This window comes from Paraburkholderia franconis (genome assembly GCF_009362735.1).
GTDB lineage: Bacteria > Pseudomonadota > Gammaproteobacteria > Burkholderiales > Burkholderiaceae > Paraburkholderia > Paraburkholderia franconis.
In genome coordinates this window covers 55,648-113,318 of sequence record NZ_WHNP01000018.1, presented here as the reverse complement: position 1 = coordinate 113,318, position 57,671 = coordinate 55,648, and the positions used below count along the sequence as shown (strand labels likewise).

Below are 57,671 nucleotides of genomic sequence, written 5' to 3'. Positions count from 1 at the left end.
CGTCTGCAAGGCATTGCCGTCGGAAGAACTCGCACAGCGCTTCGAATCGCGCGCGCTACACGTGCATGGTGAAGCGTGAATGAGATGACGCGTGTTCGCACTGTGCATCGGCCACGCATCGGCGTGCCGCTAACTGGGACTTGTATGGCTTTTGCGGGATTCTCATGCTAAAGGCTGCGCTGCTTGACCGGCTCTGGGCTCGCATGAACGAGCGCGGCGATTTTCCGATGCTGCAGCAGTCGCTCCGCACGACGATGGCCGCGATGAACAACGACGATCTCGACTTCAGCGCGCTCGTGCAGATCGTGCTCTCCGACTTCGCGCTGACGCAGAAAGTGCTGCGCCTCGCAAACTCGGCGATGTACATGGCATTCGGCGGCAACATCACGACCGTCTCGCGCGCGTTGATGGTGCTCGGCATGGACGCCGTCGGCCATCTCGTCGTCGGCCTGAAAATCGTCGATCACTTTCATCACAGCGCGCCGCGCCGCATCGACGCGAAGCTCGAACTGAACCGCACGATGCTCTCGGGCTGCGTCGCGCGCAAGATCACCGAACGCGGCGACCTGCGCCAGGGCGAAGAGGCCGTCGTGTGCACGCTGATGCGCCAGGTCGGCAAGCTGCTCGTCGTGTTCTATCTCGATGCCGAGTGGGACCAGATTCGCCGCCAGGTCGATACTGGCATGGGCGAGAACGAAGCGTGCGAAAGCGTGCTCGGCGTGACGTTCCAGGAGATCGGACTCGAAGCGGCGACGCGCTGGCGTCTGCCGGACATGATCCGCGTCGGCATGACCGAGTTCGATCCGCTGCAGCACGACGAACCGCGCCAGGCGCAATGGCTGCGCGCGATCACGAACTATTCGACGGAAGTCGCGAACGTGCTCACGCAAGCGCATCTGCCCGAGTCGCAACGCGACGTGCGCCTCGCCGAACTTGCGCAGCGCTACAGCCGCACGCTCGGCACCGACCCCGAAGTGCTCGTCGACATGAGCCTGACGCTCGCCGAAGAAGAGACCCGCGACGGCGTGATGCGCGAGATCTTCGAACTGCGCGCGAACGCCGATGCGATCGCGCGCGAGTCGCTCGACCCCGAATCGTGCATTCTTGCGGGCGTCAGCGAGCTACAGGCGTTGCCGGGCGACAGCGGACTTGCGCCCGCGCTCGCGATGGCATCGGAGACCGTGCTTGCCGGGCTGAACTTCGAGCGCACCGTCGTGTTCGTGCGTCAGGGCAACGGCATCTTCAAGGCGACGATGGGCTTCGGCGCGAAGATCGAAGGAGCGTTGCCCGAGCTCAGCTTCGCGACGGCGTTCGAGCCCGACGTGTTTCATCTCGCGATCGCGAACTCGGTCGGTATCTTCATTGAGAACGCACGCGATCCGAAGATGCACGCGCGCTTGCCGGGCTGGTATCGCCGCGCATTCGACGACGTGCATTCGTTCGTATTGCTGCCCGTGGTGCTGGAGAACAAATCGACGGTTGCCCTGCTCTACGGCGACTGGGCACGTCACGATATGCCGCGCCGCATCTCGCAGCGGGAAATGGCCGCGCTCAACGACCTCGCGCGAGAACTGGGACGGTTCTTCGCTCACGCGCCGGTGAGCGAAGTGGAAACGCTGTGAAGTAATCCGGAAGACCGCGCTGACCGGCTCGGGCAGAGGTCGAGCGCACGCGTTCTGCCATCGACCTGCACGGCTCGTGCATTCGAGCCGCGCGTCTTCTTCAATCCTCGATCCGCTCGAGTCCCGCCGCTTCCGCGCTGCGATCGGCAACGCCCGCCCACGCGGCCGCGATCAGGCCCATTTGCGCGACGTCGTGTACCTGCAGGCCTTCGAGCAGCGCACAGCCGTTTTCGATGTCGGCCCATGCGCCGCGCTCCAGCGCTTCGATCACGGTCAGCAACGCGCCGAGCACGCCTTCGCGCTGGAGAATCGCGTCGCGGATCGGCCTGGACAGCGCGAGCACGTTCAGCGTATGTTCGAGCGAGCCGCCGAACACCGAATCGACAAACGAGAACACCCCCGTGAGGAACGCCGCATCGGTTTCGTGGCGGCCCGCCTCGGGCAGGCGCTCGATGGCCAGTTCCATGAAGCGCGCGCGCGTGGCGGCCAGTTGCAGCAACGGATCGTCTTCGAGCGCGACCTTGCGGCCGTCCGCGTACAACAGCAGTTGCGTCCAGCGCGCAATACGGTTGGTGCCCGTCGCGTTGATCGCCTCGCGCAGCGTCGTGACCTTGCGTCCCAGCGCGAGGCCGCTCGAGTTCGCGAGGCGCATCAGGTGCATCACGAGCACGGGGTTCAGCTTCAGTTCCGCTTCGAGTTGCGCGACCGTCGGCTCGCCGCCGAGCAGTTGCAGCAGGTTCAGCAGCGCATGACGCGGCGCGCTGACCTTGCGCGCGTCCGCGCCCTGCGGATGCGCGAAGTAATAGCCCTGGAAGCGGTCGAAGCCGAGATTGAAGGCCTGCTCGAACACGGCTTGCGACTCGACGCCGAGCGCGATCAGCAGCTTGCCCGCCGATTTCAGCACGCTCGCGAACTTCGGCAACATTGCCTGCGGGATGCGGTTCATATCGATCTTCACGGCATCCGCATACGGCAGAAGACGCGCGAAGGTTTCGTCGGCCTGCGCGACGTTGTCGAGCGCGAAGCGATAACGGCGGCCGTGCAGCTCGACGATGCGCGCGATCAGCTGATCGTCGGCTCCGATTCCTAGCGGCAGCCCGAACATGAAACGCTCGGCGGGAATCTGGCGAAGCACGTCGTCGAACAGCAGTTCACGCGTGATCTGCAGATAGCCCGGATGACCGGCGAGCGCGGCGCGCACATCGGCGTGCAAAACGGCGTGGATGATGGCTTCCGTTGCGCTGCCCTGGGCCTTCGATGACGGCTCGTCTGCCGCTGCCGGCTCTTCGCTCGCTCGCGCGACGGGCGGCTGGTGCACCTTGAGTTCGAACGCGCACAACATGTTGTCGCGATTCAGAACAGGCTGACGGGCAAGCGAAACGTTTGCCCGCTCGTCCAGCGCGATGCCGGGAACGCCCTCGGCCTGGCGTTCCTCAGTGACTACGGTGGTGGTCATTCCGGTCCCCTGTCGACCAGACCTGGCGTGTAGATGGGAGTGGGCGCTTTAGCGCGTGCTCCCGTCCATGCCTACTGGTCCCATGCAAGTGGTTGCGGCGAAGCGTGGCGCTTCGTGCTCTCATCGTATTCAGTGTTGTTCTTCAGGCTTCGAAGCGCCCGCTTCCCGAGCGCGGCGCATCGAGCCCCTTTCCCCGCTCGCCGATTTTAGCGCAGCCACAATGGCCCGGGAGCACGGCTGCGTGAAAAAGACCATGAAACAAGGGCAAAAAAACAAAACGGCCGCTCGAAGCGGCCGTTAGTCGAACAACATCGGCGAGCTTATCCGCAGCCGATGACACGCGTATTACTTGAGCACGACTTTCACGTCGAAGTATTTTGCGGCGAGGCGGTCGATAGTGCCGTCGGCCTTTAGCTCCTTCAATGCCTGGTTGACGGCGTCCTTCAGCGCGGCGTCGCCCTTGCGGATGCCGAAGCCGACGCCCGAGCCGAGCAGCTTTTCGTCCGAAACGGGCGGGCCGGCGAATTCGAAGCCTGCGCCCTGCGGCTTCTTGAGGAAGCCCTTCGAGGCCGCTTCCGCGTCCTGGAACGACGCATCGAGGCGGCCCGCGACAAGGTCGGCGTACACCTGGTCCTGCGTCTGATACGGAATCACGTCGACGCCGGCGGGCGCCCACTTGGCCTTCGCGTAGGTTTCCTGGATCGTGCCTTGCAGCACGCCGACGTGCTTGCCCTTCAGCGATGCGGCCGTCGGCTGCAGGCCGCTGCCCTTCTTCGCGATCATCTGGTTGGGGATCACGTAGATGGGATCGGTAAAGTCGATGGCGGCGCGACGCTGGTCGGTGATCGACATGTCCGAGTTGATCGCGTTGAACTTGCGGGCCTGGAGCGCGGGAATCAGGCCGTCGAACGCGTTCTCGACCCACACGCATTTGGTCTTGAGCCGGGCGCAGACGGCGTTGCCGACGTCGATATCGAAGCCTTGCAGTTCGCCGGCCGGCGACTTCGATTCGAACGGCGCATACGACGCCTCGACGCCGAAGCGGAGTTCCTTGATCTCAGCGGCCGTTGCGTTTACTGCCATCATCGCGCCCGCGAATGCGGCGAGCGCGGCCATCTTTTGCCAACTCATTTTCATCGATACTTTCCTCAAGAATGCTGGTATGCGGTACGCCCCGCGTTGGGCGTGCGCGTGATCATTGCAACGCCAAAAATGCGGTACAAACGCATGCGCGGGGCTTGGTGCGGCGCACAAGGCGGTGGATTTTACAGGGTCCGGGGTGTTCGCTCCGCGTGGTGATGTTTTGGTGATCGCTCGTTGCGTCGTTTTGCTTCTCGTCTTGAGGGTTCTCGCTGCGCGTGAATTCGCAAGTTCTTGTCGGAAAGGGGCAATGGAATTGGTGTCTGCCGATGGGTTTTTTTGTCTGCGACGCTTTGGTTTTTTTAGCGTGCCGCTGGCATCCGTGATGTGTTGGTTTGCTTTGCCCTTATCGCGGGCATCCGCGAGGCGCCTCGCGGCGCGGGGGTTGCCCCTGTGCGGGGCGGCACTCACTTTCTTTGCCGCCGCAAAGAAAGTAAGCAAAGAAAGCGGGCTCACACCGCCAGTGCTTGACGATTACCCACGGGCTCTCAACGTCCCTGTGTTTCACGCGGCAGCATGCGTGGCCTATGCGCGTTGCCAACGCTCCGGCTAAACGCCTCACCCACTTCATGCACGTGTGGCACGCTTAAGGGTATCGAACGTTGCAGCGCCCCATTGCGGTAGTGAATATAGGTCGCTGTGTCGTACGCGGCAAAGCCCTCACTACGCAGGCGTATCGCATATCGAGGGTGTCCTGTGCGGTGCAAATGGCTACACACAGTTTGCCGCAAAGGGGCGCAGAAATGTTCGACGTCGCAAGCCGCAATTCGGGTGCGCGATGCAGGTGAGGCGCTCGATCAGCGCGTTGGCAACGCGCACAAGACAGCACACTGCCGGTTGAAGGATGGGGCCGTTGAGGGCCCGTGGGTAAAGGTCAAGGATTGGCGGTGTGAGCCCGCTTTCTTTGCTTACTTTCTTTGCGGCGGCAAAGAAAGTGAGTGCCGCCCCGCACAGGGGCAACGCCTGCGCCGCGAGGCGCATCGCGGATGCCCGCGATAAGGGCAAGGCAAACCAACGCATCGCGGATGTCAGCGACAAAGGCAAAAAAACCAACAGCGTCGCAGACAAAAAAACCTACACCAGCACCGAATGCGCCTCATCGGTAGTCTCAACGACCAGCAGCCCTGCCCTCAATCCAGGCTTGACCGTCGCATTAGGAAACACAATCCGCTCTTCATCGTGCCGCACGACATACCGATAGTCGCCATCCCGCGCGAGCACCGTATCGCGCCCAAACGCGGTGAAATTGGCCACGTCTTTCGCGAACAGCAACTCAAACGCATCGCTCTTCTTGGTGATCTGATCGATCACAGTGAACACGCGCGGCAATGCCAGCGAAGCATCTCCCGCTTCACCGGCGATGAGCTGCCGCACCGCATGATCCGCGCCGGAAAACCGCGACAAGTCGTTTTGCCCAAAGGGCCTTACCTTCCCCAGCTCCAATGTGCACGCATCCGCGCCACACGACTCGGCCGTGAAATGCGAGTACGTGTTGCCCTTCGTCGTATGCAGCAGCACAGCCGCGATACGCGCATCGCGCAGCCACTCGAACATCGAGCGCGACAACGGCGCACCCGTATGCGGCAGCAATGCAAACTGTTCGAACACGGAAGCGCGAATCGCCGTGTGCATGTCGATGTGCCAGCGCGCGCCGGGCGCATCCGGTGCGTCGGTGAAAAAGCGCATCGCGATGCGCTCGAGTGCGGCAGCACGCGGCGCCTCGTGACTCTCGGGCAACTGCGCATGACGCCCGCTGAAGAGCCGGTTCAGATCGTCGTCGATATAGCGGCACGACTCGCGCATCGCCTGCACGTTGCCCAGGATCACGAGCAGCCGGCACGCGAGCACAACGCGTCCCTGCGCAATGTCGCGGACCAGAAACGACAGCAACTCGACGGGCGCCGTCTCGTCGCCATGAATGCCCGCCGATACGAGCACGCTGCGCACGTCGCCGCCCGATGACGCAGCGGGCTCGAACTGCAGCACGCCGTCGTCGATCCACTTCCATTGCACGCCGTTCGCGCACACACCGGCGCGCGCATCGTCGGCAGGCTGCGCGCCCGCGAGCGTGAACGCGAGGAAATCGCCGAGCATCGCCGGCACGGCCGTATCAGCGCTGGAAGTCATACAGCGATCCCAAACCCAGAATCTGCGTCAGTTCGTCGAGCGCAGTGCGCGACTCGCTGAGCAACTGCGGGTCGGCCAGATCCATGGGCGCGAGGCGGTCGCGATAGTGCTTCTCGATCCACGCATCGAGCCGCGTGAAAAGACTGTCGTCGATCCACACGCCCGGCGTCACTGCACCACGCTCGGCATCGTTGAGCACCACACGCAGACGCAGGCAAGCAGGGCCGCCGCCGTTCTTCATGCTCTCGCGCAGATCGAACACGAGCACGTCGTCGATGGGCGCCTTGCCCGATGCCAGTTCGTCGAGGTACGCTGCAACGCGCGGATTCTCGCGGCACTCCTGCGGCACGACCAGCACCTGGCGGCCGTCGCCGCGCAACAGCAACTGGCTGTTGAACAGATACGACGTCACGGCATCGGCGACGCTCACCTGCGCGTCCGGCACTTCGATCACGTTGAATTCGCCGTTGAGCTTCGACAGCTTCGTGCGCAGTTCGTCGTACACGGCCTGCTGATCGACGAACGCCAGCTGATGACAGAACAGCGTGCGCGCATTGCCCACTGCGATCACGTCATTGTGGAACACACCCGCGTCGATCACGTCGGGCGTCTGTTGCGCGTACACCGTTGCATCGTCGGAAAGGCCATGACGATGCGCGACGGCGCGGCTCGCCTCGAACGTCTGACGCGCGGGATAACGTTTCGGCTCTGGTCCGCGGCGATATTCGCTGCGGCCATAGACGAAGAACTCGACACCTTTCGCGCCGTACTGCGCGCAAAAACGCGTGTGGTTCGCCGCGCCTTCGTCGCCGAGCGCTGGCGTGCCGGGCAACGCTTCGTGCACGACGAAGCGCGACGTGTCCGCGAAAATCGCGCGCAGCGTGCGGCGCGTCGATTCGTGTTCGATCGCGCGATGCAGCTTGCTCGTCAGGTTCGCGGGCGTGAAATGCACGCGGCCATCGTGCGTATCCGCGGACGGGCTGACGGTCGCCGCGTTCGCCGTCCACATCGCCGATGCAGAACTCGCCGCCGCCAGCAATTCGGGCGCATTCTGCGCGACGCGCGCGATCACGCTCGCCTCATCGCCGGAGAAACCCAGCTCGCGCAACAGGCGCATCGACGGACGCTCCTGCGGCGGCAGCACGCCCTGGTTGAAACCGAGGTCCGCGAGCTGCTTCATCTTGCGCAGGCCCTGCTTCGCAGCGGCCTTCGGGTTCGCGACGGACTTCTCGTTGGTCTGCGACGCGACGTTGCCGAACGACAGCCCTGCGTAGTTGTGGGTCGGTCCGACGAGTCCGTCGAAATTCGCTTCAGTGGCTTGCATCGTCGATCCTTAGAAATGAAGACCCGGCGACACGCTCGCGGGCATTTGCAGTTGTGCGCTTTCGACGGAGGCCATCGGGTACGCGCAGTAATCGGCCGCGTAGTACGCGCTCGGCCGGTTGTTGCCCGAGCGCCCCGTGCCGCCGAACGGCGCCGCCGACGATGCGCCATTGGTCGGCCGGTTCCAGTTCACGATGCCGGCGCGGATCGCGCGCTGAAAGTGCGTCCACAGCGCTTCGTCGTCGGCGAGCAGTCCTGCCGACAGACCGAACTCGGTATCGTTCGCGCCCGTGATCGCTTCGTCGAACGAACCGTAGCGAACGATCTGCGCGAGCGGGCCGAAGTGCTCCTCGTCGGGCAGGCTCTGCACGTTCGTCACGTCGAGGATCGCGGGCGTCACGAAGCCGAGCTTCGGATCGCGTTGCTCCATCTTCAGGAGCGGCTTCGCGCCATCGGCGATCAGGCGCGCCTGCGCTTCGACGAGACGCGCCGCCGCGCGCGCCGAAATCACGGCGCCCATGTACGGCTGCGGATCGGCGTTGTATTCGCCGACCGCGATGCGCGACGTCACGTCGACAAGACGTTCGATGAAGCGCTCGCCGAACGCATCGTTCGGCACGAAGATGCGGCGCGCGCATGTGCAGCGCTGGCCTGCCGACAGGAACGCCGATTGAATCGTGTGATGCACGGCGGCGTCGATATCGGCGACGGGCGCGACGACGAGCGGATTGTTGCCGCCCATCTCCAGCGCGAGCACGATCTCGGGCCGGCCGCCGAACTGCTTGTGCAGCAGCGTGCCCGTATCCGAGCTGCCCGTGAAGAACAGGCCATCGATCTGCCGATGATTCGCAAGCGCGATGCCCGTGTCCTTCTCGCCTTGCACGAGGTTCAGCACGCCAGCGGGCAGACCCGCGTCGCGCCACACTTCGACGGTGACGCGCGCGACGCCCGGCGCGAGTTCCGAAGGCTTGAACACGACGACGTTGCCCGCGATCAGCGCAGGCACGATATGCCCGTTCGGCAAATGCCCGGGAAAGTTATACGGACCGAACACGGCCACGACGCCATGCGGACGATGACGCAGCACGGCCGTGCCGTCCGCCATCGCGGCGCGGCGCTCGCCCGTGCGCTCGTTGTACGACTGGATCGAGATCTCGACCTTGGCCGCCATCGACGCGGCTTCCGTGCGCGCTTCCCACAACGGCTTGCCCGTTTCGCGGCCGATCGCCTCGGCGATCGCTTCCTTGCGTTCGTTGATCAATGCAGCGAAGCGGCGCACGATGGCGATGCGTTCGTCGAGGCTCACGGCCGACCACATCGCGAACGCACGGCGCGCGCTCATCACGGCGCGATCGACATCGTCGGCCGATGCGCTATTGCCTTCCCACACCGTCGCGCCCGTGCCCGGGTTGCGCGATGCGAATGCGTGTCCTGTGCCGGCGATCCATTCGCCGTCGATGAAAAGCTCGCTCATGTCAGTCCTTGTTTCTATGTCACTTGCGCTTATTTGCGCTTCAGCGGCAGCACGCGCACGGGCTCGCCTGCCTTCACGTTCAATGCCGCCGCCTCGTCCGCCGAAAGACGGAACACCCCGTTCTCGACGATGCCCGCCGCCACGCCCGTGCGGAAATCCGCAAGCGACGTGTTCGAAACGAGCGAACGCGGCCCGCTTTCCGGCGCGGCGTCTTCCTGCGCTTGAACCGCGGCGATCTCGACGGGCACGACGACGCTCTCGCGCACCGTCCTCAAATCGGCGACATGGCATTCGAGTACGGGGCCTGCATCGAAGATGTCGACGTGATTCTCGTAACGCAGCCCTTCCGCTTCGAGCATCTTGCGCGCGGGCAGCGTATCGCTATGCGTGAGGCCGATCGCCTGCTGCGCGTCCTCGGGCAGCAGCTCGACATACACGGGGAAACGCGGCATCAGCTCCGCGAGAAACGACTTGCGGCCATGCGAGCTGAGATAGTCCGCCGCGTTGAAGTCGATCTGATAGAAGTGCGAGCCGACCGCGCGCCAGAACGGCGACGTGCCGTCCGCGTCGAAATGGCCGCGCAGCTCCGCGCAGATGCGCTGCGGGAAACGGTCGCGAAACTGCGCGATGAACATAAAGCGTGAGCGCGACAGCAAGCCGCCCACGCCGTGCGCGCGATAACGCGGGCTCAGGAACAGCGAGCACACTTCCGCGTAACCTGTCAGGTCGTGCGAGATGTTGAGCGCGCGCATGCGCGTCCAGATGCCGAGGTCCTGCGATGCATGCACGACCGTGCTCACGCGATAGTTATAAAACGGCTGCTCGAGTCCCACGGCCGTTTCGATTCCGCAGACGCCTGCAATGTCCTTCGTCTGCGAATCTTCCATCACGAAGAAGTAGCCCTTCTCGTGCGATGCGGCCTTGTCCTCGATCGTGCGGCGCGCGCGATCGATGCGCGCGGCGAGCGCATCGCGGTCCGGCTTGAAGGTCGTGAGGCCGGGCCCTGTCTCCTGAGCGAGCGCGACGAGCGCGTCCACATCGCCCGTCTGCACGACGCGAACGACGATCATTGTGCTTCTCCCGTAGTGTGTTTCTGTTCCTGCTGATGCAGCGGCACGCAGCGCACGGCCTCGCCGTCCTGCACGCCGAGCACATGACGCGCGGCCGCGGGCAGCGGCGCGCCTTCGTCTTTCTGCGCGGGCAGATCGGCGAGCACGCAGCGGAATTCGCCGGGCTTGTTGCTCGCGATCAGATACGTCGCGCCCTGTTGCGCCGATGCCTCGCGCACCGTGCGCGTCTCGTTGCGCGCCACGCATGTGCTGCGATCGACCTGTGCGGTGAGCACCGGGCCCGCATCGAAGATATCGACGTAACGGTCCGTCTCGAAGCCCTCTTCCATGTGGATGTCGTAGGCGAGCAGCGCCTTTTCGTCGGGCTCGCCGAGCACGCGCTGCGCGGCTTCGGGCAACAGCGGCACATAGATCGGATAGCTCGGCATCACTTCCGCGATGAACGTGCTGCTGCGTCCGCCCGACTGCACTTCGATGTCCGCGAAATTGCGGCCGAAGAACTTGCGGCCCACTGCCTCCCAGAACGGCGACACGCCCGCGTCGTCCGTCACGCCGAGCAGCAGCGAAAAAACTTCGGACGTGAAGCGCTTGCGGTTCGCGGCGATGTACATCATGCGCGCGCGCGACATCAGGTGAGCGGCGGCATCGCCGCGCATCGCGGGGTCGATGTAGAAGCCGGCGAGACGGCTCTTGCCCGTCAGTTCGTGCGACATCGTCAGCGCGTGAATCTTGCGGTTCACGTGCAGTTCGCGCGACGCGTGAATGAGGGCATCGTTGCGGAACACGTAGAACGGTTCCGAGTAGCCGGCTGCCGCGACGATGCTGGCCGTGCCGTGCAGCTTGCCCGTCTCGCTGTCCTCCAGCACGAAGAGATAGAACTCCTCGCCCGGAAAATCGACTTCCGCGCGAAACGAGTCCTCCGACAACGCGACGCGCGCCTCCAGCGCGCGCCGGTCGTGCGGCAGCGAATGCAGCACGGGCTGCGCGTTGCGCGCCATCTGTTGCAAGGCGTCGAGATCGGCCAGGCGGCCAGGGCGGACGAAGAGCATCGTGGTCTCGTGTAATGAAGCTTTAATGTGGCTTGAGGGATTACTTGGCCAGCGCCGCAGCGCCGACGACTTCCTCGATTGCCTTTTCGAAGCGCGCGAGACCTTCGTTCATGTCGTCGAGCGGAATGATCAGCGACGGTGCGAAACGCAGCACATCGGGACCCGCCATCAACATGATTACGCCGTGCTTGCCCGCTGCCGTCACGAAGTCTTTCGCGCGGCCCTTGTAGGCGTCCGAGAGTTCGGCGCCGATCAAGAGGCCCTTGCCGCGAACGTCGCTGAAAATGCCGAAGCGTTCGTTGATCTTCGCGAGCGTCGCCTTTAGCTGTTCGCTGCGCGCGCGCACGCCTTCGAGCAGCTTCGGATCGCTGACGAGATCGACCACCTTCAGCGCGATCGCCGTCGCGAGCGGATTGCCGCCATACGTCGTGCCGTGCACGCCGACCTTGAAGTGCGCGGCCAGCTCTTTCGTGGTCAGCATCGCGCCGATCGGGAAGCCGTTGCCGAGCGCCTTCGCCGTCGTCAGGACGTCGGGCGTCACGCCCGTGTCCTCGTATGCGTAGAAGAAGCCCGTGCGGCCCACGCCCGTCTGCACTTCATCGAAAATCAGCAGCGCATTGTGCTGGTCGCACGCTTCGCGCAGCGCCTTCAGAAACGCGGGATCGGCGGGAATCACGCCGCCTTCGCCCTGCACCGGCTCGACGATCACGGCACACGTCTTCGGGCCGATGGCCGCGCGCGCCGCTTCGATGTCGTTGTACGGCAGATGCCGGATGCCTCCCGGCACGGGGCCGAAGCCTTCCGAATACTTGGGCTGGCCGCCGACGCTCACCGTGAAGAGCGTGCGGCCATGGAACGACTGTGTGAACGAGATGATTTCATCCTTATCCGCGCCGAAGCGGTCAAAGGCGACTCGGCGCGCGAGTTTCAGCGCGGCCTCGTTGGCTTCCGCGCCCGAGTTCGCGAAGAACGCGCGATCGGCGAAGGTCAGTTCTTCGAGACGCCGGGCCAGACGCAGCACGGGCTCGTTCGTGTAACCGTTACCGATGTGCCACAGCTTCGCACCCTGATCGTGCAGAACCTTCAGCAGTTCCGGATGCGCGTGACCGAGCGCCGTCACGGCAATGCCGCCCGCGAAGTCGATGTAGTCCTTGCCTTGCGTGTCCCACACGCGGGAGCCGACGCCGCGGTCCGGCACGAAAGACGCCGGCGCGAATACGGGGACCATGACTTCGTCGAAGGTCTGGCGGGTTACGTTCTGGTCGTTCATGGCGGGTCCTTGGGGCTCGTTCACAGTAATGGTTCCTAGTGTAGGTGACGTGGCGCGAGGCGTCTTGCGTGGAAGCGACGGGTTCTTTTTAATGTCTGGCGACTTATGTCTTGCGACGCTGTTTGGTTTTTTGCCTTTGTCGCTGGCAGCGGCGATTGCGTGGCTGTGTCAGCGTGCCGCTGGCATCCGCGATGCGTTGGTTTGCCTTGCCCTTATCGCGGGCATCCGCGATGCGCCTCGCGGCGCAGGCGTTGCCCCTGTGCGGGGCGGCACTCACTTTCTTTGCCGCCGCAAAGAAAGTAAGCAAAGAAAGCGGGCTCACACCGCCAATCCTTGACCTTTACCCACGGGCCCTCAACGGCCCCATCCTTCAACCGGCAGTGTGCTGTCTTGTGCGCGTTGCCTACGCGCTGATCGAGCGCCTCACCTGCATCGCGCACCCGAATTGCGGCTTGCGACGTCGAACATTTCTGCGCCCCTTTGCGGCAAACTGTGTGTAGCCATTTGCACCGCACAGGACACCCTCGATATGCGATACGCCTGCGTAGTGAGGGCGTTGCCGCGTACGACACAGCGACCTATATTCACTACCGCAATGGGGCGCTGCAACGTTGAATACCCTTAAGCGTGCCACACGTGCATGAAGTGGGTGAGGCGTTTAGCCGGAGCGTTGGCAACGCGCATAGGCCACGCATGCTGCCGCGTGAAACACGGGGACGTTGAGAGCCCGTGGGTAATCGTCAAGCACTGGCGGTGTGAGCCCGCTTTCTTTGCTTACTTTCTTTGCGGCGGCAAAGAAAGTGAGTGCCGCCCCGCACAGGGGCAACCCCCGCGCCGCGAGGCGCATCGCGGATGCCCGCGATAAGGGCAAGGCAAACCAACACATCGTGGATGCCAGCGGCACGCTGAAACAACCACAGCAAAAGCAGTCGCAGACAAAAAACCTTCACCGCCCGCCAGCATCCGGCGGCTCGATCAACGCCCCCGGCCGCGGCTCATCGATGCCCGCACGGGCAACCCCCGCCCCGTGCTGTTTCTCGATCCAGTTGCGCCGCTCTTCGCGCGGCGTCACGCCGAATCGCTCGCGGTAAGCATTGGAAAAGTGCGCCGCCGACGAGAACCCGCATGCGAGGCTGATCTGCACGACCGACTTGCTCGTGCGCTGCAACTGCGTGCGCGCCTTCGCAAGGCGCAAGCCCAAGTAGTACTTCGACGGCATCGAGCCTAGGTACTGGCGAAAAAGACGTTCGAGCTGCCGGCGCGATACCCCGACCAGTCCCGCTATCTCGTCCGAGGTCAGCGGGTCTTCGATGTTCGCTTCCATCAGCAGCAATGCATCGTTCAAACGCGGATGACGCTCGCCCGGCGCCGTCACGAACGGAATGCGCTGGCGCTCCTCGCCCGAGCGCAGCGTGCCGACGCCCATCGTGTCCGCGATCCGTTCCGCCAGTTCAGGGCCGTGGTCGCGGCCGATCATCGCGAGCATGAAATCGACTGTCGCCTGGCCGCCCGCGCAAGTCGCGCGGTCACGATCGATCTCGAAGATCTGCTGCGTGACGATCGAGCGCTCGAATTGCTCCGTGAACTGCTGGTACGTCTCCCAGTTCACGCTCACGCGATAGCCGGACAACTGCCCCGCCATCGCGAGCCACCAGACGCCATGATGAATGCCCGTCACGAGCGGCGTGCGCTGGCCGACGCGCGACAGGCTCGCGAGGAACAGGCGGTAATCCGCGAATTGCTGGAAGCGCTCGCTGACGATGATCAGCCAGTCGCATGAAACGGCATCGCCGAACGCGGTGTCGGCGGGCCAGTGCGCGCCGCCCGCAAGCGGCACGGGCCGGCCGTCCCACGAGCACACCTGCCAGCGGTACAGCGCGCGGCCGTCGATTTCGTTGGCGAGATTCAATGCATCGACGATGGGACCCACGCCCGACATCGAGACGGGCGGCAACGCGACGATCGCGACCTGGGTCGTGCGCGCCGGACTGGACGACGGGCGTGCCATTGATGTGTGCTGCAAAGTAGTGCCGCGCGATGCCGGGATTACTTGAGGCTGCCGGACAGGAACTGCTTCAGGCGCTCGCTCTTCGGCGCGACCAGCACCTCGGACGGCACGCCCTCTTCCTCCGTGCGGCCCTGATGCAGGAACATCACATGGTTCGACACGTTGCGCGCGAAACCCATTTCGTGCGTGACGACGATCATCGTGCGGCCCTCGTCGGCGAGCTTCTGCATCACCTTCAGCACTTCGCCGACGAGTTCGGGGTCGAGCGCGGACGTCGGCTCGTCGAACAGCATCACGTCGGGATGCATCGCCAGCGCGCGCGCAATCGCGACGCGCTGCTGCTGGCCGCCCGACAGATGCGCCGGATACTGCTTCTCGAGACGCGGCGCGAGGCCCACTTTCTCCAAGTATTCGCGCGCGCGGTCTTCCGCTTCCTTGCGCGGCACGCCGAGCACGTGAATGGGCGCCTCGATCACGTTTTCCAGCACGTTCATGTGCGCCCACAGGTTGAAGTGCTGGAACACCATCGCGAGCTTCGTGCGAATGCGCTGCAACTGCTTGTGATCCGCGACTTCGAAGTTGCCGTGGCGGTCGACCTTCGTGCGCACCGCTTCGCCGTCGACGATGATCTGTCCGGCATTCGGCCGCTCGAGAAAGTTGATGCAGCGCAGGAACGTGCTCTTGCCCGACCCGCTCGCACCGATGATGCTGATCACGTCGCCCTTGTTGGCGTTCAGCGAGACGCCCTTGAGCACTTCGTTATCGCCATAGCGCTTGTGGATGTCCTGCACGGCGAGCTTGCAGGCTTCCGTTTGAGTCGTGTGGAGCAAGATGCTCTCCCAGAGTGAAGACGGGTGAAACGGATGCTTCGGTGTGATCGGGCCGCTGATCGATGCGATGCGATGCGATGCGAACGATGCGCACATGCGCTGGGGCGCCAAGTCCGGTCAATGCCGGCGCACGGCCAGATACGCGAGCCAATGACGCTCGGCGCGCCGGAACAGCGCAACCAGCGCGAACGATACAGCAAGATAGATCAGCGCCGCGAGCCCGAATGCCTCGAACGAGCGGTACGTCGCCGAGTTCGCATCGCGCGCGACCTTCAGCACATCGGGCACGGTGGCCGTGAAGGCGACGGTGGTCGCGTGCAGCATCAGGATCACTTCGTTACTGTACAACGGCAGCGCGCGGCGCAGCGCGGACGGTATCACGATCCGCCGGTACATCGTGAACCAGCTCATCCCATAGGCGCGCGCGGCTTCGACTTCGCCGTGCGGCGTCGCGCGGATCGCGCCCGCGAAAATCTCCGTCGTGTACGCGCACGTGTTCAACGCGAACGCGAGGATCGCGCAGTGAAAGCCGCTGCGGAAAAACGTGTCGAGCAGCGCATGCGAGCGTACGAACTCGAGGCTGTACATGCCCGTGTAGATCAGCAGCAGCTGCACGTAGAGCGGCGTGCCGCGAAACACGTACGTGTAGAAGCGCACGGGCATCGAAAGCCAGCGCTTCTTCGACACACGCGCGACGGCAAGCGGTATCGACGTCACGAAGCCGATGCCGATCGATGCGACCAGCAGCCACAGCGTGACGGCAAGCCCCGAGATGCGCTGGCCGTCCCAGTAGAGGAACGCGCGCCAGAACTGGTTGAGGATGTCGATCATGGTCGTCGTCTCCTGCGGATTCGGGCAGTCAGAGTTCGGCGTGCCGCACGCCCGTCGAATAGCGCTTGTCCAGCCAGATCAGCACGAGGTTCGACACGGTCGTGATCGCGAGATAGATCAGCGCGGCGACGAGGATGAAAAAGAACATGTTGAAGGTGCTCTTGCCGGCGTCCTGCGCGGCCTTGACGACATCGGCGAGCCCGATGATCGACACGAGCGCTGTCGCCTTCACGAGCACCTGCCAGTTGTTGCCGATGCCGGGCAGCGCGAAGCGCATCATCTGCGGGAACAGGATGCGGGCGAACACGCGCGCCCCGCTCATGCCGTACGCCGTGCCCGCTTCGAGCTGGCCGCGCGGCACGGCGAGAAACGCGCCGCGAAAGGTCTCGGTGAAATACGCGCCGTAGATGAAGCCGAGCGTCAACACGCCTGCGGAGAACGGGTCGATGTCGAATTGCGGCAGGTCGAGCGCGTCGGTCAGATTGTTGATGGCGATCTGGATGCTGTAGAAGAGCAGCAGCATCAGCACGAGATCGGGCACCGAGCGGATCAGCGTCGTGTAGCCCGTCGCGATCGCGCGCAGCGGGCGGTTGAACGACAGCTTCGCGGCCGCGCCGATCAGGCCGAGCACGACGGCCGCCGCCAGCGAAAGAACCGACAGCTCGATCGTCTTGATCGTGCCGTCGAGAAGCACCGGGCCAAAGCCATAAAGAATCACGCGCGTCTCCTGTGTCGACCAGAGTTGGCGCTTTAGCGCCTTACTCTGGTCCCATGCAAAGCTGTCGACGGGAGTTGACGCTCCAGCGTCTACTCCCGTCCCATGCGAAGCGGTCGACCAGAGTTGGCGCTTTAGCTGTCGGCTGGAGTTAGTGCTTTAGCACTTACTCCAGCCCCATGCAGAGCACCTACTCCCGTCCCGTGCAAAGCCGGGTTGTTCGAAAGCCGCATCCGCTGCGGCATGGCGCGGATACTCGCAGGCAAAAATACTTTCTCAAATCGGATCAGTCGGCTCTTGTGCATTGCAACATCCTCAATGTCGGAGGACAGCTCGCGTCGAACGCCCGCAGAATCGGGCGCTATCCGTTTGTAAGCGGGCGCCATGCGCAATCGGCGTGCCGTGATTTCGCAAGTTTCGGGTCGCTTTTTCGATAGACGCGCAAGCCGTGCGAAGAGGCCGCAAACCCGCGCCGATTGGGGCTTTCCCTGAATGACAGGCGCCTCTCGTGCGGCCCGATGTGATCTGTCGAAGCCGCATTCGCCACCGCGCGCTAGACTTTCCGATGCCTCTTGCACTCGCCGCCGCATCGCTCCACAGGACCAAGGATCGCCGCATGACACTTCGCCCCGACTCCGCGACGCTCGACGCGTACACGCGCGACGCCGCCCGCTACTCGCGCGAATGGCTCGATCAGCCGCCGCCCGACGACATGTACGCGCTATGGCACGACCATCTGCTGCCGATGGGCAAGACGGCCGACATCGGCTGCGGCAACGGCCGCGATACCGCATGGCTCGCGGATCACGGCTACCGCGTGACGGGCTTCGATGCGTCGGAGGGGCTGCTCGACGAAGCGCGGCGGCTCTATCCGCCTATCGCGTTTCGCACGGCGGCGCTGCCGTCGCTGGCCGAGATCGACGAGCAGTTCGACAACGTGGTCTGCGAAACCGTGCTGATGCATCTCGCCGCCGACGCGATCACCGATGCCGTCGACAACCTCGTGCGCATCCTGCGCCCGAGCGGCATCCTGTATCTGTCGTGGCGCGTCACCGAGGGCGAGGACCAGCGCCAGCCGGACGGTCGCCTCTATTCGGCGTTCGAGCCTTCGCTCATCACGAATGCGTTGAGCGCCTGCGTGATCCTGTTCGCCGACGACACGACGAGCGCCAGTTCGGGCAAGCGCGTGTGCCGCATCATCGCGGCCAGGCGCATGGAAGGCGCCGGGGGTTGAAGGCGGCCCGGCACAAGTCCGTCAATCGATCGCGAGACACGCTCGAATCGCGGGCAGCATGGCCTCGACGGCTGCGCGCCCTTCCTCGATCGCGGGCTCCGCGCGGTGGAAATCGAAAATGCCCATGCCGCCCAGACGCGGCTGGATCAGGATGTCGGCTGGCTCGCCCGCGAGTCGGCTGCGCGTGATCCGCACCTGCATGATGTCGATGCTTTGCGCGATCGAGCTGAGCAACGAAGGTACGCGCGCGCTCGGCGCGGGCGGCACGCGCACGTCGGGCGAATACTCGGGCGAAGGCTGCAGCCAGTTCGGAAACGGCTTGCCGTTGCGCCGTAGCAGCGGCGCCGGCGTAGCCGTGGCGATCTCCGGCGGCGGCGCATCGGGGTCGACGCCGACGGGCTCCGCTTCTTCGACGGGCAAGGGCGGCAAATCGACCACCGCGCCGCCGAAATCGCGGCCGTTGAGAATATCGTTGTTCAGATCGACGGCGATCACGTAATCGGCCCGCATGCCGCGCGCAACAGACACGGGCACGGGGTTCGACAGCCCGCCGTCGACGAGCCACACGCCATCGTGCAGAACGGGCGTGAAGATGCCGGGGATCGCAATCGACGCGCGCACCGCATCGACCACGCCGCCATCCTGCAGCCACGTCTCGCGGCCCGAATCGAGCTCGGTCGCGACGGCGGCGAACGGCATCTCCAGCTGGCTGATATCGCGGCCGTTGAAGCGGTTCGCAAACACCTGAATGACTTTCTTGCCGCCGAGCAGGCCGCCCGAGATACGCAGATCGAGCAGCCGCACCACCGTCTGCCACGTGAGCCGCGACACCCATTCCTCGAGCCAGTCGAGGTCGCCGTTCGCGTAGACAGCGCCGACCAGCGCACCGATCGACGTGCCCACGACGATATCCGGCCTGATCCCCGCATCGTGCAGCGCGCGAATCGCACCGATATGCGCCCAGCCGCGCGCAGCGCCCCCGCCGAGCACGAGGCCGATGCGCCGGTAGCGTCTATGAGTTGACACCGTTGTTCTCTCCCTTGCTTGCAGCCATTTTTATGATTGGACCGGCGTTTTCGGCGTTTGTTTTAATCGTCCGCTTTTGCACCCGGTAATTCGCGCCCGGTATTTCGCGCCCAGTTCGCGCCTGCTATCCGGTCGTGGTCGTCGCCTGGCGAGTGTCGTCCTCCGCTTCGTTCGCGGTCTCGCGGTCTCGCGGTCTCGCGTGCTTTGCGCTTTGCGCTTCGTACTTCGTGCTTCGTGCTTCGTACTTCGTCAGTGGCCGCGCATCACGTCCGAGCGCGACGTCGTGTAGACGACGTGATTGACGTCGAAATGCACGTTGAAAAAGCCTTCCTCGGTGACGCCGCCTTCGCGCCACTTCCAGCTCCATACCGTCTCGGGCTTGAGCGGATAGACGGCCACTTCGCCGGGCTTGCCGAGCAGGCGCCGCACTTCGTCCTCCGTCATGCCCGGGCGGATCTTCGCGAAGTTCGCGGCCGTCAGCACTTGCGTGATCGCTTGCAGCGTGCCGTCCGGGCCGATGTCGACCATGTACGTGTTGAGGCCTTGCGGGCCGCGCGGATATTCGAGCCGTTTCGAGCCGTCGGTGAAATCGCGCTCGGTTTCGGGCTTGCCCATCTGGTCGCGAATCTGCGCTTCCGTCGTGACGCCGGGCGTGAGGCCTTTCAGAAGCAGCGCATCCGGCTTGACGGCGTTGAAAAATTCCTTGAGTTTTTGCACGGCTTGATCGCTTTGCTGTTGGTCGCAGCCGGCAAGCGCGGACAGCGCGCCCGCCATGGCCACGAAAAGCATCATGTTGCGCAACGAGGTGCGGATAACCATCTTCGATGACATGTCAATCACATGGTGTGAACCACAGAGAGGATAACCCGCTCGACGGCGAAACCGTGAGCGAACGCGAGGCGGATGTGTTTGGAAAGTTAAAGAATTGCTACGCGAGATTTCGCGCGGATGGAGAAGTGTGGAGTGCGGAGAAGTGCCGGGATAATTCGTTGCACGAGCGCGTGCATGAGTGAGGGCCAGGCCGACGCAACCGGTTCGCTGCGAAGAACGCAAGCTCCGGATACGAGCCGCAACGCAGTTAGCGTTTCGGCCAGAAGCCACTCGGGCATCTGGCCGTCACGCAGTTTCACCACTTGATCGGCCGCCGGAGCGACGGCCACTGGCCCCTCGACTATCCCGCAAGTGCTGACAATCTAGCGTCAGCACGCGAATTTCGCGAGAGCGCGTTTACACCGAATCGGCTGATGAATCGTGCGCTGACGTCGCCGATTTCGCGGGCGCACGCAAAGATAGCAGGCAGGCGATGCGTGCCCGGCTGACCCGGCCGGCCCGGTTCGCCCGGGTGTGCGTTGCGTAGCCGACCTACGCGTGACGTGACGGACCGACCGGCGTCAAGGTCCGTGGAGGCCGCCGTCTCGCCGCGCGAGAACGCGCCGCGCAGTTTCGCGTCGTCGACGGCGACGCCTTCACCCTAACGCGCGGGCCCGCCGGACTCTGTGCGACGACACACGCATCGAAGCAGACGGCAACGCGCCAGACAGCAACGCATTGCGAGCCCGGTTTTCAAGGGGTTTCTGCCGTCGCGCGGCCTCACTTTTCCGCTCGTATCAGGCGCGACCCTCCAGACGTCAGGGGCATGATCACGCCGCCAGCACGAATGGGGGCCCTTTGGCACAATCCGCTTTTGCCCATGCCGATCCGGCTCGCCCATCGCCGCCCCTTGCAGCGGACGATGGTTGGCCGCACATCCATTGCCATGATTCCTTTTTCGGTCCTAGATCTTTCTCCCATCACGGCTGGCGCGAGCGCCGCCGACGCGTTCCGCAACACGCTCGATCTCGCGCAGCACGTCGAGCAATGGGGCTACAAGCGTTACTGGCTCGCCGAGCATCACAACATGACGGGCATCGCGAGCGCGGCGACGTCCGTCGTGATCGCGCATGTCGCGGGCGGCACGAAGACGATCCGCGTCGGCTCTGGCGGCGTGATGCTGCCGAATCACGCGCCCCTCGTGATCGCCGAGCAGTTCGGCACGCTGGCGTCGCTCTATCCGGGGCGCGTCGATCTCGGCCTCGGCCGCGCGCCCGGCACGGACCAGACGACGGCCCGTGCACTGCGCCGCGATCTGCACGGCAGCGCCGATTCGTTTCCTGACGACGTCGTCGAGTTGCAGCGCTATTTCGCCGATCCCGTGCCGGGCCAGCGCGTGCGCGCCGTGCCGGGCGCGGGGCTGCACGTGCCGCTGTGGCTGCTCGGGTCGAGTCTCTTCAGCGCGCAGCTGGCGGCGGCGCTCGGCCTGCCGTTCGCGTTCGCCTCGCACTTCGCGCCCGACTACCTGATGCAGGCGCTGCATGTATATCGCGCGCAGTTCCAGCCGTCGGAGACGCTCAAGAAGCCGTACGTGATGGTTGGCGTGAATCTGTTCGGCGCCGATACGAACGAACAGGCGCAACGCCTCTTCACGTCGTTGCAGCAGCAGTTCATCAATCTGCGGCGCGGCACGCCGGGGCAGTTGCAGCCGCCCGTCGATCGCATCGACGCATCGGAGATGGAGCTGGGCAGCGTGCGGCATTCGCTCGCGTACTCGGTCATCGGCGATCGCGACACGGTGCGCGAAGGCCTGCAATCGATCATCGGGCAAACGGGCGCGAACGAACTGATGCTGACCGCGCAGATCTACGACCACGCGGCACGCCTGCGTTCGTTCGAGATCGGCGCGCAGGTGCGCGACGAGATCGGCGGGAAGTGAGGTCTCGATCGGTTACGGTACGGCCGGCGCGTGGTGCGTGCGAGGCAGCGGCACCGCCGCAATGACAGGCGTACTCGACGCGGGCGAAGGCGGCACCACCGCCTTCGCACCATCGAACATGCGCCTTCAGTGATCGGCCGGCACCGCGGCGAGCCCGTCGAGCAGCGCCTTGTGAAAGGCTTGCGGGTCCTGCATCTGCGGCGCGTGGCCCAGCTCGGCGAACTCGACGAGCTTCGCGTGCGCAATGGCCTGCGCGGTCTGCTTCGCCAGTTCCGGGTAGTGCCCGATCTTCGCGCGCACGTCGGGCGGCGACGCATCCTTGCCGATGGCCGTCGTGTCCTTGTCGCCGATCAGCAGCAGCGTCGGCATCTTCAGTTGCCCCAGTTCGTAGACGACGGGCTGCGTGTAGATCATGTCGTACAGCAGCGCCGAATCCCACGCGACTTCCTTCTTGCCCAGGCCGCGATACATGCCCGCGAGCATCTGCACCCACGGCTCGAAATCGCTGCGCCACTGACCCGAGTAGTAGGTGGCCTGTTCATATCGGCGGATGCCGTCCGCAGTGGTCTTGAGTTCGCGCTCATACCATTGATCGACGGAAAGCGACGGCACGCCCTTCGCCTTCCAGTCCTCGAGTCCGATGGGGTTGACGAGCACCAGTTGCTGCGTCTGCGCCGGATACATCAACGCATAGCGGATCGCGAGCATGCCGCCCGTCGAATGGCCGATGACGGTCGCGTTGCTCACGCCGAGCGATTCGAGCAGCGCGTGCGTGTTGCGCGCGAGCTGCTGGAAGCTGAACTGGTAGCGCTGCGGCTTGCTCGACTTGCAAAAGCCGATCTGGTCGGGCGCGATCACGCGATAGCCCGCCGCCGACAGCCGCTCGATCGTGCCTTCCCATGTCGCGGCGCAAAAATTCTTGCCATGCAGCAACACGGCCGTGCGGCCGTTCGGATGCGCGGGCGCAATGTCCATGTAGGCCATGTGCAGCGCTTCGCCTTGCGACGCGAACTCGAACTGCCGCACGGGCGCCGGATAGTTGAAGCCCTCTAGTTCGGGACCGTACGCGGGACCATCGTCGCTCGCGGCCGCGTTTGGCGAAGACGCGGCGGATGACGCAGAGGCACCCGCGGTATCGGCGGCGAAGGCATTCGCGCCCACAGCGGCGACGCTTGCGGATAAGGCGACGGCAATGAGGGATGAAGGCAATCTCATAGGCAGTGAGCGTGGAAGAGGAAGACACAGGAAGAAAGAGCGGACAAGCCCGCATGATGCCCGCGTCGCGGCCGCTTTGCAGCGCCGCGCGCAGGTGCGCTGCGCGGAGCGGCGAGCGCAGTCCAAACGCGAGCGCAGTCCAAACACGCGTTTGACTACGGCATCAATTACCGCATGCGCCTCATGCCGCAACGCGTAGCCGCCGTTTCTACCGGGTATTGGCCGCTTCCCCCATCGTGGCGCACGCGCAATGTGGCGTGCCGAACGCGCGACGTGCAATACGCCGATGCCCCACCGTTGCGCGCCGCATGCGCATGGTCCAGACTAAACGCTGGCCGGCGCAGCCGACGTCAACAATACCCAGCGCCAGGCCAGAACAACAAAAACGCCGGGGGCAAAGTAGGCGAAGACAGAAAGCTTCCACCAGGGCTCACCCATAACAGCAACCATCCTGGATGGGACCAGGGTATGGCACTCAAGCGTCGAGGTCGCTAAAGCGCCAACTCCGGTCAACCGCCTTGCATGGGACCAGAGTAGGTGCTCTGCATGGGGCTGGAGTAAGTGCTGAAGCACTAACTCCAGCCGACAGCCAAAGCGCCAACTCTGGTCGACACCGGAGACGCACATGGATACGCCGGCAAGCCTCAACGATCTTCAGCACACGACACTCGCCATCGTTCTCGCTGGTGGACGCGGCACCCGCCTCGGACCCCTGACGAACAAGCGCGTCAAACCCGCCGTCCATTTCGGCGGCAAATACCGGATCATCGACTTCGCGTTATCGAATTGCCTGAACTCAGGCATCCGGCGCATCGCCGTCGTCACCCAGTACAAGGCGCATTCGCTGCTTCGCCACGTGCAGCGCGGCTGGGGCTTCCTGCGCGGCGAGTTCAACGAGTTCATCGATTTGTGGCCCGCGCAGCAGCGCGTCGAAGGCGCGCACTGGTATCGCGGCACGGCCGACGCGGTGTTCCAGAACCTCGACATCATCCGCTCGATCAGTCCGAAGTACGTCGTCGTGCTGGCGGGCGACCACATCTACAAGATGGACTACACGCGGATGGTGATGGACCACGTCGAGTCGCATGCGGACTGCACGGTCGGCTGCATCGAAGTGCCCCGCATGGATGCCGTCGCGTTCGGCGTGATGCATGTGGACGAACAGCGCCGCGTGACGGGCTTCGTCGAAAAGCCCGCCGATCCGCCCGCGATGCCCGGCCGACCCGACATCGCGCTCGCGAGCATGGGCATCTACGTGTTCAACGCCGAGTACCTCTACTCGCTGCTCGAGGAGAACATCACCAGCGTCGCAACCGATCACGATTTCGGCAAGGACATCATTCCGCGCGTCGTCACGTCGGGGCATGCGATCGCGCATCCGTTCAGCATGTCGTGCGTGTCGTCGGACCCGAGCGTCGAGCCGTACTGGCGCGACGTCGGCACAATCGACGCCTACTGGGCCGCGAATCTCGATCTCGCATCGACGATTCCCGCGCTCGATCTCTACGACCGCAACTGGCCGATCTGGACACATCAGGAGCAGTTGCCGCCCGCCAAGTTCGTGCGCGATCTGAACGGACTACAAGGCTCGGGCACCAACATGATCGTGTGCGGCGGCTGCGTGATCTCCGGCTCGCAGATTTCGCGCTCGGTGCTGTCGTCGAATGTCGTCGTGAATTCGTTCTGTAACATCGCTGAGGCAGTCTTGTTGCCGCAGGTGACGATCGGCGCAAGCTGCCGCCTGCGCAAGGTCGTGATCGACCGCGGCTGCCAGCTTCCCGACGGCACCGTGATCGGCGAAGACCCCGCGCGCGACGGTGAGCGCTTCTACCGGACAGATAGTGGCGTCGTGCTCGTGACGGCCGAAGCGCTCAGGCGCCAGGGGGCGTCGGCGCAATAGCGGGCGCGCGCGGGCGCGGCCATCGCCGGCACTGGAATAACGAACCCAACCCATTGCGAACAGGACCCAGCCCATGACGATCCGCGCGCTGCACGTCGCAAGCGAGCTGTATCCCCTTCTGAAAACGGGCGGCCTCGCCGATGTCGTGGGCGCGCTGCCGCCCGCGCTGATCGAGCTGGGCGCCGACGTGCGCGTGCTGCTGCCGGGCTTTCCCGCCGTCGTCGCCGGGCTGTCGGACCTGCAGCCCGTCGCGCGGATCGGCGAGCGCTTCGGCGCGCCCGACGTGACGCTCGAGCGCGGCACGCTGCCCGCGAACGGCCTCGTCGTGTATGTGATCCGCGCGAAGACGCTGTACGACCGCGGCGGCAATCCGTATCTCGACGCCGAGCACGTGCCCTACGGCGACAACGCGCAGCGTTTCGCGACGCTCGGCTGGACGGCGGCGCAGCTCGCGCAGCAGCTCGATCCCGAATGGACGCCGCAGATCGTCCACGCGCACGACTGGCACGCCGGTCTCGTGCCCGCGTATCTGAAAGCCGCCGGGCGCGAGCGCGGCAAGCCGCTGCCGCGCACGGTGTTCACGGTTCACAACCTCGCGTATCAGGGCATCTTTCCCGCGCATCAGTTCGGCCAGCTGGGACTGCCCGCCGATTTCTTCCACATGAGCGGCGTCGAGTTCTACGGGCAGATGTCGTTTCTAAAAGCAGGCCTCTTCTACAGCGACCGCATCACGACGGTGAGCCCGACCTATGCGCGCGAAATCCAGACGCTCGCGCAAGGCGGCGGGCTCGACGGGCTGCTGAGCCAGCGTTCGCACGATCTGTCGGGCATTCTGAACGGCGTCGACTACACGGTGTGGCGACCGTCCACCGATCAGCTGATCGCCGCGCGCTACACCGACACGCGCCTCGCCGGCAAGCGCGCGTGCAAGACGGCGCTGCAGGAGCGCTTCCATCTCGCGCAGACGAGCGACGCGCTGCTGTTCGGCGTCGTGAGCCGGCTGACCGAGCAGAAAGGTCTCGACCTGCTGCTCGCAGCGCTGCCGGAGATCGTCAAGCGCGGCGGCCAGCTCGTCGTATTCGGCACCGGCGATCCGGCGCTCGAGAACGGCTTGCAGCGCGTCGCGCACGCGCATCCGGAGAGCGTCGCCGTCGAGCTCGGCTTCGACGAGACGCTCGCTCATCAGATCGTCGCGGGCAGCGACGTGATCGCCGTGCCGTCGCGCTTCGAGCCATGCGGCCTGACGCAGCTCTATGCGCTCGCGTACGGATCGCTGCCGCTCGTGCATCGCGTCGGCGGACTCGCGGATACCGTCACGGATGCGTCCCTCGAAAACATCGCCGACGATCTCGCGACGGGCTTCGTGTTCGAGCGCTTCGAGCCCGATGCGCTGTTGGGCGCGATCCGCCGCGCTTTCGCGCTCTACGCGCGGCGCACCGACTGGAAAGCGGCGCAGCGGCGCGCGATGCGCCAGGACTTCAGCTGGGGCGCGTCTGCGGAACGCTATCTCGCGCTGTATCGCGAACTGGTCTGAGCGCGCGTCAAGGCGTGCTGCGGCGCCACGTGACCGGGCGCAAGCGGCTGTGCCAACGGCCTTCGCGGTGATGGTTCGGCGCAACACGAAGGGGCCGGATCGCTTCCGTCGCGCGAAAACTCATGTATCTTGTGCTGATCAGGGCATAACGCGCATGCTGTCCATGTATCGATGGACATCGACGCCAAAACGGTGCAAGGACGTCGCGCGCGGCTGCCCGACAAGCCGTTTGGCGCATGAGCCAACGCATGCTGCCTGCCGGGTGCCCAGTGCCCGTCAATACATCCGATCCGCATTCGACCAGCGCCTTCGCCGCGCCATATCGGTTCAACATGAAAAACGTTCTGAGCATTCAGTCACACGTCGTGTTCGGGCACGCAGGCAATAGCGCGTCGGTGTTTCCGATGCGGCGTCTCGGCGTCAACGTGTGGCCGCTCAACACGGTGCAGTTCTCGAACCATACGCAATACGGCCATTGGGAAGGCAGCGCGATCGACGCATCGCAGATGCTCGCGCTCGTCGAAGGCATCGGCGCGATCGGCGTGCTGCCGCGCTGCGACGCCGTGCTGTCGGGCTATCTCGGCACGCCCGAGCAGGCGCAGGCGGTGATCGAAATCGTGCGCGCCGTGAAGGCCGCGAATCCGCATGCGCGCTATATCTGCGACCCAGTGATGGGCACGGCGACGGGCCGCCGCGTCGAGCCCGGCATCCAGCAGTTTCTCGTGCGGACGATGCCCGAAGTCTCCGACGTGATGTGCCCGAATCACAGCGAATTGCAGCGGCTCGTGGGCCGCGAGATCGAAACCGTCGAAGAAGCCGTCGCCGCGTGCCGCGACCTGATGGAGCGCGGACCGAAGACGGTGCTCGTCAAGCATCTGCTCGATCGCAACAGCGCTGCGGACCGCTTCAACATGCTCGTCGTCACCGAGCGCGAAGCGTGGATGGGACAGCGCCCGCTCTACCCGTTCGCGCGGCAGCCCGTCGGCGTCGGCGACCTGACGAGCGCTGTGTTCGTCGCGCGCATGCTGCACGGCGATTCCGTGCGCGGCGCGTTCGAACATACGATGGCCGCCGTCAACGCAGTCGTGCGCGCGACGTGGGACGCGGGACGCTATGAACTCGAGATCGTCGCCGCGCAGGACGATATCGCGCATCCGCGCGACTGGTTCGATGCCTGGGTCGTCGAGTCCGCATAGCGTCCGGCGATACATCGAGCGCCCCGCGAACTTTACCTTTCTGCCTGACGTCCTATAATGCGTGCCGCGTGAAACCGCGCGGCATTTTTATTGGCACTGGCAGACGAGGCACCGATGGACGGCACTATCCGCAGCGAACGTGAAGAGCAGTTTGAAGAGTTGTGCATCAGCGCCGATGCAGACGAAGCGCACGAGCAGGAAGCGATCGAGTTCTTCGAATCGCAGTTCGGCGAAGCGGATTTCGACGCGGCTCAATGGCTCGATATCGCGCTCTACTATTCGCCCGCCGTCGCGCGCGGCATCATCGACATGGTCACGCCCGACGACAAGGCGCGCAGCAACATCGCCGAAGTGATCGGCGACAACCTCGACATCTCGTATGGCGCGGACGAATGCCAGCAGTTCGCCGAGACCCTTCACTTCGCAATCGCGAACGGCGTGCCCGTCGATCTCGACGTGGTGCTCGACGGTTGCCAGCGCGCAATCGACGATCTCGACACGTGGGCCGAAGACGACATGAAAGAACCGCTGCTGCGTCTGCGCGAAGAACTGCTGCGCATGCAAGGCGAGCAGTGAGCGCATCACACTGATTGTCACGCGCGGCGCCTTCTGCATCTATTGCATCAACGGGCGTTGCGCGATCGCCAGCGCGTGATGCGGACACGACGCGCGGCCTCCGCACATTCCCTCCCCTTGCGCGGCCAACCACACGCGCATCTTCCCTGCCCCCGCTCGATAGCCGGCACACTCGCTGTGCTGAAATGCGCATTCAACATGCCGCGAACTGCCAAGACGCAAGCATATTGGCTTTCTATATTCGCGCCACGGATCGGCTGCAGCACGCGGGTTGCGCGAGGGCTTAGGTCCGTCGGCGGAGGGCATGCAAGCGATGCGGCTTCGGTGTTTTCCAGCATTGCCGTCCGTGCTCCATCGTCCGTACTCTCGTCCGTGCATTTGTCCGATTTCGTCACGAAGGAGACCTGCCGACACACTGCATCGAGCAATCCGACCGGTAGCGCTTCGCGTCATTCGACGCAAGACCAGACGTCGAGCCGACGTGAAGCGCGCACTGCAAGCCGGCTGTTTTCCCATCCCTGTCTGCCGATGTAAGGAGAAACCATGAGCCTTTGCAAGACGCTGAATCCGTTTGCCGTGATGTTGGGCGCTGTGCTGTCCATCGCGCCGCTCACCAGTTTCGCCGCAGACGAAATGCCCGTAAAAATAGGCTTCGCCGCGCCGATGACGGGCCCCAACGCAGGGTATGGCAAGGACCTGCAGAACGGCGTGCGGCTTGCCATCGAGGAAGCCAACGCGCAGAAGATCAGGATCGGCGACAAGGTCGCGCATTTCGAGCTGGTCTCGGAGGATGACCAGGCCGACCCGCGCATCGGCGTGCAGGCCGCGCAGAAACTGGTGGACCAGAGCGTGTCCGGCATCGTCGGCCACTTCAATTCGGGCACGACGATTCCCGCGTCGCAGGTCTACGAGCAGGCGGGCATTCCGATGATCGATCCCGCCGCGACGAACCCGACCATCACGAACCGCGGCTTCGCGAACACGTTCATGGTGATCTCCACCGACGCGCAAAACGCCGGCAACGCAGGCACGTACGCCGTGCAGGTGACGAAGGCGAAGCGCATTGCGATCATCGACGACCGCACGGCGTTCGGCCAGGGTGAAGCGGACGAGTTCGAGAAGGCGGTGAAGGCGGCGGGCGGCAATATCGTCGCGCGCGAGTTCACGAGCAACACGGCCGTCGACTTCAGCACACAGCTCACGAAGATCAAGGCGACCAACGCCGATCTGATCTTCTTCGGCGGACTCGACACGCAGGCTGCCGCGATCGCGAAGAAGATGAAGCAGCTCGGCATGACGGCGCAATTGCTCGGCGGCGGCGGCGTCGAAGATCCCGAGTTCGTGAAGCTCGCGGGCGAAGCGGCCGAAGGCGCGATGGCCTGGGAATATGGCCGCCCGCTCGCTCAACTGCCCGGCGGCAAGGACTTCTCGGCGAAGTTCAAGAAGCGCTTCGGCGACGACATCCTGTCGTATGCGCCATTCGGCTATGACGCGGCTTGGGCCGTGATCAAGGCGATGCAGACGGCGAAATCGTCGGACCCGAAGGTGTACCGCCCGGCTCTCAAGAGCATCAACTTTGAAGGTGTGACGGGCACGATCTCGTTCGATGGCACGGGTGCGCTCAAGAGCGCGGCATCGACGCTGTATCAGGTGAAGAACGGAGTTTGGGTGCCTGTCGTGACGAAGAGCGGCGTGTAACGGTCGTCGCGGTCCTTTGATTGGTGTACGTACCGCCACGGTACGGTGGCGGATTTACCAGGTGCCTGGATCTATGGCCATAAAAATCATCGCCGTATAAATTGGTGTACGTACGTTTTTGCACGCGCGTGATTCTCGTGACCGAGGCGCTGGTTAGAGCCCCCGAACGTTGAGAGCCCGTGGGTAGATGTCAAGCACTGGCGGTGTGAGCGGCTTTCTTCTGCCTACTCTTCTTTGCCGCGGCAAAGAAGAGTAGGTGCCGCCCCGCACAGGGGCAACGCCCGCGCCGCGAGGCGCATACGCGGATGCCAGCGGCAGGCTAAACGAACCTGAGACACCCACACCTCAGGCACCCTGGCCTGCCCTCACCACGATCTGCGACAACGCATCGCGTTCGATCCTCACCAGCGACGCCCGCGTCTGTGCGAACTCATCCGGGCCGCACACCTGATGCCCAAAACGCGCGTGCAACCGCCGCGTGATCTGCACGATCCGCAACGACGGATCGAACACATAGTGCGATTCGTAATCGAAGAGACGGTCGCGCACCGATGTGTCCTGCGGCATGTCGGTCACGCGCACCGTATCGGGCAGCGTGATCTGCGACGTCTCGTCGAAATCGCCGCCGATGCACACCCACGGCTGCGTGCGCGCCGGCTCCGCGAGCCACGCCTGCACCTGGGTCGCGATGCCGCCCGACAGGCTCGTCAGCGCGGGCAGCGCCGTCGTGCCGTCGGACCACGTGAAATGTTCGAGCGTGCCCTGCATCGTCGTCGAGAATGGGCCCGTAGTCGCCTGTAGTTCGCCCGGCTGCACGCGCGCGATGCCATGCAGTCCCGTCTGCCGCAAGCGGTCGGCGGCGATCTGCTGCCAGCGCTGACGCGTCGCACGTCGAAACACGTTGCGCTCCAGTTCGGCGGACACGCCCGCGTCCTCGACGCGATACGTGAAGCCCGCCGTGCCCGTGCGATCGACGTCGATGGCGAGCCGCACGCTGCGGTCGCGCTCCTGGGTCGCGGGCGTGCGCGCAAGCGCGCCGTCGTCGACGAGCAGCACGGGCCGGTCCATCGCGCCCGGCGGCAGATAGCCGAAGCCGATTCCGCCCGCCGTCGTATCCGCGTACATCTGCAGCGACGGAATCCACGTGATCGCGTGATTGATCGCGCTCGCGCCGTAGCCCGGCACGTCGGGCAGCGTATAGACGGGCCCGAGATTGAGCAGCACCGCCTGGCTGTCGATGCCGACGGCCGCCAGCATCGCGCCGAAGAGCGCGACGTGATCCTTGCAGTCGCCGTAGCGGTTGCGCAGGATGTCGCTCACCTTGTGCGGCATGGCCGCCGTCTCGCCGAGAAAAAGCGCGACATAGCGGATGTTCAGACGCACCCAGTCGTAAAGGATTTGCGCCTTCGTGCGCGGATCGTCGGTCTGCGCCGTCAGCGATTGCGCGAGTTGCACGACGCTCGGGTCGCGCCAGGTCGGATCGTACGCGGCTGCACGATAACGTTCGGCGAATGCGGCAAAGTCGCGCGTCGTCGAGACCATCAGGCGGTCGCCGTATGTCGGATAGCCGACGGCGCCAGACTCGACGGGCGCATAGGGTCCGTGATGGTATTCGAACGTGTAGCGCGTGCGTCCGTTCTCCGTCACGGGCGGCAGCGCGACATAGCCGCGCGCGTCGGCGTAGAGCGGCACGTCGGCGGGCAGATCGAAGATCAGCTGCTGCATGTCGACGGGCCCGCGCGTGGGCTCGACGAAATACGCGAACGTGCCCGCCTGCAACGGCACCGCGCGCGTCTTGCGAAACGCGAGATGCACGCGCGAACCCGGCTCGACGCCCGGAAAGATCACCGTGCGCAGCACGCCGTCCTCGAAGGTCGGCGCGCCCGCCGAACGCGGCTCCTGCACGTCGCGAATGCCGTCCGGCCCGACGGGATGCGCGACGCCGCTGCCGTCGATCGTCTCCGCCGCGAGCAGCTGCACCTGCTCGATGTCCTTGTTGAACCACACGTAGCGCTGCGCGATCTCGTCGACGCCGCTCGTCGTGTTCGCGCGCAGAATCGTATCGTCGTGCTCCTCGACCGAACCGTCCTTCTGCACGACGAAGAGATGCACGTCGCGTTCCGTGGTCGACGGCGGCACGTCGTCGGGCGCGACGCGCTCCTGCGCGTGCACGGCGGCCGCGCCACATGCGCAGACGATCAGCGGCAGCATGGCAGCCGCGCGCAACCGGTGCACACGCCGGCTCATGCTTTCGATGCCTCGCGGATGCGAGCCACACAATCCTCACGCGAGCCGCGCTGAACGCGCCACGCGCGCGGGCTCATGCCGAATTCAGCGCGAAACGCGTGATTGAAATTGGACACGTCGTTAAAGCCGCTATCGAGAGCGATATCGACGATCTTCGTGTCCTCACCGGCAAGCCGCAGCGCCGCGTGACGCAGCCGCGCGCGCAGCACATATTGATGCGGCGTGACGCCCGCCACGCGTTCGAAGGTGCGCAGAAAGTAGAAATCGGACAGCCCGCACATCTGCGCGAGACTCGCGAGCGTGTGCGGCGCATCGGGCGCTTCGTCGATCAGGCGCACGATCTGCGTGACGCGTGCCCACGCCGATGCGCTCGCCTCCGTGGCGCGGCGTTTCGCATCGGCTTGCGTCGAGCGCAGCGTGGCTTCGGCGAGATCGACGGCGAGTTCGTCCCAGGCTTCGAGCGCCGTTGCATCAGTCGCGCCCGCGCAGGCTTTCGCAATCAGGCCGGAAAACGCGCGCAACGGCGGCATGCAGCCGTGCCGGAACGGGATGTCCGTGCGTGAAAAGCCCGCATCGGCGGCGAGCCGCTCGAAGTACGCAGGCTGATAGTGAAACGACACGCAGCGATCGCCCGGCGCATGACGATGCCCGCACTCGAAGCATTCGCCCGCGTTGCCGAGCAGCAGCGAGCCGGGTGTCAGCAGCTCGCGCCCTCTCGTCGAGCGATAGCCGAACGCGCCCGCCACCACCATCGCGATGCAGACGCCCGCGTGCCGCTCTTCGAACGGCCGGTCGCGCGGACCGAACGTGCACAGCACATCGACGACGGTCCAGCCATCGCCCGCCGCGAGCGTGCGCATGTGTGTGTCGCCGCGCGCGCCGAGCACATCGCGTCGTTGCAGCGCGGCGTCGAGATCGACGGCAATTTTCCCCAAGATGTCACCTCGACGGGTCCGTACGATTGTTTTATCACATCGGCGGCAGGCGCACAGAGCCGCGCCCGGCCGCCTTTTTCAACCGGACTCTTCAACCGGACCCTTCAACCGAACCTGTCAAACGGAGCAACATGCAATGAACGCATTGGATCATGGGCTTGCTTCAGGCTTTCACACCGCACTCGCCGCACCCGGTCGCGCAGCGGATATCGATGCCGCCGACGATCTATATGGCTCGCTCGTCGGCAGCTGGGACATGGACGTGCTGCACTATCGCGTCGACGTGCGCGAGCGGCGCCTCACAGGCGAGATTCACTTCGGCTGGGCGCTCGAAGGGCGCGCGGTGCAGGACGTCTGGATCATGCCGCGCCGCGCGGACCGTAGTGCGCCACGCGAGCCCGGCCTCGACATGTACGGCACGACGCTGCGCGTCTGGGACCCGTCGATCGGCGCGTGGCGCGTCACGTACATCAATCCGGTGAACGGCCAGCGCGACGAACTGATCGCCAGGAAAGTCGGCCGCGATATCGTGCAGATCGGCACGCGTGCGAGCGGCACGCCGATCTGCTGGAACTTCACCGACATCACCGACGACGCGTTCCGCTGGACAGGTGTCGCGCTCGCCGATGACGGCATCACGTGGAATCTCGAAGGCGAGTTCATTGCGCGGCGCCGGCGCGGCTGACGTCGGCAAAAGAACGAGCGCAAGAGAGCGAACCGGCTAACGCTGCCGCAACTCCGCGCCCTCGTCCTTCGACAGCTTCACGAAGAAGAACAGCGAGCACAGCACCGCCGCGCCGACGACGAAAAACGCCGGCGAGAAGTCGCGCGCGGCGAGATGCGCGGCGCTGCGGCCGTGCAGATGCGCCGTCAGCGCGAGCAGCGACGCGCCGAACGCAACGCCCACGCTCACGGAAAGCTGCTGCGCCATGCCGGAGAGCGCCGTCGCGCGGCTCATCTTCGGCTTGGGCATGTCGGAGTAGCCGAGCGTGTTGAGCGTGACCATCGCCAGCGAATTGAAGAGGCCGCCCACCAGCAGCACGCAGAAGATCAGCAGATGCGGCGTGCTCGGCCGGAAAAGGCCATAGCACGCGTAGAAGCAGCCCGTCATGCAGGTCGCGCCGATCAGCACCGTGCGAAAGCCGATGCGGCGAATCGCGAGGCCCATCACACCGCGCACGGCGAGCGAGCCGACGGCCGTCGCGACGCTCAGCGACCCCGACGTGAGCGGCGAGAGACCGAAGCCCAGTTGCAGCATCAACGGCATCAGAAACGGCGACGCGCCGATGCCGATGCGCAGCGGCATGCCGCCGAGCACGGCTGTCCGGTAAGCCTTGAAGCGCAGCAGCAAGGGATCGATGATCGCGTCCGCGTGGCGGCGGCTATAGAGCCAGTACAGCAGCATCGACAGCGCGCCCGTGCCCGTGAACGCGAACGTCACCCATTGCGGCACGAGTCCGCGGCCCGCCGTGTCGAGCCCGCCGACCAGCCCGACGAGCCCCGTCGAAAGCAGAATGAAGCCGGGCAGATCGAAACGCTCGTCGATGTGCTCATGCGTATCGTCGACGAAGGCCAGCGCGCAGAGCACGCCGATCACGCCGAACGGCACATTCAGCAGGAAGATCCAGCGCCATGACGTGATCGTCACGACGAAGCCGCCGAGCAGCGGCCCGGCGAGACGCCCGACAGCGCCCGGCACGGTGAACCACACCATCGCCGCGACCATCCGCGCGGGCGGCACGCTGCGCAACAGGATCAGGCGGCCGACTGGCACCATCATCGCGCCGCCCATGCCCTGCAGCACGCGGAACACGACGAGCTGCGGCAGCGATGTGGCGAGCCCGCACAGCGCGGAAGCGAACGAAAACAGGCCGATCGCCGAGCAGAACACGCGGCGCGCGCCGAAGCGGTCGGCGAGCCAGCCGCTCGCGGGGAGGAACACAGCGAGGCTCAGCAGGTAGGAGGTGATCGCGAGATTCAGATGCAGCGCCTCGACGTCGAGCGAGCGCGCGATCGACGGCAACGCGGTCGCCATGATCGACGTATCGAGGTTTTGCAGGAACAGCGGACAGGCAACGATCAGCGGAATGATGCGGGCGCGGTCGGTCATCTTTTTCTTTTACCGCAAAACCGCCGGCGATGGCGAGTTCCATCGCGTCCCCGTCATTACGGTTTGTTGCGCGCGCTACCGGTTTGCGTCGCTTGTGGTTTGCGCTGCTTGTGGCTTGCGCCGCTTGTGGCTTGCGTCGCTTGTGGCTTGCGTCGCTTGTGGCTTGCGTCGCTTGTGGCTTGCGTCGCTTGTGGCTTGCGCCGCTTGTGGCTTGCGTCGCTTGTGGCTTGCGTCGCTTGTGGCTTGCGCATGCGGGCGGGCGCTCTTTACCTCGTCGCGCTGGCCGCGCCCTCTTCCAGCGCGCGACGCAGCGACAGCGCGATGCCGCGCGCCGCGAGCGTCACCTCATCCAGCGACGGAAACGACGGCGCGATACGCAGATGCCGGTCTTCGTCGTCGCGTCCGTACGGATAGGCGGCGCCTGCAGGCGTCAACACGAGTCCAGCGTCGGCCGCGAGCGCGACCGTGCGTTTCGCGTGGCCCTTCGGCGCGTACAGACTGATGAAGTAGCCGCCTTCCGGCCGGTTCCACGACACATCGGGCACATCGGCGAGCAGCGTGTCGAACTCAGCAACGACAGCGTCGAACTTCGGGCGCAGCAGCGCGCGATGCTTCGCCATCAGACGTTCGAGCCCTTCGCGGTCGCGCAGATAGCGCACATGCCGCAACTGGTTCAGCTTGTCCGGGCCGATCGTGCGAATGCTCGCATGCCGCTGCCACCAGCCGACATTGCGCCGCGACGACGCGAGAAACGCGACGCCGCCGCCCGCCAGCGTCACCTTCGACAGCGACGCGAACACCAGCGCGCGATCCGCATGTCCCGCCTGCTCGCAGAGTTCGATGATGTCGGGCGTCGCGTGCCGCGTGTCGGTCAGATGATGAAAACGGTAGGCATCGTCCCAGAAGAGCCTGAAATCGTTCGCGGCCGTCGGCATCGCGGCGAGACGCTCGATCGTCGCGCGCGACCAGATCGCACCCGACGGGTTGCTGTAGAGCGGCATGCACCAGATGCCCTTCACCGACGCATCGCGCTTGACGAGTGCTTCGATGGCGTCCATGTCGGGGCCGTCCTGCGTCATCGGCACGGCGATCATGCAGATGCCGAGCGCCTCGCAGATCGCGAAGTGCCGGTCGTATCCGGGCACGGGACACAGCAACGCGACCTCGCCCTGCCGGCTCCACGGCGCGTGATCGGATACACGATCGGACACGCCGTGCAGCATCGCGAACACGAGCGCATCGTGCATCAGTTCGAGGCTCGAATTGCCCGCCGCGACGACTTGCGCCGCGTCGACATCCAGCAGTTGCGCGCCGAATTCGCGCGCTTCCGGCAAGCCCAGCACATGACCGTAGTTGCGGCAATCGATTCCATCGCGCGACATGAAGCCCGCCGTCCCCGCTTCGTCGATCAGCGCGCGCGACAGGTCCAGCTGCTCGGGCGAAGGCTTGCCTCGCGACATGTCGAGCCGCATGTTCAGGCGCTTGAATTCGTCGTAGGTGGCGGGCGTCGTCATGATGTCGTGTGAAAGGTCCCGGACGAAATCAGTATGCCCGCCGCGGCTGAGTTCAGGCAAACGCGTTATATTGAACAATTCGATCAATATTTCTGATGTCCAAAACCAACGGACAGCAACGGACAGCAACGGACAACGGCGGATAAAAGCGAATGAAAGCCCTCGACCTCGACGTGCTCGCGATGTTCGTCGCCATCGCCGATACGGGCAGTTTTGTGCGCGGCGCGACGCTCGTGCATCGCTCGCAATCGGCGCTGAGCATGCAGATACGTTCGCTCGAAGCGGCGCTCGGCAAGCCGCTCTTCATACGCGGACCGCGCAGCGTGACGCTGACGCAGGACGGCCAGACGCTCCTCGCCTACGCGCGGCGCATGCTCGCGCTGCGCGACGAGGCGTGGGCGTCTGTCGTGCATCCCGATGTGAAAGGCCGCGTCGCGATCGGCGTACCGGACGATTACGCGTCGTCGCTGCTGCCCTCGGTGTTGCGCAATTTTTCGGCGACGTATCCGAAAGTCGAAATCCAGGTGGTCGGCCTGCCCAGCAATGCGCTGGCGCCGCTCTTGAAGGACAACAAGATCGATCTCGCGTGCGTGACGCGCGTCAAGGGTCTCGCGGGCGAGTTCATCCGTCTCGAACCGATGGTCTGGGCGGGCGCGTCCGCCCCGGGACGCGAAGTGTGGAAAGAACGCCCGCTTCCCATTGCCGTGTTCGGCACAGGCAGCGTCGCGCGCGCGAACGCGCTTCACGCGCTGGAGCGCGCAAAGATCGCCTATCGCACGTCGTATGAAAGCCCGAGCCTGATGGGCCTTTTCAGCATGGTCGACGCCGGACTCGCCGTCGCGCCGCTCGCGCGTTGCGCGGTGCCCGAGCGCTTTGTCACGCTCGGTCGGCCACATGGCCTGCCGAAGCTGCCGGAACTCGAAATCATTCTGGCGCGCAGCGCGCGTTCGAATCGTCCGCCTTGCGACTATCTCGCGGAACAGATCCTGAGCGAACTGCGCGCCTGAGGGCACGCGTCAGGCGCGAGACGACCGCTCTCCTCCCGATGTGCGTGCCCCCTGGTTGGCGAGCCCCACGAACGAAGCAACGTATTCCTCGCAATGGTCGAGATAAGCCTTCACGAGGCTCGACGGATGGCGATGCGACGGGTACACGAGGCTGATGTACTGCAACGGCATCACGAGATCGGGGAAAAGAGCGCGCAGCGTGCCATCGCGGATCGCGTCCGCGGCGAGAAACGGCGGCAGCTCCGTGACGACCTCGCCACGCAACGCGCGAATGCGCAAATGAAGATAGTCGTTCGTGACCAGCCTCACGCTGCCGCGCAGCGCCTGGTCGCCCAGGCGCCAACTGCTTTCGTCGTTCGGCTGGTTCGACCAGACCCCGCACGGACACGAATGCAGCGCCTCGGGAGAATCGATATCGAGGCGCTCGGCGAGCGACGGACTTGCCACCAGCACATGCCGGTAGCTGACGAGACGCCGCGCCACCATGCTGTCGTCGACGACCCGGCCAACCCGCAGCGCAACATCGATGCCCTCGTGCCGCAGATCGACATTGCGCTCGCTGGTGTACACGCACACCTTGATCGCCGGATACCGTTCCTGAAAATCGCCGAGCATTTCCCACCACGGCTCGAACGAAGGCGGCAACGACAGCCTGAGCACGCCTTCGTAGTGAGCCTGCCCCGATCTCAGCACGTCCTCGGCTTTGAGCAGCGAGTCGATGCCGAAGTCCGTCGTTTCGTAAAACTGCATGCCGGCGCGCGTCAACGTCACGCCCCGTGTGCCGCGCTCGATCAGTTGCACGCGCAAGTCGCGCTCGAGCCGCCGGATGCGCCGGCTCAACGTGGGCAACGGAACGTTAAGGCGTGCTGCCGCGGCAGAAAGTGTCCCCGTCTGCACGGCCGTAACGAACATACGAGTCGCGTTTAGATCCATAAGAAACCTTTTTCAAAAATGAAAATCCTGTTTTCAACTACATCTATTTCTTAGTTATCCTATGGGACATATTATTTTTAAGGAAAAATCATATATATCTCGACTCTCGATACGGCAAAACGCCGTTTTGCATTGCTAACCCGGTATCGCAATGGAGGCATCCGATGGACAAGCGCGAACATGCAGAACACGACGGTGAGTCGCAGGCCTTGACGCGGAGGTCTTTTTCCTTCACGCGGTTGATTGGGCGTTTGCAAAACGGCATGCGGCGGCGCGCTGAGTACATCGTTGAATCGCGCATCCGACGCCATGGCGTGCGAGCCGGTCGCGGCGCGCTTCCTGGCTACATCTGGCTGCATCCTCGACCGGTTAGCAGAGAGTTTATGTCGAGAAATTCGAAGTGGCACCCTCCGTTTGGAGGGGGATAAATCATTCCCATACACGATCAATTCGCTTTGTTTGCAACGATGAAATGCCGGCTATTCGGTAGTTACATAAGCGATATCAAACATGATGGATGCATTAATTAATCGAGAACGCGAACGAAATGACATTACGCGCAACGACACGTGAATCGTGCCGTTCGCGCGTGAGAACGCGTTTCCCTTGAACGCCCTTTCAACTTCAAGAGCCGCACTCATGACTCGCATCCTCATTGCACACGATCACACGCTGATACGCGAAGGCATTCGCCACATTCTGCTGCACTTGACGGACTTCGAAGTCGCCGGTGAAGCGGCCGATCCGGCTGGCACGATCGCATTGGTGCGCTCGGCGCAAGCGCACGTCCTGATACTCGACGCGTCGATCGCGGGCCACACCGGCGTCGATTTGATCCGCGAAATCAGGGAGATCAATCGGGGTATCCAGGTACTCGTGCTGACGACGAACGGCGACGAGCAGTACGCAATGCGCGCATTCAAGGCGGGCGCATCGGGTTATCTGACCCGCGAATGCGCAAGCGGCGAACTGATCAGCGCGCTGACGACGATCGCCAGCGGCGGTATCCACATGAGCGTCGCGATGGCCGGGCAGATCGAACGCAATCCGCCGGAGCCTCTCGAAACGCTGCCGCATCGGCGGCTGAGCAAGCGCGAATTCGACGTGTTCCGGCGCATCACGGCGGGAGAAAGAATCGGCGAGATCGCGACGCAACTGTGCGTGAGCACGAAGACCGTCAGCACTTACAAAGCCCGCATCCTCGAGAAGATGCGGATGCCGCACGGCACGGCGCTCGTCCGCTATGCGATGCGCCACAGGCTGTTCGACGACAGCGAGGAACCCTGAGCGCGCCACGCCCGATGCAACCCAACGTCGCGCGTCCGCGCCGCTCTTCTGCAATGACGCGAAAGCGGGACAACACCATCGCGCGTGCACATGGCCCGCACGCGCGTTCCCTTGAAGGAGACCATCATGCTGCTTGTCGATGCGCAGACGACCACGCCCTTCCCATTCAGCCAGGCACCGGACCTCGCGCGCAGGTTGAACGCGGGCGCGGCGCTGCATCCGGTGCCGCGCGGCTCGCAATGGGCGATGAACACGCTGTGCAATCCCGCCGATCTCAGCGCCGACGAACTCGCGCAGGTGGACTCGCTCGTTTGCGAAGTGCGCACCGTGCAGCGCGGCGCGAACCTCTATCGCGCGAACGATCCGTTTCACAGCGTCTATGTCCTGCGCAGCGGCTCGTTCAAGACCATCGTCATGCATCGCGAAGGACGCGAGCAGGTGACGGGATTCCAGATCTCAGGGGAAATACTCGGGCTGGACGGGATCGCCGGCGGCCAGCATCGTTGCGGCGCGGTCGCGCTCGAACGCAGCACCGTCTGCGTGATCCCGTTCGAGCCGCTCGAGAACCTGTGCCGCGAAATCAAGCCGATGCAGCGTCATCTGCACAGAATGATGAGCTGGGAAATCGTGCGCGAAACCAACATGATCCTGCTGCTCGGCACGATGCGCGCCGAGCAGCGCGTCGCCGCGTTTCTGCTGAACCTCGCGGAGCGCTACGGCACGCTCGGCTACTCGGCGACCGAGTTCAACATGCGCATGACGCGTAACGAGATCGGCAGCTATCTCGGCATCACACTCGAGACGGCCAGCCGGATGTTCTCGAAGTTGCAGCAGGAGCGGCTCGTGCATGCGCGCGGCAAGCAGATCCGCATTCTCGACAGCGCCGCGCTCGCGCGGCTCTGACGCATCATGCGCTACCGGCTGTTGCGCGACGCGGTCAGTCGTCTTCGCCTAGCTGTGCGAGCAGCGCGTGCAAGCGCTCTGTATGACGCAGCAGCATATGGCGGTGCTTGTCGATCTGTTCGAGACGGCCGGCGAGATCGGCATCGATCCGTTCGTCGAGATCGGCGGCAGCCATCACGTCTTCGACTTTCGCGCGCACCGACGCCAGCTCGACGGGTGGATGCGTCAGATAGCGTTCGAAGCGCCGCACTTCCTGCACGGCGAGATCGCGCACCTTGCGAAAGTGCGCCTGACGCCGATGCTGTTCGGCTTCGTGAGTGTCGTCTTCGGGACGGCGTTGCGGCTGCTGACCGAAGATCGGCTCCGGCGGACGCAGCACCGACTTCTTGCGCACCGGATGCGCTGTGCCGCGAAAGCGGGCAAGCGGCGTTTCGTTGTCGATTGCATCGCGCGCATTGTCGGGTACGTCGTGCGATTCATGCGGCGTATCCATCCAGCCGGGCGGCAGCCCCGTCACCGCTTCGACGCCGCGCACGAACTCTTCGCTGAAATCGCGCTGGCCGGCGAGCATCAGCTTCAGGTACGACGGGGAGAACGTCATCATCCGCGCGAGACGCGTCGATGCGCCGACCTCACGCGTCAGCAAGGCCAGATTCGTTCGCCAGACAGGAAGCAGGTATTCGTCGGAATATTCCATCGCTGGGTCTTCCTTCGTCAGTCTCGCTGCTAGCGCATGCAGCGCACGCCGCGCCGATGCGTGATGCTTCGCCGGACGGTCCCGCGGCGCAACGCGCGTGCCCAGGCACTGTGTTCGACAAAGATAGTCGCATCGCCATGTGGCGCGCAACCGGATTCGCCCGAACGCTGCGGCGCAAAGACAACAGTGGCGCGCACCAGACGCGCGCACCTCACTCAGGAATTGACTGCCGAAAGCAAGCGGCGTTCCGCACGAAGGAGACGCCGCCACATGGATGTCGCCGTGTGGCGGGCAAGAAGGAGGATCAGGCGGCCACGACGCGTTCGAGCGCCGTCTTGACGAGCGTTTCGAGCAGCGGCTCGACCTTCGCGGCAAGCGCTTCGTCGTAGGCGTACGGCATCTGCTCCTGCATGTACGTGATCTGCGACAGTTCGAGCTGGATGGCATGCACGTTCTGCGCGGGCTGTCCGTAGTGCCGCGTGATATAGCCGCCCTTGAAGCGGCCGTTTGCAACGGCCGTATAGCCACCGTGCCCTTTGAGGATATTCGCCAGCGTTTCGGCGAGCCCTTCGACTGCGCTCGCGCCGTTCGACGTGCCGAAGTTGAAATCGGGCAGCCGCCCGTCGAAGAAGCGCGGCACCTGCGAGCGGATCGAGTGCGCTTCCCACAGCAGTACGTTGCCGTGCTGCGCCTTCAGTGCGGCAAGCTCGCCCTGCAAGGCTTCGTGATACGGCTTCCAGTACGCGTCGCGGCGGCGCGCGACTTCGGCGTCGTCGGGCAAATGGCCGTCGCGATAGAGCGGCTCCTTGTCGAAGGTATCGACGGGCAGGAGCCCCGTCGTGTCCTGCCCCGGATAGAGGTTCGCGCCATCGGGCGGACGGTTCAGGTCGATCACGTAGCGCGCGTAAGTGGGCGCGAGAATCGATGCGCCCATGCGTTTCGCAAACGCATACAGACGGTCGAGATGCCAGTCGCAATCGTCGGTGCGCACGGCGACGGGCGTCATCGTCGCGGCGATGTCGTCGGGAATGCGCGTGCCCAGATGCGGGATCGAGATCAGCATCGGCAGGCTTCCCCGATGCAGCGAGAAGACAGGCAAGGTGTGCGTCGCAGTCATGTCGTCAGTGCTTCTCAAAGTTGATTCGGGCCAGCAAGAACGCCGGCGGTTGGCTTCATTTCAGCAGTTCTGAAAGCGCCGCGCGGTATTGCGCATACGCGCGCTCTTCGTCGCGATGCTTGCGGTCATCGACGACCTTCGCGCCCCCCGCGTACACATCGCGAATGGGCGTCTCGCCATGCTCGCAGAATACGACACCCGACAGCCACGCGTCGCTCGCATGCTCCGCGATGCTCGCATGATTCGCATCGAGCACGATGAAATCGGCGCGCGCGCCTGCACGCAACGCGCCGACGGCGCGGCCCGTCGCGAGCGCGCCGCCTTCCAGCGACGCAGCGAACAGGCGGTCCGCGACGCGTGGCATGTCCGCCGACGCGAGCACGTTGCGCTGCCGTTTTGACAGGCGCTGGCCGTATTCGAGCAGCCGCAGTTCCGCGCGCCAGTCGACGCCGATATGGCTGTCGCTGCCGACCCCGATGCGTCCGTTCTGATCGAGATAGTCGTGCGCGGGAAAGACGCCGTCGCCGAGATTCGCTTCCGTCGTCAGGCACAGGCCCGCGACAGCCCCGCTCTTCGCGAGCGCAGCGGTTTCGTCGGCATCGATATGCGTCGCGTGTACGAGACACCAGCGTGCGTCGACGTCGAAGCGATCGAGCAGCCATTGCACGGGCCGCGCGCCTTCCGTTTCGATGCACGCGTCCACTTCCGCCGTCTGCTCGGCGATATGGATGTGCACGGGCGCGCCCGGCGACATCGCGTCGAGGCCATCGAGCAGCGCGCGCAGCGTATCGTTCGACACGGCGCGCAGCGAATGCGGCGCGACGCCGTAACGCAGCGCGCCATGCTCGGGGCGCGCGCCGCGCAGCGTATCGAGCAGCGCAAGCAGGCTCTCCGGCGTGTTGATGAAGCGGCGCTGATCGTCGCGCGGCGGCTGTGCGCCGAAGCCCGCGTATTGATAGAGCACGGGCAGCATCGTGATGCCGATGCCGCTCGAGCCAGCCGCATCGACGACGCGCTGCGCCAGTTCGGCCGCGTTCGCATAGCGGCTGCCGTCCTGCATGTGGTGCACGTAGTGGAACTCGCAGACGGACGTGTAGCCCGCCTTCAGCATTTCGATGTAGAGCCATTGCGCAATCGACGCGAGTCCTTCCGGCGTGATGCGCGCGGCAAAGCGATACATCAGGTCGCGCCAGCTCCAGAAGTTGTCGGTAGCGCCTGTGTCCGATACGGCGCGGTATTCGGTGAGGCCCGCCATCGCGCGCTGAAACGCGTGCGAATGAAGATTCGGCATGCCGGGCAAGACGGGGCCGCCCGCGCGCGCGACGCCTGCGGGCGCTTGCGCGTCGGGCATGACGGAAAGGAGCGCGCCGTGCGCGTCCCATTGCAGCAGCACATCGCGGCGCCAGCCTTCGGGCAAGAACGCGTGATCGGCGAAAAGCGATTGAGTGGCTTGAGTCATATCGTATTGGGCTGTCGTTGCGTTGGCGTGCTTGTGATCGCGTGCCTGTGCGTGCGTCTGTGCGTGTGCGTGTTTCCGGGCGTGTTTTTGCGCCTGTGCGCGTGTTCCCGCGCGCGGATCAGACGCGACGCGTATATACCGTCTCACCGCCGCGCACGACGCGCTCGCACAGCGGACGCCCGATCCAGTACGCGAGCTCCGCGAGCGATTGAACCGACCATACCGCGAAGTCGGCGGCACGCCCGACCGCGAGCGCGCCATGTGTATCCGCTTTGCCGAGCGCCTGCGCTGCATGGCGCGTCACCCCTTGCAGCACTTCGGGGACGGTCATCCGGAAGAGCGTCGTCGCCATGTTCATCATCAGCAGCAGCGAGGTCGCGGGCGATGTGCCCGGATTGCTGTCGGTCGAAATCGCAACCGGTATCTCGTAGCGGCGCAGCAGGTCGAGCGGCGGCAACTGCGTTTCGCGGATGAAATAGAACGCGCCCGGCAGCAGTACGGCGACGGTGTCCGCTTCCTTCATTGCGGCGACGCCCGCTTCGTCGAGAAACTCGAGATGATCCGCCGACAACGCGCGATGACGCGCGGCAAGCGCCGTGCCGCCGCTGTTCGACAACTGCTCTGCGTGCATCTTGACGGGCAGTCCGCGCCGCGCCGCAGCGTTGAACACGCGCTCGCTCTGCGCGAGCGAAAAGCCGATGCGCTCGCAGAACACGTCGACGGCATCGACGAGTCCTTCGTCGGCGAGCACGGGCAGCATGCGCTCGCACACTTCATCGATGTAGTCGTCCGCGCGGCCCGCGAATTCCGGCGGCAGCGCGTGCGCGCCGAGAAACGTCGTGTAGACGGTCACGGGATAACGCTCGCCCAGTTGCCGCGCGACGCGCAGCATCTTGCGCTCGGTTTGCAGGTCGAGCCCGTAGCCGGATTTGATTTCGATGGCCGTCACGCCTTCGGCGAGCATCGGTTCGAGCCGCGCCGCCGATTGACTGAAGAGCGATGCCTCGTCGGCGGCACGCGTCGCGCGCACCGTCGACACGATGCCGCCGCCCTGCTTCGCGATTTCTTCGTAGCTCACGCCTGCGAGACGCTGCGCGAATTCGTCGGCGCGCTGGCCGCCGTACACGAGATGCGTGTGGCAATCGACGAGGCCCGGCGTCACCCACGCGCCGCCCAGGTCTTCGCGCGGCCAGGCCGCATACTGCGCGGGCAGTTCGCGCGCCGCGCCGAGCCACGCGATACGGCCGTTCTCGACGGCGATCGCGGCATCGTCGATCGTTTCGTTGGGGTTGCCCTGCGCGCAGAGCTTGAGATGGTTCCAGACGGTTGGCTTCATTGCGGATGTCGTCGAAGGCAGTCTGTTGAGGGCAGGACCATTGCGTTCAAGGCAGGTTCAGGCTTGCGACCTGCCCGTATAGCGAATGCTGACGACGAGCAACGCGCCCTGCCCTTCGACCACGCATCGCAATGCGCGTGCGTTGTCGATGCGCAAGGTGTCGTTGGACGTAAGCGTGGCTGCTTTCATATCGCCGCCGAGCGCGACATCGAGCGAGCCTTGCGCGCAGAACAGCAGCACGACGTCGGCATCGAGTTGCGCGCGCGCTTCGTCACGCCAGATCGCGACGTCGCCCGTTGCCGCGCCACGCCGCACCATCAGATTGAAGTCGCGCGTCGGGCCGTCGACAAGGCGCGCGTCGATGGCCGTCTCGCCTTTGAAGCGCGCGATGTCGAGCGGCTCGCGCAGCGCATGCGCCACTCGTTGCGCACCGTCCGCTTCGTCCGCACCGTCCGCTTCGTCGAGCAGCATGCCCGCGCCCGACAGCAGCACGAGCGTCCGGTCGATGCCCGCGAAGCGCGAGAACGGACCGGCCGCGCCGACATCGGCGACGCTCACGCGCCACACGAACGCATCGAGCGCCGCGCCCGCTGGATAAGCCGCGACTTCGCGCGTGACGCCGCCGCCGTTCTTCCACGGCGACGCCACGAGATCCGCGCCGCGGATCAGCGACACGCTTGCGGACGATGACGTCGCGCTCACGATCAGCGGCCCAGCATCGGCAGCTTGAGGCCGGCTTCGCGCGCCGTCTTCTGCGCGAGTTCGTAGCCGGCGTCCGCGTGACGCATCACGCCCGTCGCGGGATCGTTGAACAGCACGCGGCCAAGGCGCTCATGCGCGGCGTCCGAGCCGTCGGCGACGATCACGACGCCCGCATGCTGGGAAAAGCCCATGCCGACGCCGCCGCCATGATGCAGCGACACCCACGATGCGCCGCCCGCTGTGTTCAGCAACGCGTTGAGCAACGGCCAGTCGCTGACGGCGTCCGAGCCGTCCTTCATCGCTTCCGTTTCGCGGTTCGGGCTCGCCACCGATCCCGTATCGAGGTGATCGCGGCCGATCACGATCGGCGCCTTCAGCTCGCCCTTCTTGACCATTTCGTTGAACGCCTGACCGAGACGATAGCGATCCTTCACGCCGACCCAACAGATACGCGCCGGCAGGCCCTGGAACGCGATGCGCTCGCGCGCCATGTCGAGCCAGTTGTGCAGGTGCGGATCATCGGGGATCAGCTCCTTGACCTTCGCATCCGTCTTGTAGATGTCCTCGGGGTCTCCCGACAGCGCGACCCAGCGGAACGGCCCCTTGCCTTCGCAGAACAAAGGACGGATATACGCGGGCACGAAGCCTGGGAAATCGAACGCGTTTTGCACGCCCATTTCGAGCGCCATCTGACGGATGTTGTTGCCGTAGTCGAGCGTCGCCGCGCCGCGCTGCTGCAGCGTGAGCATCGCCTGCACCTGCTTGGCCATCGACTGCTTCGCGGGCGTCACGATGCTCTGCGGGTCCGTCTTCTGGCGCTCGCGCCAGTCTTCGATCGTCCAGCCTTGCGGCAGGTAGCCGTGAATCGGGTCATGCGCGCTCGTCTGGTCGGTCACGCAGTCGGGCGTGATGTTGCGCTTCACGAGTTCCGCGAACACATCGGCGGCATTGCCGAGCAGGCCGATCGAAACGGGCGTGCCCGCTTGCTTCGCTTCGTCGATCATCGCGAGCGCTTCGTCGAGCGTCTTCGCTTTTTTATCGACGTAGCGCGTCTTCAGGCGGAAATCGATGCGCGTCTCGTCGCATTCGACGGCGATCATCGAGAAGCCCGCCATCGTCGCCGCGAGCGGCTGCGCGCCGCCCATGCCGCCGAGGCCGCCCGTCAAGATCCACCGCCCCTTCGGATTGCCGTCGAAGTGCTGGTTCGCCACCGAGAAGAACGTCTCGTACGTGCCCTGCACGATGCCCTGGCTGCCGATATAGATCCAGCTACCCGCCGTCATTTGGCCGTACATCATCAGGCCCTTGCGGTCGAGTTCGTGGAAGTGGTCCCAGTTTGCCCAGTGCGGCACGAGGTTCGAGTTCGCGAGCAGCACGCGCGGCGCATCGGCATGCGTGCGGAACACGCCGACGGGCTTGCCCGATTGCACCAGCAGCGTTTCGTTTTCTTCGAGGTCTTTCAGCGATGCGAGGATCTGATCGAAGCAATCCCAGTTGCGCGCCGCGCGGCCGATGCCGCCGTACACGACGAGCGCATGCGGATGCTCGGCCACTTCCGGATCCAGGTTGTTCTGGATCATCCGGTACGCGGCTTCCGCGATCCAGGTCTTGCAGGTTTTCTCGCTGCCGCGCGGCGCGCGGATCGTGCGGGTCGGGTCGAGACGCGGGTCGATGTGTTTCGGGTTGTTCATGTTGCCCTCGGAAGCGCTAGTAACAGTGATGACTGAGGTGATGACTGAGCGAATGGATCGAACGGAAACGGAATCAGAAGTGGCCGGTGAACCGGTAACGGTTGCCCGGATGCCACAGGTTCGCGATGGACGCGACCACACTCTGCGACCACGTGCGACGATGCAGCACGAGGCACGGCTCGGTGTCGTCCATCGTCAGGAGCCGGCGCGTGTCGGCGTCCGGCGCGGACGCTTCGATGCGGTACTCGACGCGCTGCAGCGGCGCGACGCGCACGAGGTATTGGTTCGGCGTCGTGTTCGTGAAGTCCTGCAACGCGTACTCGGGCGCGACGGCGGGATTGACCCAGCGTTCTTCGAGCTGCACCGGCTCGTCGTTCTCGAAGTGCAGCACGCGCGAATGAAAGATCGGGCTGCCCGCGCTCACCTGCATTTCAGCGGCGAGCTCTTCGTCGGCGATCGCGGCGCCCACGTGCAGCACGTTCGCGTGATACTGATGGCCGCGCGCGACGATCTCATCGGAGATGCTGCGGATCGCCACCAGCGTCGATTCGTACTTCGGCCGCGCGACGAACGTGCCCGAGCCCTGAACGCGCGTGAGCACCTGCTCGGCCGTCAGTTCGCGCAACGCGCGGTTGACCGTCATGCGCGCGACGTTGAACTCGCGCGCAAGCTCGTTCTCCGATGGAACCTGGTGCCCTTCGCTCCATTCGCCCGCGTGGATGCGGGCGAGGATGAAGTCCTTGATTCCCTGATAGGCCGGTGCGTTCATGCTGGGCATCGCTCTCGCTCTGTCGCTGTGCAAGTGGTTTAGCGTTGCTCGGAGACGAACGAGAACGGGCTGTGCGCCGCGATCGTGCCGTCCTGCACGAGCTTCGTAATCGCCGCGATATCCGGCGCGAAGTAATGGTCGAGCTCGTAATGCGCGACGTGCGCACGCACCGTGTCCATCACCTTTTGCAGCGCGGGGCTCGTCTTGTGCGGCGCGCGCAGATCGACGCCTTGCGCGGCAGCGAGCAGTTCGATCGACAGGATGTTCGCCGTGTTGTCGGCGATATCGGCGAGCTTGCGCGCGGCGAAGGTCGCCATCGACACGTGGTCCTCCTGGTTCGCCGACGTGGGCAGCGAATCGACGGATGCGGGGTGAGCCAGCGTCTTGTTCTCGGATGCGAGCGCGGCCGCCGTCACGTGCGCGATCATGAAGCCCGAGTTCACGCCGCCATCCTTGACGAGGAACGGCGGGAGACCTGACAGCGTCGCGTCGATCAGCAGCGCGATGCGGCGCTCGGCCAGTGCGCCGATTTCCGATGCGGCGAGCGCGAGATTGTCGGCCGCGAACGCGACGGGTTCAGCGTGGAAGTTGCCACCCGACAGCACTTCGCCCGTGTCCGGGAAGATCAGCGGGTTGTCGGACACTGCGTTCGCTTCGACGAGCAGCACTTGCGCGGCCGCGCGCATCTGGTCGAGGCACGCGCCCATCACCTGCGGCTGGCAGCGCAGGCTGTACGGGTCCTGCACCTTGCCGCAATCGCGATGCGACAGATTGATCGCGGAACCGTCAAGCAGCGCGCGATACGAAGCGGCTGCATCGATCTGGCCTTGATGCCCGCGCAGCGCGTGAATGCGCGCGTCGAACGGCTTGACGGAACCCGCTGCCGCATCGACCGACAACGCGCCCGCCACGAGGCCGGTGCGGTACAGATCTTCGATCGCGAACATGTTGTAGAGCGCGAGCGCCGTCGATGCCTGCGTGCCGTTCAGCAGCGCGAGGCCTTCCTTCGCTTGCAACGTCAGCGGCTTGAGGCCAACGAGGCGCAGGCCTTCCGTCGCCGGCAAGCGCTCGCCCTTCACGAACACTTCGCCGACGCCGAGCAGCACGGCCGACATATGCGCGAGCGGCGCGAGGTCGCCCGATGCGCCGACCGAGCCCTTCACGGGGATCACGGGCAGCACGTCGGCGTTGAACAGCTTGATCAGCGCGTCCATCACTTCGCGGCGAATGCCCGAGTGGCCGCGGCCGAGGCTCGACAGCTTGAGCGCTATCAGCAGACGCACGACGGGCAGCGACATCGGCTCGCCGACGCCGACGGCATGCGAGAGCACCAGATTGCGCTGCAGCAGTTCGAGCTGATCGTGCGGAATATGCGTGCTCGCGAGGCGGCCGAAGCCCGTGTTGATGCCGTACGCCGGCTCGCCCTTGGCGGCGATGTCCGCGACGGCTTGAGCGCAGGCGTCGATGGCCGCGAAGCTCGCGGGATCGAGTTGCAACGTCACCTGTTCGTGCGCGATCTGGCGCAGTTGGGGCAGAGTCAGGGAGCCGGGCGTGAGGATCATGGTGTGAGTTCCTGTCTATACAATTTCGAGAAGTGTAGCGGCGCCAGCTTGTATATACAACTCAAATTTCGCGGATTCGGATAAGGGGTTTCCATTAGAGCAGGCAAGGCGATCTGGCATGGATTTCGCAGTTTTCGCTGCTTCGTGCCCTTTGCTAATTGGCACTTCCGGTTCAGCGCCTCGCGGAGCCGACGCCGATAACTTGTATATACACGTCGGGTCTGCGCGTTGGCAAGCGGACAAAAACTGCCGCGCGAGCCAACGCGAGCGCCACGCGGCCACATTGTTGATTTCGAATCAAGATTGATTTGAGACACGCACGCTTTTTGCAAGAGACTTGCGCCGCCATACTGACGCCGTCCCAAGTCTTTTCTCGCAAGGAGAACGTTTTGAACATCTTCGTGACAGGTGCAAGCGGCTTTATCGGCGGATCGATTGCGGCGGGGCTCGTGCGCGCGGGCCATCGCGTGACGGGCCTGATCCGCAACCCCGAACATGCGGCCGAACTCAAACGTCTCGGCATCGAGCCCGTAACCGGCACGCTCGACGACCGCGACCTGCTGATCGCACAAGCGCAAGCAGCCGACGCCGTCATCAATGCAGCGAGCAGCGACCATCGCGGCGCCGTCGTTGCGCTGATCGAAGGACTCGCGGGCTCCGGCAAGCCGCTTTTGCATACGAGCGGATCGAGCATCGTCGGCGATGCGTCGGGCGGCGAACGCGGCGACGCGAAGATCTACACGGAGGATGCGCTGCCCGAGCCGACGGCCGACAAGGCGCCGCGCGTCGCGATCGACCGGCTCGTGCTCGATGCGGCGCAGCGCGGCATCCGATCGTCGGTGCTGTGCAACACGCTGATCTACGGACATGGTGCCGTCAAAGGCAGCGCCAGCGTGCAGTTGCCGCGTCTCGTGCGTCAGGCGCAAAAGAGCGGCGTCGTGCGGCATGTCGGCAGCGGCGGAAACATCTGGTCGAACGTTTTCATCGACGACGTCGTCGAGCTGTATCGTCTCGCGCTCGACAAGAGCCCGGCGGGCACGTTCTATTTCGTCGAAAGCGGCGAAGCGTCGTTCCGCGACATGAGCGCGTCCATCGCGAAGGCACTGCATCTCGGTCCCGCGCAAGACTGGCCGCTCGATCAGGCGATCGCCGAATGGGGCTATGAAATGGCGTCGTATGGGCTCGGCTCGAATAGCCGCGTGCGCGGCACCCGCTCGCGCGATCTGCTCGGCTGGCAACCTGCGCGCACGTCGGTGATCGACTGGATCGAAAACGACATGATGAAAGACGCGTAGAAGGACGCGTAGAAACGCGCGCAGAACGTTGTCCAGCGCACACGCTGCAAGCCCGGCTGTTGCTTATCCGTAAGCTCGCATCGCTAGAATCCGTTCGATCAGGATCACGACAATTTTGATCTATCGGCACGAGCCCGGATCATTCAATGCTGCTTGCACTCAATTTCGACTGGCTGACGAATCTGCTCGCGATTCTGTTTGTGATCGCGTGCCTGTACGACTCGCGTTACGACGAATACGGCACGCTCACGCTCGCCTCGGGCTCGATGGGCCTCGTCGTGATGGCCATCGAAGTCTTTCTCAAGCCCGCGTTCGAAATGTCGCTGTAAACGCGGGCCCGATCCGGCTGTGTTGACTGCTCGTGCGTGTCACTTGTGCGCCGCCGAATGGCAGCACGCAGCCGCCTCTTTCCCTTCCGCGAGCGATTTACCCGTCACGCCGTCTTCGTAGCGATCGTGATGGCGCAGCCAGCCCATCATCTTGTTCTCGTCTTCGTCGCGGCCCTTGGGCACATAATCGAGCAGCGTATACGTGCCGATCAGCGGCTCGCCGCCGCGCGCATACGACGCGAACGTGCGGAAGATTTCGCCGTTGTCGTTCTTGTAGAACACGCTCATGCCGGGCAGTTCGTCGCACGCGTAATCCTGCGTGTCGAAGTTGTAGACGACCTTGCCTTCGGCTTCCTGCTCCGGCGTGAACGACACGTTGAAGTCGTAATTGAAATCGCTGCCGAACGACGATACCCACGGGAACTGCCATTCCATGCGCTTTTTGAACGCCTCGATTTTTTCGAGCGGCGCGCGCGAGATGGCCACATACGTCACGTCGCGATGCGCGAGATGCACGAGCGCGCCATCGATATGATCGGACAGGAACGAACAGCCGGGACAGCCCTGCTCCCAGTCGGGTCCGAGCATGAAGTGATAGACGATCAACTGGCTGCGGCCCGCGAAAAGATCCGCGAGCGTCTTCTTGCCATCGGGCGTATCGAACGTATAGGTCTTGTCGACTTTCACCCATGGCAGTGCCTGGCGTTTTTTCGCAAGCGCGTCGCGTGCGCGCGTGAACGCCTTTTCTTCGACGAGATGCGCGCGTTGCGCAGCAAGCCATTCTTCGCGTGAAACGATCTTGTGCTGTTCCATCTGCTCCTCCGGTTGCACGGCCCGTTCGCGCTGCATTCGCTCTACGTTCACTCCATGCAGGCGAGCGCGGCCTTCACAAGAAATAGTGTTCGAGTCCGTCCAGCGCTTCCGACCATCCGCCTCGATGCGCATCGCGCGCGGCTTCGTCGAAGAACTGTTCGTGCTTCAGCGTGAGCCACGTGCCATAGCCATCCGCCTTCAGCGTGAATGTGACGACGGACTCACGTTCCGGCGTCGAACGAAACGCCCACGTATAGACGAGTTTTTCGTTCATCGCGACTTCGCGAAAGACGCCGCTCACGTCGTGCTCTTCGCCATCGGGCGCGCGCATGATCATGTGAAAACGGCCGCCTGCCTTCAGCTCCATCTCGGCGTGAACGACGTTGCAGCCGCCGGGATGCAGCCACTTCACGATTTGCTGCGGGTCCGTCCACGCGCTGAAGACTTTCGCCGGGGACGCGCTGATGTGTCGATGGAGCGTAAGACTGGGGTGGTCGGGCATGACTGTTCCTCCACGTAGGCGGCCAGTTGATCGAGCGCTTCGGACCAGAACCGCTGATAGCGGCGCAGCCATTCCATCGCCTCCTCCATCGGCCCCGCCGACAGACGGCACGCGACCGTGCGGCCCGTTTTCGTTCGCGTGACGAGGCCCGCGTCCGACAACACGTCGAGGTGCTTCATCACGGCGGGCAGCGACATCGCGAACGGTTCGGCGAGTTCGGAGACGGACAGATCCACGCTATCGGACAGACGCGACAACATCGCGCGGCGCGTGGGGTCGGCCAGCGCCGCGAATGTGCGATCGAGCGTGTCGTCTTGAAACTTAACCATGAGGTTAAGTGTAGGCGGCTGACACGAGGTGTCAAGGCCGGTGTCAAGGGCGGGTTTCGTCTGCGACGGCTTTGTTTGATTTGCTTTGCGCGCCGCAGACGAACGGGAGACAGACGGAAGAATCAGATTGCCCAGCCGCCAAGATAGAACACCGCCAGCACAACAGCGATCGCGACCGTCCCCACGTTCAGCTTGCGCCACTCGCCGCTGACCACGCGGCCGATCACGAGCGTGCAAAAGCCCAGCATGATGCCCGTGACGATATTGGCCGTCAGCACGATAAACACGGCGCACACGAGGCCGGACATCGAATCGACCATATCGTCCATGTGCAGCTTGCTCACGCTGGAGAGCATCAGCAAGCCGACATACATCAGCGCGGGCGCCGTCGCATACGAAGGCACGAGCGCGGCGAGCGGCGACAAGAACATCACGACGAGGAACAGCACGCCGACCACGGCGGCCGCCAGACCCGTCTTCGCGCCTGCCGCGACACCCACCGTCGATTCGATATAAGCGGCAGCCGGTGCGCCGCCCATCAAGCCGGAGAAGATCGAGCTGAGCGAGTCGGCCGTCAGCGCGCGGCCGCCGTTGATGATGCGCCCGTTCTCGTCGAGCTGGCCCGCCTGCCCCGCGACGGCGCGTATCGTCCCCGTCGCGTCGAACACGGCCGTCATCACGAGCGCGAGCACGCTAGGCAGCACGGCAAGCGACAACGCGCCCTTGATGTCCATCGCGCCGATCAGCGAAGCATGCCCCGGCGTGCTCAGCGACGGCAAGGCGAACACGCCATGAAACACGACGGCGGGATCGATCAGCAATGCGAGCGCCGAGATTGCGACGATCACGATCAGGATCGAGCCCGGCACGCGACGGCGCACGAGACCGAAGATCGCAGCGAGGCCGCCCACCGACATCAGCACCGGCAACGACGTGATATGGCCCAGCGACACAGGCAGCCCCGGCCCCGGATTCTTCACGACGAGACCGACGTCGTTGGCCGCGATCAGCAGCAGAAAGAGCCCGATGCCGATGCCCGTGCCATGCGCAACGCCCGCGGGCAGATTGCGCAGAATCCATGAGCGCACGCCCGTCACCGAAATCGCCGTAAAAACGAGGCCCATCAGGAACACGGCGCCGAGCGCGACGTTCGGATGCAAGCCCTTGCCGAGCACGAGGCCGAACGCGGTGAATGCCGTCAGCGATATTGCGCAGCCGATCGCGATCGGCAGGCGCGCCCAGAGGCCCATCAGCAGAGAACCGAACGCCGTCGTCAGACACACGGCGACGAACACGGCACTCGTGTCGAAGCCCGCCTTGCCGAACATGCCCGGCACGACGAACACGGAATACACCATCGCGAGAAAGGTCGTGATGCCTGCGATGATCTCCTGACGTCCCGTGCTGCCGCGCGCGGTGATGTCGAAAAAGCGGTCGATGAACGTCTGCCCGCCGCGGGTGCCTTCGAACACCTCGCTGCCGGCGGCTTCCGCGATGCTCTGGGCCTGGGGTTCCATCATGATGAGTGCCTCCTTTATCAGCATGCTGAAACGGCGGCCTCTTCATCGGCTGCGCCGTCATCAGGTTCGTCTCGTTGAGTAGTCGGTATGTGTTGCGCTTTCCGGCCCTCGGCGCGGCGGTGGACGTCGTCCGTGATGCCGCCTGTCGCGCCGTTGTTCTTTTTGTGTTGAGGCGAAGGTTAGGCGAATCACCTTATAAGTCCCATCGCGATAAAAAGATGCCGGGCATGTCGCGATCCTTATATCGTTTGAATCACGGCAACGCGCGCTCGCGACCCGCGTGTTAACACCTACGCCCTTCGCGCGGCTCGATGGGCGCAGAAGCCCTGCTGTGAGCGCTTTGAAGCCGATGTTGAATGCAGCCCGCGCGCGCTCGCGCGGCCACCGCATCTACAGCGTCGTTCGCGAAGCGGCGCCATGCAATTCGCGTCCCGCAAACGCAGACCAAACAAGGGCCGCGCGGCATCACGGGTTAAACTCTCGGCAAACCACGCCTTTAATGCATTGCCGGCGAGGCTTTCGATGCCCGCATGAGTCTCTCGATCGTTTGTTTGCGACAGCACCTGCATCGGCCTGCCGCCCTGGCCACGGAGTCCCACTTGATGAATGGCGGTTTCCTACGTCCAGCCTTCCGTCTTTTGTTTCTGGCCGTTCTTGCGGCCTTGATCGCCATAACGTCGGGGTGCAGCCTGTTCGGACCCACCGAACAGCCGCCCGCGCCCATCAGCGAAGCGACGGTGACGCTGCTGAACGTCCCCGCGCCCGTCGCCGCATCCGAGCCTGAGCCCGAGCCCGTCGAAACCGTCGAGCCGAAGGAACCGAAGAAGCCGCGTCCCCCTGTCGTGCGTCCGCGCAAGCCGGAACCGCCGCCGCCCGTCGTCGCGCCCCCGCCGCCGCCTCCGCCGCCCGCTCCCGCGCCGATCATCACGACGCGCGTGATCGAGCGCAGCGCGACGCACGGCCTGCTCGACAGCGAAGTGCAGAAGAACGACGGCAAGGTGCTCGGCCGTGCCGTCGACATGACAGCGGACGCGAGCGGCACGCCGCGCCTGATGATCGTGAACCTGCAGGGCTTTCTCGGCGTCGGCGACCGCAAGGTCGGATTTCCGTGGACGGCGTTCCGCTTCACGCCGAACGCGAAAGGCGCGCCGATCACGATCACCGTGCCGCCCAACCAGCTGGCGGCGACCAGCCAGCCGAAGCCGTCGGCCGCGCTCGCGACACCGCTCGCCGCCGTGACGGCCCCGCCCGCCGTGCCGCCCGGCCAACTGGAGCTGATGGACGCGGATGTCGAGCGCCCGAACGGCGGCAAGGTCGGCCGCGTGATCGACGTGCTGATCGACGCGAATGCGCAGCCGCAGGCCGTCGTGCTCGACGTGAGCGGCATCATCAGCCCCGATCGCCGGATGATCGCCGCGAACTGGTCGGCGCTGCGCTTCGTCACGAAGGACAAGACGCTGCGCCCGTTGATGGACCTCAATGACGCGCAGATCAAGGCGTCGCCATCCTACGAGACGGACAAGCCGATCCACGCCGTTTCGCCCGCACCGCCTCCAGCCCCCGCGCCTGCCGCGGCGGCTGGCCCTTCGTCGTCCGCTGCGGCGGCATCAACCGCACGCAATTCACGATGACGAGCCGTCTCATGGTCAACGCACGCAGTCTCCGCGCCCTCGACTGGCTCAACTTCTTCGTCGCCAACGTGCAGACGGGATTCGGGCCGTTCATCGCTTCGTATCTCGCGTCGCACAAGTGGACGCAGGGTGAAATCGGACTCGCCCTTTCCATCGGCACGATCAGCGCGATGGTGAGCCAGGTGCCGGGCGGCGCCGCCGTCGACGCGCTGCGCAACAAGAAGGCCGCGGCCGCCTGGGCGATCATCGCGATCATCCTGAGCGCCGTGCTGCTCGCGGCGAGCCCGACCGTGCTGCCCGTAATGGCCGCCGAAGTTTTTCACGGCTTCGCGAGCTGCATGCTCGTGCCGGCGATGGCAGCCATCTCGTTCGCGCTCGTCGGACGGCACGATCTCGGCGACCGGCTCGGACGCAATGCGCGCTGGGCATCGATCGGCAGCGCCATCGCGGCGGGCTTGATGGGCCTGTTCGGCGAGTACTTCTCGGCGCGCGCCGTGTTCTGGCTGACGGCCACGCTCGCGGCGCCCGCTCTGATCGCGCTGTCGATGATCACGATGCCGTCGCACCACGCGCCGGCGCACGTGCCCGCGAAGAACGATTCCGACGAGCACGAAGAGAAGGAGTCGATCCTCGAACTGCTGCGCGACAGGCGCATGCTGGTGTTCGCGGCGTGCGTCGTGCTGTTCCACCTGTCGAACGCGGCAATGCTGAACCTGGCAGCAGGCGAAGTGACGGCGGGCATGGGCGACAACGTTCAACTCGTGATCGCCGCCTGCATCATCGTGCCGCAAGCGATCGTCGCGATGCTGTCGCCGTGGGTCGGACGCACGGCAGAGCGCTGGGGACGCCGCCCTATCCTGCTGCTCGGCTTCTCCGCTTTGCCGTTGCGCGCGCTGCTGTTCGCGGGCGTGAGCAGCCCATATCTGCTCGTGCCCGTGCA

The 57,671-nt window shown here is 64.7% G+C and carries 50 protein-coding genes (2 of these 50 only partly in view); 17 read left to right on the top strand and 33 right to left on the bottom strand.

Annotated elements, in window-relative coordinates; all coding sequences use genetic code 11:
- Both GCT13_RS20555 and GCT13_RS20550 read left to right on the top strand, forming a co-directional pair.
- Positions 1-79: the end of a putative bifunctional diguanylate cyclase/phosphodiesterase gene (locus GCT13_RS20555; RefSeq protein ID WP_152761033.1), read on the top strand. It extends 1,814 nt beyond the left edge of the window; 79 of the gene's 1,893 nt are visible here — the last part of the coding sequence; its start codon lies beyond the left edge, outside the window; it ends in the stop codon at positions 77-79.
- 85 nt (positions 80-164) lie between these two features.
- Positions 165-1,622 carry an HDOD domain-containing protein gene (locus GCT13_RS20550; RefSeq protein ID WP_152761031.1) on the top strand — a complete coding sequence of 486 codons (1,458 nt, stop codon included), beginning with the start codon at positions 165-167 and terminating at the stop codon, positions 1,620-1,622.
- 100 nt (positions 1,623-1,722) lie between these two features.
- Here GCT13_RS20550 and GCT13_RS20545 read toward each other — a convergent pair whose 3' ends face one another.
- From GCT13_RS20545 to GCT13_RS20485, 13 genes are all read right to left on the bottom strand, one after another.
- Positions 1,723-3,078 (bottom strand): EAL and HDOD domain-containing protein, encoded by a 1,356-nt coding sequence (locus tag GCT13_RS20545; RefSeq protein ID WP_152761029.1) that lies wholly within the window; start codon positions 3,076-3,078, stop codon positions 1,723-1,725.
- A 345-nt stretch (positions 3,079-3,423) separates the two neighbouring features.
- Complete coding sequence (locus tag GCT13_RS20540) at positions 3,424-4,215, bottom strand: ABC transporter substrate-binding protein (RefSeq protein ID WP_152761027.1); 792 nt, start codon at positions 4,213-4,215, stop codon at positions 3,424-3,426.
- Positions 4,216-5,292: 1,077 nt separating this feature from the next.
- On the bottom strand, positions 5,293-6,345 hold the full coding sequence (gene astE / locus GCT13_RS20535) for a succinylglutamate desuccinylase (protein ID WP_152761025.1): 1,053 nt from the start codon (positions 6,343-6,345) through the stop codon (positions 5,293-5,295).
- Entirely contained in the window at positions 6,329-7,669 is a 1,341-nt protein-coding gene (gene astB, locus GCT13_RS20530; protein WP_152761023.1) for an N-succinylarginine dihydrolase, read from the bottom strand. The genes astE and astB overlap by 17 nt, the downstream gene beginning before the upstream one ends.
- Positions 7,670-7,678: 9 nt before the next feature.
- Complete coding sequence (gene astD / locus GCT13_RS20525) at positions 7,679-9,142, bottom strand: succinylglutamate-semialdehyde dehydrogenase (protein ID WP_152761021.1); 1,464 nt, start codon at positions 9,140-9,142, stop codon at positions 7,679-7,681.
- Between the two features lie 29 nt (positions 9,143-9,171).
- Positions 9,172-10,212 carry an arginine N-succinyltransferase gene (astA, locus tag GCT13_RS20520; protein WP_152761019.1) on the bottom strand — a complete coding sequence of 347 codons (1,041 nt, stop codon included), beginning with the start codon at positions 10,210-10,212 and terminating at the stop codon, positions 9,172-9,174.
- Positions 10,209-11,261: an arginine/ornithine succinyltransferase subunit alpha gene (aruF, locus tag GCT13_RS20515; protein ID WP_152761017.1), complete on the bottom strand. Its 1,053-nt coding sequence runs from the start codon at positions 11,259-11,261 to the stop codon at positions 10,209-10,211. The genes astA and aruF overlap by 4 nt, the downstream gene beginning before the upstream one ends.
- A 40-nt stretch (positions 11,262-11,301) precedes the next feature.
- Positions 11,302-12,531 (bottom strand): aspartate aminotransferase family protein, encoded by a 1,230-nt coding sequence (locus GCT13_RS20510; RefSeq protein ID WP_152761015.1) that lies wholly within the window; start codon positions 12,529-12,531, stop codon positions 11,302-11,304.
- Positions 12,532-12,634: 103 nt separating this feature from the next.
- Positions 12,635-12,853: a hypothetical protein gene (locus tag GCT13_RS20505; protein WP_152761013.1), complete on the bottom strand. Its 219-nt coding sequence runs from the start codon at positions 12,851-12,853 to the stop codon at positions 12,635-12,637.
- A gap of 624 nt (positions 12,854-13,477) precedes the next feature.
- Positions 13,478-14,539 (bottom strand): GlxA family transcriptional regulator, encoded by a 1,062-nt coding sequence (locus GCT13_RS20500; RefSeq protein ID WP_152761011.1) that lies wholly within the window; start codon positions 14,537-14,539, stop codon positions 13,478-13,480.
- A 38-nt stretch (positions 14,540-14,577) separates the two neighbouring features.
- Positions 14,578-15,369, bottom strand: a complete 792-nt coding sequence (locus tag GCT13_RS20495) for an ABC transporter ATP-binding protein (RefSeq protein WP_152761009.1) — start codon at positions 15,367-15,369, stop codon at positions 14,578-14,580.
- A 117-nt stretch (positions 15,370-15,486) separates the two neighbouring features.
- The gene (locus GCT13_RS20490; RefSeq protein WP_152761007.1) at positions 15,487-16,200 is read right to left on the bottom strand and encodes an ABC transporter permease; all 714 of its coding nucleotides are present in this window, start codon (positions 16,198-16,200) and stop codon (positions 15,487-15,489) included.
- 28 nt (positions 16,201-16,228) lie between these two features.
- Complete coding sequence (locus GCT13_RS20485; protein WP_321574497.1) at positions 16,229-16,918, bottom strand: ABC transporter permease; 690 nt, start codon at positions 16,916-16,918, stop codon at positions 16,229-16,231.
- A 613-nt stretch (positions 16,919-17,531) separates the two neighbouring features.
- Here GCT13_RS20485 and GCT13_RS20480 point away from each other — a divergent pair.
- Positions 17,532-18,149, top strand: a complete 618-nt coding sequence (locus GCT13_RS20480; RefSeq protein ID WP_152761005.1) for a class I SAM-dependent methyltransferase — start codon at positions 17,532-17,534, stop codon at positions 18,147-18,149.
- Between the two features lie 21 nt (positions 18,150-18,170).
- Here the strand turns inward: GCT13_RS20480 and GCT13_RS20475 are convergent, their stop codons facing one another.
- Positions 18,171-19,175, bottom strand: coding sequence for a patatin-like phospholipase family protein (locus tag GCT13_RS20475; protein WP_321574496.1), 1,005 nt, complete (start codon positions 19,173-19,175; stop codon positions 18,171-18,173).
- A 249-nt stretch (positions 19,176-19,424) separates the two neighbouring features.
- A complete protein-coding gene (gene bamE / locus GCT13_RS20470; RefSeq protein WP_152761114.1) occupies positions 19,425-19,967 on the bottom strand; it encodes an outer membrane protein assembly factor BamE domain-containing protein in 543 nt (180 codons plus the stop codon).
- Between the two features lie 964 nt (positions 19,968-20,931).
- On the opposite strand from bamE, the gene GCT13_RS20465 reads away from it, so the two are divergent.
- Complete coding sequence (locus GCT13_RS20465) at positions 20,932-21,924, top strand: LLM class flavin-dependent oxidoreductase (protein WP_152761001.1); 993 nt, start codon at positions 20,932-20,934, stop codon at positions 21,922-21,924.
- A gap of 126 nt (positions 21,925-22,050) precedes the next feature.
- On the opposite strand, the gene GCT13_RS20460 is transcribed toward GCT13_RS20465, so the two are convergent.
- Positions 22,051-23,139: an alpha/beta fold hydrolase gene (locus GCT13_RS20460; protein WP_152760999.1), complete on the bottom strand. Its 1,089-nt coding sequence runs from the start codon at positions 23,137-23,139 to the stop codon at positions 22,051-22,053.
- Positions 23,140-23,764: 625 nt separating this feature from the next.
- Here GCT13_RS20460 and glgC point away from each other — a divergent pair.
- The 5 genes from glgC (at position 23,765) to GCT13_RS20435 (ending at position 30,043) form a co-directional block, all read left to right on the top strand.
- Positions 23,765-25,039 carry a glucose-1-phosphate adenylyltransferase gene (gene glgC, locus GCT13_RS20455; protein ID WP_152760997.1) on the top strand — a complete coding sequence of 425 codons (1,275 nt, stop codon included), beginning with the start codon at positions 23,765-23,767 and terminating at the stop codon, positions 25,037-25,039.
- A 73-nt stretch (positions 25,040-25,112) separates the two neighbouring features.
- Positions 25,113-26,573: a glycogen synthase GlgA gene (glgA, locus tag GCT13_RS20450; protein ID WP_152760995.1), complete on the top strand. Its 1,461-nt coding sequence runs from the start codon at positions 25,113-25,115 to the stop codon at positions 26,571-26,573.
- 332 nt (positions 26,574-26,905) lie between these two features.
- Positions 26,906-27,769 carry a pyridoxal kinase PdxY gene (gene pdxY, locus GCT13_RS20445; RefSeq protein ID WP_152760993.1) on the top strand — a complete coding sequence of 288 codons (864 nt, stop codon included), beginning with the start codon at positions 26,906-26,908 and terminating at the stop codon, positions 27,767-27,769.
- A gap of 114 nt (positions 27,770-27,883) precedes the next feature.
- On the top strand, positions 27,884-28,345 hold the full coding sequence (locus tag GCT13_RS20440) for a hypothetical protein (protein WP_152760991.1): 462 nt from the start codon (positions 27,884-27,886) through the stop codon (positions 28,343-28,345).
- Positions 28,346-28,888: 543 nt separating this feature from the next.
- Complete coding sequence (locus tag GCT13_RS20435) at positions 28,889-30,043, top strand: branched-chain amino acid ABC transporter substrate-binding protein (protein WP_152760989.1); 1,155 nt, start codon at positions 28,889-28,891, stop codon at positions 30,041-30,043.
- Between the two features lie 345 nt (positions 30,044-30,388).
- On the opposite strand, the gene GCT13_RS20430 is transcribed toward GCT13_RS20435, so the two are convergent.
- Positions 30,389-32,290 (bottom strand): DUF3857 domain-containing transglutaminase family protein, encoded by a 1,902-nt coding sequence (locus tag GCT13_RS20430; protein WP_152760987.1) that lies wholly within the window; start codon positions 32,288-32,290, stop codon positions 30,389-30,391.
- The gene (locus tag GCT13_RS20425) at positions 32,287-33,225 is read right to left on the bottom strand and encodes an AraC family transcriptional regulator (RefSeq protein ID WP_152760985.1); all 939 of its coding nucleotides are present in this window, start codon (positions 33,223-33,225) and stop codon (positions 32,287-32,289) included. The genes GCT13_RS20430 and GCT13_RS20425 overlap by 4 nt, the downstream gene beginning before the upstream one ends.
- 136 nt (positions 33,226-33,361) lie before the next feature.
- Between GCT13_RS20425 and GCT13_RS20420 the strand changes: the two genes are divergently transcribed.
- Positions 33,362-33,910, top strand: a complete 549-nt coding sequence (locus tag GCT13_RS20420; RefSeq protein ID WP_152760983.1) for a hypothetical protein — start codon at positions 33,362-33,364, stop codon at positions 33,908-33,910.
- A gap of 36 nt (positions 33,911-33,946) precedes the next feature.
- Here the strand turns inward: GCT13_RS20420 and GCT13_RS20415 are convergent, their stop codons facing one another.
- Together GCT13_RS20415 and GCT13_RS20410 are read right to left on the bottom strand one after the other, a co-directional pair.
- Complete coding sequence (locus GCT13_RS20415) at positions 33,947-35,335, bottom strand: DHA2 family efflux MFS transporter permease subunit (protein WP_152760981.1); 1,389 nt, start codon at positions 35,333-35,335, stop codon at positions 33,947-33,949.
- Between the two features lie 266 nt (positions 35,336-35,601).
- A complete protein-coding gene (locus GCT13_RS20410) occupies positions 35,602-36,849 on the bottom strand; it encodes an aminotransferase class I/II-fold pyridoxal phosphate-dependent enzyme (protein ID WP_152760979.1) in 1,248 nt (415 codons plus the stop codon).
- Between the two features lie 152 nt (positions 36,850-37,001).
- Here GCT13_RS20410 and GCT13_RS20405 point away from each other — a divergent pair, with 152 nt between their 5' ends.
- Positions 37,002-37,856, top strand: a complete 855-nt coding sequence (locus GCT13_RS20405) for a LysR substrate-binding domain-containing protein (RefSeq protein WP_152760977.1) — start codon at positions 37,002-37,004, stop codon at positions 37,854-37,856.
- A gap of 9 nt (positions 37,857-37,865) precedes the next feature.
- Here the strand turns inward: GCT13_RS20405 and GCT13_RS20400 are convergent, their stop codons facing one another.
- Positions 37,866-38,789: a LysR family transcriptional regulator gene (locus GCT13_RS20400; protein ID WP_152760975.1), complete on the bottom strand. Its 924-nt coding sequence runs from the start codon at positions 38,787-38,789 to the stop codon at positions 37,866-37,868.
- A 639-nt stretch (positions 38,790-39,428) separates the two neighbouring features.
- Here GCT13_RS20400 and GCT13_RS20395 point away from each other — a divergent pair.
- Together GCT13_RS20395 and GCT13_RS20390 are read left to right on the top strand one after the other, a co-directional pair.
- Complete coding sequence (locus tag GCT13_RS20395) at positions 39,429-40,076, top strand: response regulator (protein WP_152760973.1); 648 nt, start codon at positions 39,429-39,431, stop codon at positions 40,074-40,076.
- Between the two features lie 126 nt (positions 40,077-40,202).
- On the top strand, positions 40,203-40,979 hold the full coding sequence (locus GCT13_RS20390) for a helix-turn-helix domain-containing protein (RefSeq protein ID WP_152760971.1): 777 nt from the start codon (positions 40,203-40,205) through the stop codon (positions 40,977-40,979).
- A 34-nt stretch (positions 40,980-41,013) separates the two neighbouring features.
- Here the strand turns inward: GCT13_RS20390 and GCT13_RS20385 are convergent, their stop codons facing one another.
- The 8 genes from GCT13_RS20385 to hutH form a co-directional block, all read right to left on the bottom strand.
- Complete coding sequence (locus GCT13_RS20385) at positions 41,014-41,676, bottom strand: hypothetical protein (RefSeq protein ID WP_090861598.1); 663 nt, start codon at positions 41,674-41,676, stop codon at positions 41,014-41,016.
- Between the two features lie 304 nt (positions 41,677-41,980).
- Positions 41,981-42,793: an N-formylglutamate deformylase gene (gene hutG / locus GCT13_RS20380; protein WP_152760969.1), complete on the bottom strand. Its 813-nt coding sequence runs from the start codon at positions 42,791-42,793 to the stop codon at positions 41,981-41,983.
- 55 nt (positions 42,794-42,848) lie between these two features.
- Positions 42,849-44,252 (bottom strand): formimidoylglutamate deiminase, encoded by a 1,404-nt coding sequence (locus GCT13_RS20375; protein WP_152760967.1) that lies wholly within the window; start codon positions 44,250-44,252, stop codon positions 42,849-42,851.
- 118 nt (positions 44,253-44,370) lie between these two features.
- Positions 44,371-45,588: an imidazolonepropionase gene (hutI, locus tag GCT13_RS20370; RefSeq protein ID WP_152760965.1), complete on the bottom strand. Its 1,218-nt coding sequence runs from the start codon at positions 45,586-45,588 to the stop codon at positions 44,371-44,373.
- Positions 45,589-45,645: 57 nt separating this feature from the next.
- A complete protein-coding gene (locus tag GCT13_RS20365; RefSeq protein ID WP_321574494.1) occupies positions 45,646-46,290 on the bottom strand; it encodes a HutD/Ves family protein in 645 nt (214 codons plus the stop codon).
- A gap of 2 nt (positions 46,291-46,292) precedes the next feature.
- Positions 46,293-47,981 carry a urocanate hydratase gene (gene hutU / locus GCT13_RS20360; RefSeq protein WP_152760961.1) on the bottom strand — a complete coding sequence of 563 codons (1,689 nt, stop codon included), beginning with the start codon at positions 47,979-47,981 and terminating at the stop codon, positions 46,293-46,295.
- Positions 47,982-48,054: 73 nt separating this feature from the next.
- Positions 48,055-48,750 carry a histidine utilization repressor gene (gene hutC, locus GCT13_RS20355; protein WP_152761112.1) on the bottom strand — a complete coding sequence of 232 codons (696 nt, stop codon included), beginning with the start codon at positions 48,748-48,750 and terminating at the stop codon, positions 48,055-48,057.
- A gap of 38 nt (positions 48,751-48,788) precedes the next feature.
- Positions 48,789-50,312, bottom strand: coding sequence for a histidine ammonia-lyase (gene hutH, locus GCT13_RS20350; protein WP_152760959.1), 1,524 nt, complete (start codon positions 50,310-50,312; stop codon positions 48,789-48,791).
- A gap of 389 nt (positions 50,313-50,701) precedes the next feature.
- On the opposite strand from hutH, the gene GCT13_RS20345 reads away from it, so the two are divergent.
- Positions 50,702-51,607 (top strand): NAD-dependent epimerase/dehydratase family protein, encoded by a 906-nt coding sequence (locus tag GCT13_RS20345; RefSeq protein WP_152760957.1) that lies wholly within the window; start codon positions 50,702-50,704, stop codon positions 51,605-51,607.
- Between the two features lie 146 nt (positions 51,608-51,753).
- Entirely contained in the window at positions 51,754-51,936 is a 183-nt protein-coding gene (locus GCT13_RS20340; protein ID WP_152760955.1) for a hypothetical protein, read from the top strand.
- Between the two features lie 39 nt (positions 51,937-51,975).
- Here the strand turns inward: GCT13_RS20340 and GCT13_RS20335 are convergent, their stop codons facing one another.
- From GCT13_RS20335 to GCT13_RS20320, 4 genes are all read right to left on the bottom strand, one after another.
- On the bottom strand, positions 51,976-52,749 hold the full coding sequence (locus GCT13_RS20335) for a DUF899 domain-containing protein (RefSeq protein ID WP_152760953.1): 774 nt from the start codon (positions 52,747-52,749) through the stop codon (positions 51,976-51,978).
- Between the two features lie 73 nt (positions 52,750-52,822).
- Positions 52,823-53,251: an SRPBCC family protein gene (locus GCT13_RS20330; RefSeq protein ID WP_152760951.1), complete on the bottom strand. Its 429-nt coding sequence runs from the start codon at positions 53,249-53,251 to the stop codon at positions 52,823-52,825.
- Complete coding sequence (locus GCT13_RS20325; RefSeq protein WP_152760949.1) at positions 53,158-53,580, bottom strand: ArsR/SmtB family transcription factor; 423 nt, start codon at positions 53,578-53,580, stop codon at positions 53,158-53,160. The genes GCT13_RS20330 and GCT13_RS20325 overlap by 94 nt, the downstream gene beginning before the upstream one ends.
- A 122-nt stretch (positions 53,581-53,702) precedes the next feature.
- Positions 53,703-55,100 (bottom strand): NCS2 family permease, encoded by a 1,398-nt coding sequence (locus tag GCT13_RS20320; RefSeq protein ID WP_152760947.1) that lies wholly within the window; start codon positions 55,098-55,100, stop codon positions 53,703-53,705.
- A 602-nt stretch (positions 55,101-55,702) separates the two neighbouring features.
- Here GCT13_RS20320 and GCT13_RS20315 point away from each other — a divergent pair.
- Both GCT13_RS20315 and GCT13_RS20310 read left to right on the top strand, forming a co-directional pair.
- Positions 55,703-56,731 (top strand): PRC-barrel domain-containing protein, encoded by a 1,029-nt coding sequence (locus GCT13_RS20315; protein ID WP_152760944.1) that lies wholly within the window; start codon positions 55,703-55,705, stop codon positions 56,729-56,731.
- Positions 56,728-57,671: the 5' portion of an MFS transporter gene (locus tag GCT13_RS20310; RefSeq protein WP_152760942.1), read on the top strand. It continues 325 nt past the right edge of the window; only the first 944 of its 1,269 coding nucleotides appear in the window; the start codon lies at positions 56,728-56,730; the stop codon falls past the right edge of the window. Before GCT13_RS20315 ends, GCT13_RS20310 begins: the two co-directional genes overlap by 4 nt.

Excerpts from the sequence above, each read along its gene's own strand:
- pdxY (WP_152760993.1), top strand. The coding sequence starts at position 26,906 with ATGAAAAACGTTCTGAGCATTCAGTCACACGTCGTGTTCGGGCACGCA.
- GCT13_RS20325 (WP_152760949.1), bottom strand. The coding sequence starts at position 53,580 with ATGGTTAAGTTTCAAGACGACACGCTCGATCGCACATTCGCGGCGCTG.
- GCT13_RS20390 (WP_152760971.1), top strand. The coding sequence starts at position 40,203 with ATGCTGCTTGTCGATGCGCAGACGACCACGCCCTTCCCATTCAGCCAG.
- glgC (WP_152760997.1), top strand. The coding sequence starts at position 23,765 with ATGGATACGCCGGCAAGCCTCAACGATCTTCAGCACACGACACTCGCC.
- aruF (WP_152761017.1), bottom strand. The coding sequence starts at position 11,261 with ATGCTCTTCGTCCGCCCTGGCCGCCTGGCCGATCTCGACGCCTTGCAA.
- GCT13_RS20400 (WP_152760975.1), bottom strand. The coding sequence starts at position 38,789 with ATGGATCTAAACGCGACTCGTATGTTCGTTACGGCCGTGCAGACGGGG.
- astA (WP_152761019.1), bottom strand. The coding sequence starts at position 10,212 with ATGATCGTCGTTCGCGTCGTGCAGACGGGCGATGTGGACGCGCTCGTC.
- GCT13_RS20435 (WP_152760989.1), top strand. The coding sequence starts at position 28,889 with ATGAGCCTTTGCAAGACGCTGAATCCGTTTGCCGTGATGTTGGGCGCT.
- GCT13_RS20550 (WP_152761031.1), top strand. The coding sequence starts at position 165 with ATGCTAAAGGCTGCGCTGCTTGACCGGCTCTGGGCTCGCATGAACGAG.
- GCT13_RS20500 (WP_152761011.1), bottom strand. The coding sequence starts at position 14,539 with ATGGCACGCCCGTCGTCCAGTCCGGCGCGCACGACCCAGGTCGCGATC.
- GCT13_RS20415 (WP_152760981.1), bottom strand. The coding sequence starts at position 35,335 with ATGACCGACCGCGCCCGCATCATTCCGCTGATCGTTGCCTGTCCGCTG.
- hutG (WP_152760969.1), bottom strand. The coding sequence starts at position 42,793 with ATGACTGCGACGCACACCTTGCCTGTCTTCTCGCTGCATCGGGGAAGC.
- hutU (WP_152760961.1), bottom strand. The coding sequence starts at position 47,981 with ATGAACAACCCGAAACACATCGACCCGCGTCTCGACCCGACCCGCACG.
- GCT13_RS20340 (WP_152760955.1), top strand. The coding sequence starts at position 51,754 with ATGCTGCTTGCACTCAATTTCGACTGGCTGACGAATCTGCTCGCGATT.
- GCT13_RS20420 (WP_152760983.1), top strand. The coding sequence starts at position 33,362 with ATGAACGCATTGGATCATGGGCTTGCTTCAGGCTTTCACACCGCACTC.
- GCT13_RS20395 (WP_152760973.1), top strand. The coding sequence starts at position 39,429 with ATGACTCGCATCCTCATTGCACACGATCACACGCTGATACGCGAAGGC.
- GCT13_RS20480 (WP_152761005.1), top strand. The coding sequence starts at position 17,532 with ATGACACTTCGCCCCGACTCCGCGACGCTCGACGCGTACACGCGCGAC.
- GCT13_RS20335 (WP_152760953.1), bottom strand. The coding sequence starts at position 52,749 with ATGGAACAGCACAAGATCGTTTCACGCGAAGAATGGCTTGCTGCGCAA.
- GCT13_RS20320 (WP_152760947.1), bottom strand. The coding sequence starts at position 55,100 with ATGATGGAACCCCAGGCCCAGAGCATCGCGGAAGCCGCCGGCAGCGAG.
- GCT13_RS20315 (WP_152760944.1), top strand. The coding sequence starts at position 55,703 with ATGAATGGCGGTTTCCTACGTCCAGCCTTCCGTCTTTTGTTTCTGGCC.
- GCT13_RS20410 (WP_152760979.1), bottom strand. The coding sequence starts at position 36,849 with ATGACGACGCCCGCCACCTACGACGAATTCAAGCGCCTGAACATGCGG.
- bamE (WP_152761114.1), bottom strand. The coding sequence starts at position 19,967 with ATGATGCTTTTCGTGGCCATGGCGGGCGCGCTGTCCGCGCTTGCCGGC.
- GCT13_RS20545 (WP_152761029.1), bottom strand. The coding sequence starts at position 3,078 with ATGACCACCACCGTAGTCACTGAGGAACGCCAGGCCGAGGGCGTTCCC.
- GCT13_RS20460 (WP_152760999.1), bottom strand. The coding sequence starts at position 23,139 with ATGAGATTGCCTTCATCCCTCATTGCCGTCGCCTTATCCGCAAGCGTC.
- astB (WP_152761023.1), bottom strand. The coding sequence starts at position 7,669 with ATGCAAGCCACTGAAGCGAATTTCGACGGACTCGTCGGACCGACCCAC.
- astE (WP_152761025.1), bottom strand. The coding sequence starts at position 6,345 with ATGACTTCCAGCGCTGATACGGCCGTGCCGGCGATGCTCGGCGATTTC.
- GCT13_RS20375 (WP_152760967.1), bottom strand. The coding sequence starts at position 44,252 with ATGACTCAAGCCACTCAATCGCTTTTCGCCGATCACGCGTTCTTGCCC.
- GCT13_RS20510 (WP_152761015.1), bottom strand. The coding sequence starts at position 12,531 with ATGAACGACCAGAACGTAACCCGCCAGACCTTCGACGAAGTCATGGTC.
- GCT13_RS20330 (WP_152760951.1), bottom strand. The coding sequence starts at position 53,251 with ATGCCCGACCACCCCAGTCTTACGCTCCATCGACACATCAGCGCGTCC.
- hutI (WP_152760965.1), bottom strand. The coding sequence starts at position 45,588 with ATGAAGCCAACCGTCTGGAACCATCTCAAGCTCTGCGCGCAGGGCAAC.
- GCT13_RS20405 (WP_152760977.1), top strand. The coding sequence starts at position 37,002 with ATGAAAGCCCTCGACCTCGACGTGCTCGCGATGTTCGTCGCCATCGCC.
- hutC (WP_152761112.1), bottom strand. The coding sequence starts at position 48,750 with ATGAACGCACCGGCCTATCAGGGAATCAAGGACTTCATCCTCGCCCGC.
- GCT13_RS20385 (WP_090861598.1), bottom strand. The coding sequence starts at position 41,676 with ATGGAATATTCCGACGAATACCTGCTTCCTGTCTGGCGAACGAATCTG.
- glgA (WP_152760995.1), top strand. The coding sequence starts at position 25,113 with ATGACGATCCGCGCGCTGCACGTCGCAAGCGAGCTGTATCCCCTTCTG.
- GCT13_RS20440 (WP_152760991.1), top strand. The coding sequence starts at position 27,884 with ATGGACGGCACTATCCGCAGCGAACGTGAAGAGCAGTTTGAAGAGTTG.
- hutH (WP_152760959.1), bottom strand. The coding sequence starts at position 50,312 with ATGATCCTCACGCCCGGCTCCCTGACTCTGCCCCAACTGCGCCAGATC.
- astD (WP_152761021.1), bottom strand. The coding sequence starts at position 9,142 with ATGAGCGAGCTTTTCATCGACGGCGAATGGATCGCCGGCACAGGACAC.
- GCT13_RS20465 (WP_152761001.1), top strand. The coding sequence starts at position 20,932 with ATGATTCCTTTTTCGGTCCTAGATCTTTCTCCCATCACGGCTGGCGCG.
- GCT13_RS20490 (WP_152761007.1), bottom strand. The coding sequence starts at position 16,200 with ATGATCGACATCCTCAACCAGTTCTGGCGCGCGTTCCTCTACTGGGAC.
- GCT13_RS20540 (WP_152761027.1), bottom strand. The coding sequence starts at position 4,215 with ATGAAAATGAGTTGGCAAAAGATGGCCGCGCTCGCCGCATTCGCGGGC.
- GCT13_RS20430 (WP_152760987.1), bottom strand. The coding sequence starts at position 32,290 with ATGAGCCGGCGTGTGCACCGGTTGCGCGCGGCTGCCATGCTGCCGCTG.